The organism is Micromonospora desertarenae, from assembly GCF_056150265.1.
Genome location: NZ_JAXCFQ010000003.1, coordinates 285,499 through 341,291 on the forward strand (window position 1 = coordinate 285,499; position 55,793 = coordinate 341,291).

Consider the following 55,793-nt stretch of genomic DNA (forward strand, 5'->3'; position numbering starts at 1 on the left):
CGGGCGCTCGGCGGCGGGGAGCGTGGCAACGGCTACGCCGCAAAGGTGCCGAACACGTTGCTACTCAAGGGAAAGGCGCTCGGCGCGGCCACCCCGGAGAAGATGACGCTGCGCGGTACCCGGCTCGCCTACATGGAGGAGACGCCGGAGGAGGGCTACCTGGATTCACAGGTGGTCAAGGAACTGATGGACGCGGAGGCTATCGAGGGCCGAAAGCTCTACCGGGACTTCGTGACCTTCGCCCCGTCGCACTCGATCTTCCTGAACACGAACCACGCCCCAACCGTCACGGACACCGGGGATGGCGCGTGGCGGCGGCTCGCCCGGATCGACTTCCCGTACCGGTTCCGGCTGAACGGTGACCCGATCGAGCGGGAGACGGACCGTGTGGGCGATCCCCGGCTCAAGGCCAAGCTGGCCACCACGGAGGCGCAGGAGGCCGTGTTGGCGTGGATCGTGGCGGGCGCGATCCGGTGGTACGCGGCCGGCTCGCTCTCGGCGGACGCCGGGGATCCGGCATCCGTGCGGGCGTCGCTCCAGCGGTGGCGGGAAGCGTCGGATGACGTGCTCCGGTTCCTGAGCGAGCGGATGACGTTCGACCCGGACCGGTGGGTGTCCTCCGACGCGCTCTACACCGCGTTCAAGGAGTGGCTGGCCGCGAACGGGCACCGGCCCATGTCGTCCAAGGAGTTCGTCAAGCGGCTCAAGGGTCACAGCGCGCTCCCGACGTACGTGGAGGCCAAGCAGGTCCGCTCCAGCCGGCCGGGCGTGTCCCACCCGGATCAGTGGCTGGCCGGGCGCGCGCTGCCGGAGAAGCCGCGCGCCGTGGTCGGGCTGGCGTTCGCCACCGACTGAGGCCGTGTCTCACGTGCCTCAGGTTGCCAACAACTCTCCCTAAGAGCACTCCCTAGGGGAAGTTGTACGCGATCTGAGGCACGTGAGACACCCCGGCGTTTTCCCTGCTCACTGCCAATATCGACAGACCTGGAGATAGACCATGACGACCACGACGATCGGCTACCTGTTCACCAGCCCGCGAGGCACCATCACAATCGCGGTCCCCTGCGAGCCGTGCCGCGCCTTCCATTGGCACGGTGCCGGCACCGTGGAGCGCCCCCTACACGCGCCCGGTGACGTGACCGAGCGCGCGTCGCACTGCCACAACGGCAACCGGTACTCCGCCATCCGGATCTCGGAGGTGCCGTACGACCGGGCGTGGGTGACGCCCATGCGCGGCCGGTTCTCCACCGCGTACCGGCGGCACCTGGAGGCGGCCCGGTGAGCGTGGACACCTGGACGCGGTGGTCCGGCTACCGGCCGGAGCCGGCGGAGGAGTGGCGTTTCGCCCGGACCCGCGCCGAGATCCTGGAGGAGCTGGACCTGTGCTCCGTCCCGCTGGACGCCACCCCGAAGCGAGCGTGCGCGCTGCTGGAGTGCAACGGCGTATGGGCGGTCCCGACCGCCGTCAAGCAGGCGTTGCGGCACCGGCGCGAGCAGTTGTCCGCCGTGTCCGGACAGAGCGCGTAGGGCAGGCGGACACGGTGGACAGCAACCGGGCCGGACACCACGTGGTGTCCGGCCCGTTGTCCGTGCCATGCGTTCCGTCCGGACATCCGGACCTAGGTCCACCAAATTCCCGCTCCAGCGTGCGCGGGATCTCGGCACTGCCGGACCCACCTTCGGACCCACCCTGTCCGGGGCGCTGTCCGCTGTCCGTCCGGCTCACGGTCCACCGTTGTCCGGCCGAAGCTGTCCGGCCGGGTCAAAGTGTCCGCCACGTCCGCGTGTTGCTGTCCGGGCTGTCCGCCGCCGGGGCGCGGAAATGTCCGCGCCCCGGCGGCCCGACCGCGCTACCGGCGGCGGCCCCGGACGGTGCGCCGCCGCAGCACCACCACGACCCCGCCCACGGCGGTACCCCCGATCGTGGCAATCGCTGAGATGGCCGCGAGGGTGGTCGTGCCGTCCTTCGTGCCGCTGGCCAGCGCGAGCCAGACCATCGCCGCGATGGGAATCAGCGTGATGATCATCAGCGCCGCGATCAGCGAATTCTCTGTGCCGTTCGTCGCGTTGGACTGGTACTCGATAGAAGTCATCGGTACCTTGTTCGTGGGATCCAATCGTCCTCCTACTTGTTCTTGAGCTGGACATCTGGTGAGACGGACCCTTCAAGGCGGACCCGGGGATGGCAGTCCCCGGGAACCCGCCTTGACCCGTATGCGGGTCTGTCCGGGAAGTACCCTATCCCCGCTGTAGGGGCACTCCCCAGCTAGCGCGAACTTACGAATTCGGCTTCGCGTTTCTCCTCTCTCGTCCCGCCTGGGTGCTTCATCACTGATCGCGCTCCGTCAGCCGCTTCGCCATCTTGACCTGCGGTTCCGGGCTTTTGCGAGGAACTGTGATGCAGACACACACTTGCTTGACAAGGGTGTCGAGAACGGCGGTTTCCGCGCCCCCGCGTCCGCTCCGCCTGGCCGCCCACGATCCGCTCCGGATCGCGCTCCGGCCTCCTGCCGGCCGCTCCGAGCGGGCACTTCATAAGGGTCATTATGGTGCGCTCTTAGTGTCTTCTTAGGATGGTTATGCGTCAGAATGCGAACTAAACTGACAGTATGCCCCGAATCCCCGCCGGCCAGCGCCGGCAACAGGAGCTAGCGGCGCTGGAGTTGTCCAATGCCGGCCACTCGATCGACGTGATCGCGGAACGCCTGGAGATCACTCCCCGGACCGCCGCGCGACGGGTGCGGGCCGCGCTCGGACGCATCCCGGCGCAGGAGGCGGACGCACTGCGGCGGCAGTCGGAAACGCGCTTCAACGAATGGATGCGCAGGTGTAACAACCTGCTCGCCTCCCCCGACCTGTCCACGCAGGACACGGTGCGGGTACTCAATCTCCTGCTCTCGCTGGAGCGCGAGCGCGTCCAGCTCTACGGCCTGCGCCTGCCGTCTTCGGTCGTGGTCAGCATCGAGCAGGGAGCCGGCCAGTGAGTCCCCTCGCCCGCCCGGACATGGCCGGTGGCGGCGCTCTCGGCAACTGCCGCATCCACCGCCGCCCCCTGCTGGCCGAGCCACGCGCCGACCTGGCCGAGCAGATCGCCACGGAGCGGCTGGCCGATGACTCTCGCACCCTGCTCGGCACCGTGGACCCGTCGCCCCTCCCCCGCCCCTCGCGCCGCCGTGGCACCTGCCCGGACTGCGTGCAAGCCGTGGCGCTCGCCGCCGTGGCCTACCTGAACGGAGACAACTCATGATCCTGCCCACCGATAAGCGCGTTCGGTACGCGCCCGACCTGGCCGTCTGGACCGTGGACACGGGGGACGGGCACACCGGGGGTGCCGATCACCTCCTGGCCGCGATGATGGCCTACGCGGCGGAGGCCGGGGCCATGCCGGACGGGTGCGCCTGCGGCCCGGAGTCGGTCAGCAACCACGGCACCACCGGACCCCGGACCAGCGCGCCGCGTGTGCACCGGATTGGCCAGAGCGGCGGCGTGGTGCTCTACGGCCACGGCCCGCACCGGGACAGCGACCCCGGCGCGGAGGAGGCCAACGCGCAGCACTGCCCGCACGCCAGCGCGGACGGGGAGGAGCGGGCGCGGGCGCTCGGCAAGGCCGGCCGCTGGGAGGAACTGTGGCACCTCACGAAGCCGTTCCCGGCCGCGCCGGGGCTGCTCCAGCCGGCCGCGCCGGGCAGCAGTGCTCCGGCCGTCTGGACGGGTGAGCCGGTGGCCAACGCCCCGGACCGGCACGTCCACCCGGCCAGCCGGGCGGACCTGGCCCGGCTGGCGGTGCTGGCCGCCGAGTCCGGCCGCCTGGACCGGGCCGCCCGGCAGGCCAAGCGGGACGCGGAGAACGCCAGTGGCGACGCGCGCCGGCAGGCGGCGGAGGCGGCGGCGGCCGGCACGCCGATGGACGCGGCGGCCATCGCTCGGACCATCCGCGAGCGGCAGGAGCAGGCGGAGGCCGCGCAGGTCACGGCGGACGGCACGCGGGACGCGGTGGCCACCGTCCGCGCGCAGGTGGCGGCCGGGATCGCGGAGCGCCGGGCGGAGTGGCTGGCCTACCTGCACGGCCAGGCGGCGCACGGGTTGGCCCGGCTGGACCTGGTGGTGTCCGAACTGGAGGCGGCCGTGGAGAACCTGGCCGAGATCGACCGGGTACGGCAGACCGTGGAGCAGCCGAGCGCGGGCCGGCTGTTCTCCGCCGGATCGCAGATCGCGGGCAACGCGGTGGAGGCGGCCAGGCAGGCGCGTGAGCGGGCCGCCGTGGCGCTGGCCGGGCTGGAGCGGCACGCGGCCAAGGTGAGCCGGGACAAGGCGGCTCAGGCGGCCTGAGCGGTCACAGGCGGACGCCCCGGACCGGTAGGTCCGGGGCGTTCTGTCGTCCACCTGACAGAGCTGCCACCCGCACCGGCCCGGCCGGACAGGATCGCGGGACGGTCGGACTACGGGAGGGACGCGACGTGGCGAAGCGCGAGGACTACAGGGAGACGGCAGCGAACTACCTGCGCAGCGCAGAAAAGAGGGACGACGAGTTGGGGGTCAAGCTCGACTCCAACGACCTCCGCCAGTACGGCGCGGCGTACGCGGCCCTGGCCGTGGCGGACGAGTTGGCCAAGCTCCGCGAGGCCGTCAACGGCGTTGAAAGCGCGCTAGAGGATCAGGACCACTTCGGGGTCGGCACGCACGCGCGGAACATCTCCGATTGGCTAGAGAAGATCGCCAAGCGCTGACCGGCAGCAAAACGAGCGGCCCGGACCCTGCCAGGGTTCGGGCCGTTTCAGCTCTCGTCCGGGTCTGCGCCCTGCGCCTGCCACGGCCGGTGCTCGGAGATCCACGCCTCCACGTCCTCGACCAGCCACACCGCTCCCCCGGCCAGTCGATCGAACGGCTCCGGGAAGTCTGGCCGGCTGGTGATCTGCACGATCCGGGCCCTGGACACGCCGAGGCGTTCCTGTAGCTCGGCACTGCCGTACAGCCTGCGGACCATGCCCGGACGCTATGCGGCCCGTCAGTGTCACATGTGATAGCTGTCAGACTTGACACTGACGGGTGTAACAGGGACGGTGCCTATAGGGCCCGTACGGACGGCAACGGTTAGGGCCCGTTCGGTGAGCGGTCCGGCTACCTGATCGGGGATCGGTGGCCGGACCTGCCCGTCCCTGGAGGTGGCCATGATCGAGTGGGAAGTCTCGCGGGCGGAGTGGGTGCCGACTGCGGCCAAGCGGATCATCCGGCGGCACTGGATCTTGGGCTACTGCGACCGGTGCGCCGGCCGGACCGGCCCGTGCGCGGCGCTGCGGTGGGCACAGGACCGGCTCCGGGCGCTCCGGATGGCCGGCAACCGGCCGTCCCGGTTCTGACCAGCAGGCAGAGAGCGCAGAACGGCCCGGACCCGCGCAGGGTCCGGGCCGTTCTGTTACGCCTGGCCGGTACCGGCGGTCGCCTGGACTGGCCGGGCGTAACTCAGTGCCAGTCGATCACCACCGACTCCGGCCGGAAGGTGCGCGTACCGCGTCCCGGCGGGAGCAGGGTCACGGTCATCAGGGTGTCGATCACCACGCGCTGCCGGTCGGTGTCCAGCGCGTCCCACGCGGCCCGAACGTCCGTGGCGTGTACGAGCGGCCCGAGCACGTCCAGCCGGCCCGCGTCCGCCTGCTCCGCCTCGATCTCGGCCAGCTTGGTCCGCAGCTTGGCCGACTCCCGGCGTACGCCGGACTCCGTGAGCACACCATCGGCCAGCAGCCCGGCCAGGCCGTCCAGCCGCGCCCGGAGCGCCTGCGCCTCACGCCGCAGCTTGGCCGCGTCCGGGCGCTTGTCGTCGGCCAGCAGGCGGCCCGCGTCCGGACGGCTCAGGCGCGCGATCACGACTTCCGACACGTACTCATCCACCGGCTCCGCCGCGCGCCCTACGTGGCCGTACGCGGCGCGGCACCGGTACGTGGCGTGTCCGTCCCGGCCGCGCCGGGCCGGAGCAGCGCCACGGTGGACGGTCGCGCCGCAGACACCGCACCGGGCCACGCCGGTCAGCAGTCCGCGCCCACCGCGCGCCGGGTTGGCCCGTGTCGGGTCGGTGATCAATTCCACGGCCGCGCGCCATGTCTCCTCGCTGACCAGTGCCGGCCAGGCGGCCGGCCCCACGATCCCCTTGATCCGTGCCGCTCGCGGGTTCATGGCCTCGCGCAGCGCTTCCGTGACGTGCGAGCGGAGCCCGGCGTACCGGGGGTTCAGCAGCACGGGCCGGACGGTCTGCGCGGTCCAGAGCGACGCGGAGCCGTCCCGCTTGGTCTGCGGCGTGGTGAGGCCGCGCCCGTTCCAATCCGCCGCGATCCGGCCGAGCGGCACGCCGGCCAACACTGCCTCGTATGCGTCGCGCACGGCGGCGGCCTCCGGCTCGCGGACGGTCATCCCGTCCGGCTCGTATCCGAACGGGCGGCGGCCACCGATGCGCCTGCCCTGCTCTGCGGCCTGGAGCGCGGCGCGGCGCTGGCGGTCCGACTTCTGCTCGATCTCGTGTTGCGCCACGGATCCGAGGATGTCCGCCGTGAGCCGGCCGGCAGGCGTGCCAAGGTCCAGATCGGTGCCGCGCACGAAAGCAACCGTGACGCCGTGGCGCTTGCCGGCCTCCAGCAGCCGCAGGCGGTCCCGAGCGTTGCGGGTCAGTCGGGTCATGTCCCACGCGACCACGCAGCGCGCCCGGCCTTCCTGGACGGCCTGTAGCACGGCTTCAAAGCCTGGCCGGTGGCGCTTGCCGGACGCGCTGGTGTCGTTGTCGGTGTGCTCCGCCACGACGGTCCAGCCGCGCAACTCGGCCAGCTTGCGGGTGTCCTCCCGTTGCCGGGCGATCCCCAACTCCTCCCCGGTCCGGTCCTGGCTCTGCCGCAGGTAGATCACCGTATCCACGTCTGCCATCCTCGCATCCTTGTGCTCGCCTGGACGATCGCCGACCTGGACGGGCGGGACCGGCCCAACCGGGAGGACGTACGGGAGGCCACCGGACTCAGGACGGGAGAGGGATCGTGAGCACGGACGAGGAACGGCTGGCCCGGGTGGCGTTGACCTGGCTCACCGAGCCGGGCACCCGATCGGTGTACCGGCTGGTCCGGCGGCTGGGGCCGGTGGCGACGCTCGACCTGCTGCTCGACGGCGGAGCACCGGAGGAGAAGCTGCGGGCCGCGGTGGCCGCCCGGTCGGCCGGCGGGGACGCCCGGGCGGTGGCCGCCGAGGCGATGGAGCGCACCGAGCGGCTCGGCGCCCGGATCGTGGTGCCCGACGACGACGAGTGGCCGCACCGGGTCGAGCAGCTGTGCAGCCTGCGACTGCCGGAGGCGTACCGGCGGGTGGACGTCGAGACCGACCCGCCGCTCTGTTTCTGGGTACGCGGCTGCTGGCCGCTGGCCGAGGCGTTCGACCGGTCGGTGGCCGTGGTCGGCGCGCGGGCCGCCACCGCGTACGGCACGCATGTCGCCAGCGAGCTCGGCTACGGGCTGGCCGACCGCGACTGGACGGTGGTCTCCGGCGGCGCCTTCGGTATCGACGCGGCGGCGCACCGGGGCGCGCTCAACGCCGGCGGCGTCACCGTGGCGGTGCTCGCCTGCGGGGTGGACCGCCCCTACCCGATGGGCAACGCGGCGTTGTTCGACCGGATCGCCGACACCGGCCTGCTGGTCAGCGAATGGCTGCCCGGTGCCGACCCGCTGCGCCCGCGGTTCCTGATCCGCAACCGGGTGATCGCGGCGGCCACCCGCGGCACCGTGCTGGTGGAGGCCGCGGCGCGCAGCGGCGCGGCCCAGACCACCCACCGTGCGATCGCCCTCGGCAAGCCGGGGATGGTGGTGCCCGGGCCGGTGACGTCGGCGATGTCCGTCGGCGCGCACGAGCTGCTGCGCGAGTACCCGAAGGCCCGGGTGGTGACCGGCGTCGCGCACGTGCTGGAGGAGGTGGGGCCGATCGGTGAGCTGGCGCCCGTCGCGCGCGGCCCGCAGCAGCCGGCCGACCTGCTCGACGACGAGGCGCGGTCGGTCGTCGAGGCGTTTCCCCGGCGGGGCACCGTGGGAGTGGACGTGCTCGCCGCGCGGGCCGGCGTGGACGTGCGGACCGCCCTGCGCAAACTGTCCATGCTGGAGGAACTCGCCCTGGTTGTCCGCCGCGACGACGGCTACCGGCTCGCGCCACCACCGGCCAGGACGGCCGGCGGTGGCCCGGCGCCGGGCCGCGGCGCACCGGGGGCGGCCCGTCGGGTCGCCGGCTGACCAACGGATCCGACCGGTGACCTCAGGCAGCGGACAAAGCGGCGAGACCCCCAACGCAGCGACGGGCGCCGCATCGGAGTCGTTCCCGACGCGGCGCCCGTCGCCGTGGTGCCCCGCCCCTGCCGTCAGCTCCCACGGCACGGGCGGGAGCGCTCAGCGGGCGGTCGCGAACGCGGCGCAGCCGATCAGTTCGAGCGACACCTGGAGCCGCTCGAGGCTGATGTTCCGGGCGATGGTGTCCTCGGGGGTGTGGTACGGCGGCTCCAGCAGGGCCGGTGTCTCCTCGCCGCGCCAGGAGAAGTTGGCGCTGGCGATGCCGACCTCCTGGAAGGGCTGGTGGTCGCTGGAGCCGCGCTGCGTCACGGGCGAGATCCGCGGGCCGTAGCCCAGGCGGGCCGCCGCGGCCGCCACCTCGTCGGTGGCCCGGTTCGCCTGGCCGGTGTACGAGAGTAACCAGTACCGGGTCGCGGGGTCCCAGCTCGTGGCCACCATGTCGTTCTGGTAGACCGCGAGGATCCGGTCCCGCTCCGCCTGCGGCAGCTGCCGGACGTGGTAGCGGGAGCCCACCAGCCCCTGCTCCTCCGAACCCCAGAGGGCGAACCGGAGGTTGGCCTCGACCGGGATCGCGCGCAGCACCCGGGCCAGTTCCAGACAGAGGACGGTGCCGGAGCCGTCGTCGTTGGCGCCGGGAGCGCCGATCACCGTGTCGTAGTGGGCGCTGACCATCACCACCGGCCCACCGGCACCCGACCGCCCCGCCCGCTCGGCGAGAACGTTGTGCGAGGTCAGACCGCGGTGTGCGGAGGTGGAGATGGTGAGCGCGAGCCGGCCGGCGGCGAGCAGGCCCCGCAGCCGCTCCTTCTGCGCCTGGGCCGCCCCGACCACCGGGATCGGTACCGGCGAGCTGGCCGAGCCCGGCAGGGTCGGGGAGAACGCCCCGGTCCGCCGTGGCGGTACGCCGTCGGCCGCGAGGAACACGACGGCGGCGGCCCCCCGGGCCAGGGCGGTGGCGACCAGTTGTTCGCGGCGTGCCGCCACGTAGTCGACCAGCACGATGCGGCCGGTCACGTCCGCGGGGTAGTTCTCCGGTGCGCCGGCGCCCACATCCACCACGTCGCCGCTGACAGTGGTGTCCAGCGCGGCGTGCGGGGAGGCACCGACCTGCCAGTTCAAATCGGTGGGGAGCCTGGCCGGGGAGGCGAGCTGGGCGAGGAACTTGTCCGACACGGCGAACGGTTCCAGCTGGACGTCGTAGCCCAGGTGGTCCAGTTCCTTGGCGATGTAGTCGGCGGCGCGGCGCTCGGACGCCGTCCCGCCGATGCGCGGCCCGATGTCCTCGCTGAGGGCACGCAGGTGCGACAGCGTCCGCTCGGCGGAAACCTGAGCGATGACCTTGCGGTCGTCCGGGGTGAGCGTGGGCGCGCGGTACGCGCCGGGACGCTGGTCGTCGGCCGCCCACGCCGGTGCGGGCAGGGCCACGGTGGCGGCGCCACCGAGGGCGATGGTGAGCATCCGCCGTCGGTTCACGGTGGAGCGAACGGGATCGGTCGAGGATGGAACGGAATGGCCGCCGTTGGTCATGGATCCTCCTGATCTTGCGCGGAGCCCGTCGACCGCTGGGGGTGACCGGGCTCACCGAAATTTGAACCTATCCACTCTTCCGGGAGTCACCCAAGATCCGTTCGGGCGGTGGTCGGAGGGCCGTGCAGCCGCCCTGACCAGGCCGGCCGGCCAGGTCAGGCGGCGGAGCGGTGGCCTTCGGGGGTGGACCCCGCACCGTCGACGGCGATCGCGGACCACTGGGAGAACGACCAGCGCGGCCGACGCACCGGCCCGCCGATCGCCGTGGCACCCGGGTCCGGCGTGGACGGCCGACGACCGCTGCGGGGGCCGGAAGCACCGGCCGGCGGCGCACCGTAGCCAACCGGCCCAGGGCCAGGTGGCGACCGACGGCGACGCGTCTGATCACCCGGTCCGCCGCCGGAGGGCCACCGACGGCCATGCGCCAAATCACCCCATCCACCGCCAGAGGACCACCGACAGCCACGCGCCAAACCACCCCACCCACCGCCAGAGGACCACCGACAGCCACGCGCCAAACCACCCCACCCACCGCCAGAGGACCACCGCGACGCGCGCCAAGCCCGCAGCAGCACGGTCAGCGGCAGCCCGGCCTGCACCCGGACGGCGATCTTCAGCGGGGTGCCCAGCTCGGCTGGCCCGGTCGTTCCTCGCTCGGGATCAGCTGCCACACCTGGCGGACCGGTGGGACAAGCGGTCCGCGCCGGCGAGAAGTGCCTTGTCGGCGGTCGCGTTCAGTCGCCTTCGAACCGGATCTCCATGTCCCGGTCCTGCCGGCACCGCCGGGCGAGCCGGTCCAACCGGCGCAGGTGGGTCAGCTCCAGGGTGGTCCGGGCCGCGTCGGCCAGGCAGCGCAGTTCGGCGAGGAGCTGGGTCATCTGCTCGGCGGGGACCAGCAGCTCACCGATCGGGTCGACCCGGTCGAGCAGCGGAGTGCGCCCGGTGCCCCGGACCCGCCGGATCAGGTCCAGCAGCACGTCGTCCGGGTCGGGCAGCACCTCGGCCGGCACGTACGACGTCCGGCGCCGGCCGGGGCCGGCACCGATCACCCGGTAGAGGACGACTTCCACCCCCATGGCCGGTCCCCCTTCGTCGAGCTCGGCCGCTCGCACGGGTGGAGCCGATCGGGCTCACCACGCCCCGTGGAACAAGTCTGCTCGTCTCGGCGTCCGGAATCCATCACTGGCGGGTGTGGACAGTTACCGGAATCCCGTACCCGCACGCGTGATCCGGCCCGCAGGGGTGGGCTGGGCCGCCCGCAGGGGTGGGCAGGGCCGTCCAGCACCGCGTCGAGAGCCGGACGGCGCACCGAACCCGGGGCCCCGGCTGTCCGCGCTCACCGAGAGGTCCCGGGGCGATCCGGCACGGCGCGCGGGCTCGGGCCCCCACCCGGACGATGGACATCGGCCCCGAAGCACCCACCCAGCGGGACGGTGAGGGTGGTCGGGCCGGGGCTCGCCCCGCACGTCGTCCTCGGCCGGCGGGCTGCGCCGACCGTAAGGTGGGTTCGTGCGACGCGACACCGTGAACCGGCCGGTCGTCCGGGCGTGGGCGCCGGACCGCCCGGGCACGGCGCCGCCAGAAGCAGGGCCGGCATGAGCCGGGAGTCGCACGGCACCCGGGCGGCGCACGAGGCGCTGCCCGCGGCGATGCGCGAGGCGGTGGACGACTTCGCGGCCCACCTGGCCGGGGTGCGTAACCGCTCCGCGCACACCATCCGGGCGTACGTCGCCGACCTGGTGTCGCTGCTCGACCACGCGAGCCGGATGGGCTGCGCCCAGCCGGCCGAACTCGACCTGACGGTGCTGCGCAGCTGGCTGGCGAAGCAGCGTACGACGGGTGCCGCCCGGTCGTCGCTGGCCCGACGCGCGGCCGCGGCCCGGACGTTCAGCGCCTGGGCGCACCGCTCCGGGCTGCTCCCCACCGACGTGGCGGCCGCCCTGGCCAGCCCTCGCGCGCGGCGGGAACTACCCACCGTGCTCCGCGCCGACCAGGCGGCCGCCCTGGTCGAGGCTCCCGGCGCGTACTCCCGGCCGGCGCCACCCGCTCTCGGTGGGCCGATCGCGGCCGGCCCGCCGTCGCGGCCAACGCCCTCCGGCCTCGGCACGCCTATCCCGCCCGCCACCGGCACGCCGTCGCGGCCCACATCCGCCGATGGCGCGGCACCCGCCATCGGTGCCGACCGGGGCCACCCGGCGGGCGACGGCGAACAGCCCACCCCGAGCGGAGATGCCGACGCCGACCGCGCCGGCGGCGACCTGCCGGCGGACCCGACCGCCGAGGCGGTGCTGCTGCGCGACCGCGCCCTGCTCGAACTGCTCTACGGCACCGGGGTCCGGATCAGCGAGGCGTGCGGCCTGGACACCGCCGACGTGGACCACGGCCGGCGGGTGGTGCGGGTGCTCGGCAAGGGCGGCCGGGAGCGCACGGTGCCGTACGGGGTCCCGGCGCAACGGGCACTCGACGAGTGGCTGCGCCGGGGCCGCCCGGTGCTGGCCACGCCACACTCCCGGGACGCCCTCTTCCTGGGCGCCAGGGGTGGCCGGCTCAACCCCACCACCGCCCGTCGGGTCGTCGGTGGGTACGCCGAGGCGGCCGGCCTGCCCCGGATCAGTCCGCACGGGCTGCGCCACTCGGCCGCGACCCACCTGCTGGAAGGCGGCGCGGACCTGCGCGCGGTGCAGGAACTGCTCGGCCACTCGTCGCTGGCCAGCACCCAGATCTACACGCACGTCTCGGTGGAGCGCCTGCGGGCCGCCTACCGCCAGGCCCATCCGCGCGCCTGACACCCGCGAAGGACCCGACACCCGACCGCCGTCCCGGCTGTCGTCGACGACCCCGGCGGCCCTGGTCGAACCGGCGGCGGAAGATCGACCAGCGGTTACGATCAGCCGGTGAGCGTCCCGCAGCCGCCGGAGCCGATTCCGGGCGCCCGCCTGCTCTTCTCCCTGGATCCGGCGGTCAGCCACCTCAACCACGGCTCGTTCGGCGCGGTGCCCATCGGCGTACAACGGGCCCAGCAGCGGCTGCGCGACGAGATGGAGGCCAACCCGCTGCGCTTCTTCACCCAGGGGCTCGTCGACCGGATCACCCACACCCGCCGGCACCTGGCCACCGCGCTCGGCGCCGACCCGGACGGTACGGCGCTGGTCGCGAACGCCACCACCGGCGCGGCGCTGGTCCTCCAGTCGCTCGGGCTGCGCCCGGACGACGAGGTGCTCACCACCGACCACGGCTACGGCGCGGTCGACCTGTCCATCCGGCGCGAGTGCCGGCGTACCGGGGCGGTGACCCGGACGGTGCGGGTGCCGCTGGCCGCCACCGACGAGGAGGTGGTCGAGGTGATCCGGGCCGGGCTGCGCCCCGGCCGGACCCGGCTGCTCGTGGTCGACCAGCTCACCTCGGCCACCGCCCGGCTCTTCCCGGTCGCCGCGATCGTCGGGGTGGCCCGCGAGTACGGCGTCCCGGTGCTGATCGACGCCGCGCACGCGCCGGGCATGCTGCCCACCCCGGTGGAGAGCATCGGCGCCGACTTCTGGGTGGGCAACCTGCACAAGTGGGGCTACGCGCCGCGCGGCACCGCGGTGCTCGTGGTGGCCCCGTCGTGGCGGGAGCGGATCGAGCCGCTGGTGGTCTCCTGGGAGCAGGAGTCCGGGTTCCCGCAGCGGGTGGAGTGGCAGGCGACGCAGGACTACACCGCCTGGCTGGCGGCGCCGGCGGGCCTGTACACGCTGCGCAGCCTCGGTGCCGACCGGGTACGCGCGCACAACGCCACGCTGGTCGCGTACGGCCAGCGGGTGCTGGGGGACGCGCTCGGGGTGGCGCCGGCCGACCTGCCGGACCCCGGCGGACCGGGGATCGCCATGCGGATCGTGCCGCTGCCGCCCGGCCTGGCCACCACCATCGACGCGGCTCGGGCGCTGCGCGCCCGCATCGCCGAGCGGCTGGCCACCGAGGTGGCCGTCATGGCCTGGGACGGGCGCGGCTGGCTGCGCCTGTGTGGACAGGTCTACAACTCCGCCGACGAGTACGAACGGCTTTCGGTGCGGCTGCCCCCGCTGCTCGCCCTGCGCTGACCCCGGCGGCCAACCGCCGCCCACGCGGCCGCTGACCCCGACGACGCCGGCGGGAGCCGTGCCGGACAGCGGCAGCAGTCGCACCGGCCCGAGGCCGAGCAGCGCCAGCGGGTCGAGGTACTCGGCGTCGCGGCGCAGTCCCCAGTGCAGGCAGGCCGGTGCCGGGCAGCCGGCGTGCCCGGCCAGCAGGGCGCCCAGCGGGGTGCCGGCCGAGACCGGGGTGCCGGGGCGGACCGCCGGATCGACCGGTTCGTGGGTGGTCCGCAGGCCACCGGCGTGCCCGACGGTGACCACCGGGCGGCCGGCGACCAGCCCGGCGAAGAGCACAGTGCCGGAGCCGGCGGCCCGCACGGTCGCGCCGGGCGCGGCGGCCAGGTCGACGCCGCGGTGACCGGGCAGCCACGGCTGCGGCGGCGGGTCGAACCGGCGCACCGGGCGCGGCGGGCCGTCCAGCGGCCAGCGGAACCGAACCCGGGCGGCCCCCTCGGCCGACGCGGCCACCGTGACCGGCCCGACCGCCGCCGCGGCCACCGTGACCGGCCCGACCGCCGACGAGCCCGGCGGAGCACCCGGCGCAGCGCCGCCCGGGAGGGCCGTCCGGGTCGTGGTGGCGCGGCCCGGGGGATGGGAGAGCTGTTCCGGACCGCCGGCCACCAGGGCGGCGCAGAGCACGGCGACGGCACGGAGCAGGATCGGTCGCATGGGCGCAGCCTGCCCGCGACGGAGCGCGCCTCGCCGCCCCGCGGTGGCCGGCTGTGGACGGCGGAACCCGCTGTGGACAGCCGCCGATCCGGCCGACGATCTGCTATGTGCCGGCAACCCGGGGCGCCCCTAGGCTGGGCCGGTGACGACGGACTGGTACGCCTGGCACGACGACTACGACGAGCCGGGGTCGGCCCTGTCCCGCCGGTTGACGGAGCTGCGGCAGCGGCTGCGGGAGGCGCTCGACAGCGCCCGGCCGGGGCCGCTGCGCGCGCTGAGTCTCTGTGCCGGGCAGGGCCGGGACCTGATCCCCGTGCTGGCGGCGCATCCGCGCCGGGACGACGTGACCGCCCGGCTGGTCGAGCTGGATCCGCGCAACGCCGAGCTGGCCCGGACGGCCGCCGCCGACGCCGGCCTGACCCGGGTGGAGGTGGTGGTCGGCGACGCCGCCCGCACCGACGCGTACGCCGACCTGGCGCCGGCGGACCTGGTGCTGGTCTGCGGGGTGTTCGGCAACATCTCCGAGACGGACATCCGCCGCACCGTGCGGCACTGCGCGGCGCTCTGCGCCACCGGCGGGACGGTCTTCTGGACCCGGCACCGGCGCAGCCCGGACCTGGTGCCGGCGATCTGCGACTGGTTCGCCGAGGAGGGCTTCGTCCCGGTGGCGGTGAGCAGCCCGGCCGACGGTGTCGGCGTGGGCGTGCACCACTTCCACGGCGAGCCCCGGCCGCTGCCGGCCGGGGTGACCATGTTCGAGTTCGTCGGCGACGGCACCCGGCCCTGACCCGGCGCGCCCCGAAACAGGCCGTTCAGCACCCAACCTGGCGCGCCCCGAAACAGGCCGTCCAGCACCCAACCTGGCACGCCCGGAAACAGGCCGTCCAGCACCCAACCGGGCACGCCCGGAAACCGGCGACCACGCGCCGGTCCGGCGTCCGGCGGGAGGTTCTAGGCTGGTCCCGGTACGGCGGGGCGCCGCCGTCGCGGACCGGGGAGGCGACCATGACCACTGTGGACGAGGTGAGCCGGCCGTCCCGGCTGGCCGAGCCGGACGAGGCGATCAGCGCCGAGGAACTGCAACTGGCGGCCCGCAACCACGGCATCCCGCTGGAGGCGCTCCGCTACGACGTGACCCCGGCCGGCCTGCACTACCTGCTCATCCACTACGACATCCCGGATCTCGACCCGGCCGGGCACACCCTGCGGGTGGACGGCGCGGTGGAGCGCCCCCTCACCCTCGACCTGGCCGACCTGCGGGCCCGGCCCCGGGTCACCCACCGGGTGACGCTGGAGTGCGCGGGCAACGGGCGGGCGCTGCTGCATCCCCGCCCGGTCAGCCAGCCGTGGCTGGTGGAGGCGGTCGGCAACGCGGAGTGGACCGGTACCCCGCTGGCGCCGCTGCTGCGCGAGGCGGGCCTCGACGCCGACGCGGTGGACGTGGTCTTCACCGGCGCCGACCACGGCGTGGAGCGGGGCGTCGAGCAGGACTACCAGCGCGGGCTGCCGGTCGCCGAGGCGCTGCGCGAGGAGGTGCTGCTGGCGTACGAGATGAACGGCGCTCCCCTGCTGCCGCAGCACGGCGCTCCGCTGCGGCTGATCGTGCCCGGCTGGTACGGCATGGCGCACGTCAAGTGGCTGCGCTCGATCACCGTGCTGACCGAGCCCTTCACCGGCTACCAGAACGCGGTGGCCTACCGGCTGCGGCAGGACGCCGACGACCCGGGCGTGCCGGTGACCCGCATCGAGCCGCGCGCGCTGGTCCGCCCGCCCGGTTTCCCCGACTTCATGTCCCGCACCCGGGTGCTCCGGCCGGGTCCGTGCACCCTGGACGGTCGGGCCTGGTCCGGCCACGCCCCGGTGGTGGCGGTCGAGGTCACCACCGACGGCGGCGCGAGCTGGGCGCCGGCCATCCTGGACGAACCGGCCGGTGGGGAGTTCGCCTGGCGGCGCTGGCGCTACGAGTGGGACGCGCGGCCGGGCCGGCACGTGCTGAGCGCCCGGGCCACCGACGCCACCGGCCGGACCCAGCCGGTCGAGCAGCCCTGGAACCGGGGCGGCTTCGCCAACAACCTCGTCCAACGAGTCCAGGTCGCGGTCATCCCCACCTGACCCTCCATCCCAGGCCGGCTAGGTCGAGTCGATCATGGAGTTGTTGTCGGGCGCCACGGCGTGTCGCGACAACAACCTTATGATCAACTGAGCCGGCTACCCGGGGGGCGCAGCGCGGAGAGGTGGGGTGTGGTCGGCGGTGGGGGGCCGACGGGGGTGGGTCAGCCGCCGAAGCCGGAGTCGGCGGGGAGCGAGATGTCGGGCTTCTCCAGCTCCTCGACGTTGACGTCCTTGAACGTCATCACCCGGACATTCTTCACGAACCGCGCGGGGCGGTACATGTCCCACACCCAGGCGTCGTGCATCTCGACCTCGAAGTAGACCTCGCCGTCGGAGTTGCGCACGTGCAGGTCGACCTGGTTGGCGAGGTAGAAGCGGCGTTCCGTCTCCACCACGTAGGAGAACTGGCGGACAATGTCGCGGTACTCCCGGTAGAGCTGCAGCTCCATCTCGGTCTCGTACTTCTCGAGATCTTCCGCGCTCATCGCACTCCGCCTTCCATGACCACATCTTCCCCCACCGGCGCCGAGGGCCGAGGCTGCTCGCCCAACGCCACGCCGACGGTACCCCTTGCCGCGCCGAAGTGCTCCATCGGCTCGTCCGGGCTTGCGCCCACCGGCCGACGCGAGCGCGGTGGGCGGCCGTCGCGCCCGGACACGGCGGCCACGTTGACGTACGAGAACCGGTGCTCCCGGCACGGACCGTGCTCGCGCAGCGCCGCGCTGTGCTCGGGCGTGATGTAACCCTTGTGCTCGGCGAACCCGTAGGCGGGGAACGTCTCGTCCAGCTCGACCATGATCCGGTCCCGGGTGACCTTGGCCAGCACGCTGGCCGCCGCCACGCAGGCGGCCACCCGGTCGCCCTTCCAGACCGCCAGCCCCGGCACGTCCAGGCCGTCCACCCCGAAGCCGTCGGTCAGCACGTACTCGGGCCGGGTGGTCAGCGAGGCCAGCGCCCGGCGCATCGCCGCCAGGTTGCACACGTGCAGGCCGCGGGCGTCGACCTCCTCGGCCGGGATGACCACCACGGCGTACGCCAGCGCCCGGGCGACCACCTCCTCGTACACCCGTTCCCGGCTGGCCGGGGTGAGCAGCTTGGAGTCGGCCAGCCCGTCGATCTCGCCGCGGCGCCCCTCGGGCAGGATCGCCGCGGCGGCGACCAGCGGACCGGCGCAGGCGCCCCGGCCGGCCTCGTCGGCCCCGGCCACGTGCCGGAAGCCGCGCCGCTGCAGCGCCCGCTCCAGCGCGTAGAGCCCGGCCTCGCGGCGCACCACGGTGCGCGGCGGGGTCAGCACGGGGCACCTCCGGCGGGGGCCGAGAGCACCCGGGCCAGCACCGCGGGGAGGTCGGGCGGGTAGTAGCGCTCGTCGGTGGCGGCCAGCTCGTCGACCGGCCACCAGCGGTGCCCGTCCACGCTGGCCCGCTCGACGTCGCTGAAGCCGGTCGTGTCCACCTCCCAGGCCGGCACCCGGACCAGGAAGAACTCCTGCTCCTGCCGGTACCAGACCCCGTCGAAGGGGAACTCGACGGTGTCCCGCCAGACCGGCTCGCCGACCTGCTCGGGGGTCAGCCGCAGCCCGGTCTCCTCGGCCAGCTCGCGGGCGGCCCCGGCCGCCGGGGACTCCCCCGGATCCAGGCCGCCGCCCGGGGTGAACCAGTAGCGGTGGTCGGGCCGGGCCGGGTCGAAGCCGGCGAAGAGCAGCACCCGACCGGTCGCGTCGACGAGCAGCACGCGGGCCGCGCGCCGAGGGGTGTAGACCGTCACCGCCCCAGCCTGCCAGACGCCGCCGACAACGCCCACGCCCCCGCCCGGATCGGCCCGCCGCGCGCCGGCGGCGGCGCTCAGGAGTTCGGGATGCCCTCGTACTGCTTCGGCACGCTCAGCCAGGTGGCCCGGCTGACCGGCCAGAAGACGGTGAACGCCCGCCCGACGACCTCGTCCTCGTCGATGGTGGCCACGGTGATGTCCTGCCCGGACTGCTGCCAGTGCTCCAGCGAGTCGCCGGAGGCGGACCGGTGGTCGCCCATCACCCAGAGCCGGCCCTCCGGCACGGTGATGTCGAACTCCTGGTCGGCCGGCTTGTCCCGCTGCCCGTCGGCGGAGAAGATGTACGGCTCGTCGAGCGGCTTGCCGTTGATCACCAGCCGGTCCTGCGGGTCGCAGCAGACCACGTGGTCGCCGCCGACGCCGATCACCCGCTTGATGAAGTCCTCGCCGTCAGGGTTGCTGCTCCACTCCAGCGGCGCCTTGAACACGATGACCTCGCCCCGGCGGGGCGAGCGGAAGTCGTACACCAGCTTGTTGACCAGCACCCGATCGTCGATCTGGAGCGTGTTCTCCATGGACGGCGAGGGGATGAAGAAGGTCTGCAGCACGAAGGCACGCACCAGTACCGCGACCAGGATCGCCACGCCCAGGAGAATGGGCAGCTCCTTCCAGAAGGAGCTGCGGGGCTTGTCGGTCTGCTCGTCAATCACGGGATGGAGCCTACGTTGCCCGGCTGGACGTCACCGTCCGGAACGCGCGAGAACGCCACAGCGCGGCCGTGAGCGGGAGGAGCAGGACGACTCCGCCCTCCGGGGTGGGTCGCACCGGCGGCGGGCCGTCGGGGGCGGCCACGGCCGGCGCGCGTACGTCGGCGAAGGTCTCGGGCACCGAGAGGGCGCTCCACCGCGACGACGGCCACACCACCGTGAAGGCCCGGCCGACGACGTTCTCGATCGGCACCGGGCCCTGGCAGCGGGCGTCCTGGGAGACCAGCCGGTGGTCGCCCATCACGAAGATCTGGCCGGGCGGGACGACCACCTCGGCGAAGCGCCGGGAACGGCACTCGCGGGGGTTCGGCGGGATGTCCAGCGGGGAGTCGCGCACCACGTACGTCTCGTCGAGCGGGGTGCCGTTGACGGTCACCCGGCCCTGCTCGTCGCAGCACTTCACCCGGTCGCCGGGCAGCCCGATGACCCGCTTGATGAAGTCCTTCTCGCCGGGGCGGCTCACCCCGACCAGGTCGCCGACGGTGCGGCCGAGCTTGCCGAGGAAACCCGGGTCGGGCTCCTCGTCGACCTGCGGGGCCCAGCGGTCGGTGCCCCGGAACACCACCACCTCGCCCCGCTTCGGGTCGCGGACGTCGTAGACCACCTTGTTGACCAGGACCCGGTCGCCGACGAGGAGGGTGTCCTCCATCGAACCGGAGGGGATGAAGAACGCCTGGAGCAGGAAGGTGCGGATCAGCACCGCCAGGCAGAACGCGACGACCAGCAGCAGCGGCAGTTCCTGCCAGAGCGGCATCTGACGGCGGCCGCGGCGGGCCCGCCGACGCCACGGATCGACAGCGCCGCCCTCGTCAAGCGTCCGCACCACGCCACTCCCCGGTCCGCAGAAATGACACTACCGCCCGGGAACCCTGTCGAGGCTCCCCGGGCGGTAGTGGACGTCTCCCCGCCGCTGTCGCGGGGCGACCGCCCCGCTGCGCCCGTACGCCCAGCGTAGTGTGGGCCGGGTCGTACGACATACGCGCAGCTCGGGCGGCGTGGCGAGCGGAAGGTCAGCTCGGCTGCTTCTCGCGCTTCTCCTTGATCTTGGCCTTCTTGCCCCGCAGCTCGCGCAGGTAGTAGAGCTTGGCGCGGCGGACGTCACCGCGGGTGACGACCTCGATCCGGTCGATGGCCGGGCTGTTGACCGGGTAGGTCCGCTCGACGCCGACACCGAAGCTCACCTTGCGGACCGAGAAGGTCTCGCGCAGGCCGTCACCCTGGCGGCGGATGACCACGCCCTGGAAGATCTGGACACGGGACCGGTTGCCCTCGACCACCCGGGCGTGCACCTTGACGGTGTCACCTGCCCGGAAGTCGGGGACGTCGGTCCGCTTCGACTGGGCGTCAAGGGCGTCCAGGATGTTCATCGCAGCAACCTCGTGAGGCTCACGGCGCACCGTCAGTCGGTGCGCGGGTGGGTGATTCTGATCCCCGGGTGGTGATCGGTGGCGCCGACCCCGGTCGGAGATCCTCGCAGCCGTCCGCGGCGCGGCCGGATGCGGCAACCCCTCTACTTTGCCACATCCCCCGGTGGCGGCTGAAATCCGGCCCGCTCCAACGCCGCGACGTCCCGTTTGTCCAGGCGCTCCGGGTCCAGCGCGGCCAGCAGGTCGGGCCGGCGGCGCGCGGTGCGGACCAGCCCCTCCTCCCGCCGCCAGCGGGCGATCCGGCCGTGGTCGCCGGAGCGGAGCACCTCCGGCACGTCCAGGCCGCGCCAGCTCGGCGGCTTGGTGTAGACCGGGGCCTCCAGCAGGCCGTGCGCGTGCGACTCCTCGTCCAGCGAGCCGGCGTTGCCGAGCACCCCGGGCAGCAGCCGGGTGACCGCCTCCAGGATCACCAGCACCGCCACCTCGCCGCCGAAGAGCACGTAGTCGCCGAGGGAGACCTCGGTGACCGGCATCCGGGTGGCGGCGTGGTCGAGCACCCGCTGGTCGATGCCCTCGTACCGGCCGCAGGCGAAGAGCAGGTGCGGCTCGGCGGCCAGTTCGTAGGCGAGCGCCTGGGTGAACGGGACGCCCACCGGGGACGGCACCAGCAGTCGCGGCGGGGTCAGCTCCGCCGGCGCGAGCGCGTCGAGCGCCTCGCCCCACGGCTCCGGCCGCATCACCATGCCCGGTCCGCCGCCGTACGGGGTGTCGTCGACAGTGCGGTGCACGTCGTGGGTCCAGGTGCGCAGATCGTGTACGGCCAGCCGGAGGGTGCCGTTGGCCCGGGCCTTGCCGATGAGCGACAGCTCCAGCGGGGCGAGGTACTCCGGGAAGATCGACACGATGTCGACGCGCATGCGGGGGTGCTCCGGCGGGCTAGAGGTCGAGCAGACCGGCCGGCGGGTCGACGACCACGCGGCCACCGGCCAGGTCGACCTCGGGAACGATCGCCTTGACGAACGGGATGAGCGCGGTCTTCCCCTCGGGGCGGCGCAGCACCAGCAGGTCGGAGGCGGGCGCGTGGTCGATCCGGGCCACCTCGCCGAGCCGCTCGCCGGTCGGGGTGACCGCGGCCAGCCCGACGAGCTGGTGGTCGTGGAACTCCTCCGGATCCTCCGGCGGGGCCACGTCGGCGCTGTCCACCCCGAGCAGGGTGCCGCGCAGCGCCTCGGCGACATCGCGGTCCAGCACACCGTCGAAGGCGACCAGCAGCCGGCCCTGGTGCCACCGGGCGGACTCCACGGTCAGTTCGGCGGGCACCCGGAACGGCACCCCCGGCCCCGCGGACGGCGAGGGCGGCGGGGGTGTCGCCCCCGGCTCGGTGCGCAGCACCATGCCGGGGGCGAACCGCGCTTCGGGTTCGTCGGTCCGCACCTCCACGGTGACCTCACCGCGGATGCCGTGCGGCTTACCGATCCTGCCGACGATGAGCAGCATCAGTACGAGTCGACGATGTCGACGCGTACGCCGCGCCCACCGATGGAGCCGATCACCTGGCGCAGCGCCTTGGCGGTCCGGCCGGACCGCCCGATCACCGTGCCGAGGTCCTCGGGGTGCACGCGGACTTCCAGCCGCTTGCCCCGACGGTTGTCGACCAGCCGGACGCGGACATCGTCCGGGTGGTCGACGATGCCCTTGACCAGGTGCTCCAGCGCCGGACGCAGAGCCACGTCAGGCCTGTTCGCCGGAGTCCGCACCGGCCTGCTCCTCGGTCTTCGGCGCCTCCTCGGCGGCCGGAGCCTCGGCCTTGGCGGCCTTCTTGGCCGGCTTGGCCGGAGCCTCGGCCAGCCCGGCCGCGGCCTTCGCCTCGGCCTCGTACGCCGCGGTGCGGTCGGCCCGCTCGGGGGCGACCTTCAGCGGCGGCGGGGCCGGCAGGCCCTTGAACTTCTGCCAGTCACCGGTCAGCTCCAGCAGCCGCTGCACCGCCTCGCTCGGCTGGGCGCCGACGGACAGCCAGTACTGGACCCGGTCCGACTTGACCTCGATCACCGAAGGGTCTTCCTTCGGCTGGTAGATCCCGACGAACTCGATCGCCCGGCCGTCGCGCTTGGTGCGCGAGTCGGCGACGACGATGCGGTACTGCGGGTTGCGGATCTTGCCCATCCGCAGAAGCCGGATCTTTACGGCCACAGTTGTTTCGCTCCTGTTGCGATCTCACCGGCCCGGTACGGGCGGTGTGCACGGGTGAGCGCCGACCGGCACAGTGGGGTTGGGCCGGAGACTACTCGGTGGACTGGCGACGTGCCCGGGTTAGAGGGCGCCGGGCACACGCCGGATACCAGCCAGCCATTCTGCCAGATCCGGCCCGGATCTCTCACACCGGACCGGCACAGGTCACCCGACGGGCGGTCGAGGTGACCGAAAACACACCAGCGGCGCGGCCACCGCGGGCCCGGTCAGCGCACCGGCGGGCGGTCCCAGCCGGCCGGCAACGCCTCCGGGGCGGTCCAGTGCGGCGGCGGGGTGAAGTCGCACCAGGTGCCGTCGAACGGGAACTCCCCCGCCTCGGCCAGCGCGATCACCCGCTTGCCCTCGGCCCGGACGGCGTTCTCGTCGGCCACCCAGTAGTCGTCGGGGTAGGCCAGCCGCTCGACGAACTCCTCCTCGTCCTTCCACTCCCAGCTGCGGTCCGGGCGGACCAGCACGTCGAGGTCCTGGTCGACCACGTCCACCCCGGCGAGCGTGCCGTCGTCCCAGCGCACCCCCGGCTCCTCCAGGTTGACGTACCAGGTGGCGAAGCGGTCGCGCGCGTCGCGGAACCACCAGACGGAGTGGGCCGCGCCGGTGGGCAGGAACTTCAGCAGCGGCGGCCCGTTCCACCGGCCCACCGCCAGCCGGTACGACGCGGCGATCCAGTCGGCGAACGGCATCGCCCGCATGCCCAGCCCGGCCGCGGTGACCTCGTTGGCCACCGGGGTGTCCCGGGCGATCCACAGCAGCAGGCCCCGGTCGTCGTCGCTGACCACCCGGGCCGGGCGGACCCAGCCGATCCGGCCGCGCCGCACGTTGCGGTGCACGATCAACCGCCCGGGTTCGAACCTCACGGGTGCGACCCTACCGGCGGGCGTGCCGGCCGCCGCGGGCCCGAGCCGAAACCGGACCCGCGGCCGGAAACGCGGCAGCCGGCCCCGCCGAGGCGGGACCGGCTGCCGGACGGGTGGGTCAGTAGGCGCGGGCCAGGATGGCGACCAGGTCGGGCTCGTCCTCGCTGTCGGGCACCGAGCCGTCGGCGCGGACCAGGCAGCGCACCGTCACGCCCTGGCCGTTCGCCTCGGCCTCGCCCTGGACGCCGACCGCCGACCACGGCACCCGGGCCCAGCCGGTGGCCGCCGCCTCGATCGCCTCGGCGAGGGTGCTCACCTCGGTGGTACGGGCCTGGCGGTGGGCCAGCGCCTGGTCGTGCAGCGCCTGCTGGTCGGCCTCCAGCGCGGCCAGCACCGCGCCGACCACGTCGGCCACCGGCACCGGGGACTTCGAGCCGTCCGTACGCCGGACCACCACCGCGTTGCCGGCGGCCAGGTCGCGCGGGCCGACCTCGACGCGGATCGGGTAGCCGCGCAGCTCGGCGTCGACCGCCCGGCGGCCGAACGGGGTGTCGGTGCGGTCGTCGAGCGCCACCCGGACACCGGCGTCGCGCAGGCCGTCGCGCAGCTTGGCCGCCGCCTCCCCGACGCCCTCGCCGTCCTTGACCACCATGACGTACGCCTGCACCGGCGCCAGCTTCGGCGGCACCCGCAGGCCGTTGTCGTCGCCGTGGCACATGATCAGGCCGCCGAGCATCCGGGTCGAGGTGCCCCAGGAGGTGGTCCAGGCGTGCTCCCGGCCGCCCTCCGCGGAGGAGTAGCTGATGTCGAACGCCTTGGCGAAGTTCTGCCCCAGCTCGTGGCTGGTGCCCAGCTGGAGCGCCTTGCCGTCGCCCATCATGCCTTCGCAGGTGTAGGTGGCGGTGGCCCCGGCGAAGCGCTCGCGGGCGGTCTTCAGGCCGACCACCACCGGGATGCCGAGCACGTTGACCATCAGGTCCTCGTACGCCTCGTGCAGGATCCGCCGGGCGTAGGCGCGGGCGTCGTCCCGGGTGGCGTGCGCGGTGTGCCCCTCCTGCCAGAGGAACTCGCTGGTGCGCAGGAAGATCCGGGGGCGCAGCTCCCAGCGGACCACGTTGGCCCACTGGTTGAGCAGCAGCGGCAGGTCCCGGTACGAGTCGATCCACTTGGCCATGAACTCGCCGATCACCGTCTCGCTGGTGGGGCGGACCACGACCGGCTCGGCGAGCTGCTTGCCGCCACCGTGGGTGACCACCGCCAGCTCCGGCGAGAAGCCCTCGACGTGCTCGGCCTCCCGCTTGAGGTAGTTCTCCGGGATGAAGAGCGGGAAGTACGCGTTCTCCGCGCCGGCCGCCTTGATCCGGGCGTCCATCTCGGCCTGCATCCGCTCCCAGATGGCGTAGCCGGCCGGTCGGATCACCATGGTCCCCCGGACCGGGCCGTTGTCGGCCAGCTTCGCCTTGGCGATCAGGTCCTGGTACCAGCGGGGAAAGTCCTCCGCACGGGGAGTGAGCACGCGTGCCATGACCGCACATCCTATGCGCCGCCCGGCCGCCCGACGCGATCGGGCGGCCCGCGCCACGCGCGCGCCGGGCCGGACGCCCCGCCCGGCCGTAGACTTCGATCACCATGAACGAGGTACGGGACGCCGGACGCCAGCGGCTGCGGGACCAGATAGTGGTCGCGGCCCGGACGCTGACCGTCGACCGGGGCTGGGACAACGTCCGGATGGGCGCGGTGGCGACCGCCGCCGGGGTGAGCCGGCAGACCGTCTACAACGAGTTCGGCAGCAAGGCCGGGCTGGCCGAGGCGCTGGCCCGGCGCGAGGTCGACCGGTTCGTCGCCGACGTCCGGGCGGCCCTGGTCGCGCACGGCACCGACGTGCGCGCCGGCGCGTACGCGGCGATCCGGCACACGCTGGCCGAGGCGGCCGCCAACCCGCTGATCAGAGCGATCCTGACCAGCGCGCGGGGCGGCTCCGACGAACTGCTGCCCTTCCTCACCACCCGCTCCGGGCTGGTGCTGACCGAGGCGAACGGCGCGCTGCTGGAGTGGGTCGCCACGGTGGTGCCCGGCGCCGACCGGGCCGCCCTGCGGTTCGCCGCCGACAGCGTGGTCCGCCTCGTGGTCAGCCACATCGTGCTGCCCGGCGCGCCCGTCGACCAGACCGCCCGCGCCCTGGCCGACCTGGCCGTCCACCTCTTCACCCGCGCCGCCGTCATCCCCCACCCGCCCGGCTGAGGCGGAGGTCCGCGGCCGGAACCAGCCGGGCGGCTGCCCGGCACGGGCCCGGCGGGGTCAGCGGACGGGGCGGCCGCGCAGGACGATGCGGCTGGGGGTACGCACCACGCGCAGGTCGACGCGGGGGTCCTCGGCGTAGACGACGAGGTCGGCCAGGCCGCCCTCGACCAGGCCGGGAAAGCCCAGCCACTCGCGGGCGCCCCAGGAGGCGGCGGCGAGCACGTCCACCGCCGGCATGCCGGCCCGCTCGTGCAGCAGCAGCATCTCCTCGGCGGCCAGCCCGTGGTCGATGCCGCCGCCCGCGTCCGTGCCGACGTAGATGGGCACCCCGGCCTCGTGCGCGGAGCGCACCACCTCCGGGAAGCGGTCCCGCAGGGCGAGCATGTGGTCGGCGTACCCGGGGAACTTGGCCCGCGCCTGGTCGGCGATCCCGCCGAAGGTCTGAATGTTGATCATCGTGGGCACCAGCGCGGTGCCCCGCCGGGCCATCTCGTCGATCAGGTCCAGGCTCAGCCCGGTGCCGTGCTCCACCGAGTCCACCCCGGCGCGCACCATGATCTCGACGGCCGACTCCGAGAAGGTGTGCACGGCGGCGCGTACCCCGGCGGCGTGCGCGGCCTCGACCGCGGCGGTCATGGTGGCGGCGTCCCAGGCCGGCGCCAGGTCACCGACGCCCCGGTCGATCCAGTCGCCGACCAGCTTGACCCAGCCGTTGCCGGCCCGGGCCTGCTCGGTCACGGTGGCCGCCACCTCGGCCGCGCCGACCTCGATGCCGATGTCGCGCAGGTAGCGCTTCGGCGGGGCGACGTGCCGGCCGGCGCGGGCCAGCCGGGGCAGTTCCGGGTCGTCGTCGAGTTCCGGGTACGGGTACGGCGAGCCGGCGTCCCGGATCGCCAGCACCCCGGCGTCCCGGTCGACCCGGGCCAGCTCGCGGGCCTGGTCGAGCGAGGTGATCGGGGCGCCGCCGCGGGCGATGCCGATGTGGCAGTGCGCGTCGATCAGCCCCGGCAGCACGAAGCCGCCGTCGGCGATGGTCTGCGCGCCCGGCACCGGCTCGAAGGTGACCCGGTCGCCGACCAGCCAGATGTCGCGGACCTCGTCGTCGGGGAGCAGCACACCGCGCACATGCAGAGCCATGTGCACAGTCCTACCGGATCATTCCCCGCCGGGTGCGGGCAGCCCGCCCCGCCGCGCCGGCGGGCGCAGCTCGACCCGGCATACGGCAGGTCGCGGTCTCCGGGCTACGGGAGACCGCGACCTGCCGCAATCCGAGTGGGTCGGGACGCCGCGCCGTCAGCGGGGGCGGTTGTCGCCCTTGCCGAGCTTGTTGAAGTCGATCTTCGGCAGCTTGAAGCCCGGGGGCAGCCCCTGGCCGGCGGCCAGGTCGTTCGGGTCCATCCCCGGCGGGAGCTGCGGCATGCCGCCCGGGAAGCCGCCGGGCATCCCGGCGCCCGCTCCGGCGCGCGGCCGGTTGCCGCCCTTGGTGCCCTTGCGCTTGTTCTTCGGCGACTTGGTCGCCTTGCGCCGGCCCCCGCCGGGCAGGCCCATCATGCCGCCCATCTGCTTCATCATCTTCTGCGCGTCGGCGAAGCGGTTGAGCAGCTGGTTGACGTCCATCACGGTGACCCCGGAGCCGTTGGCGATGCGGGCCCGGCGGGAGCCGTTGATGATCTTCGGGTTGCTGCGCTCGCCCGGGGTCATCGACCGGATGATCGCGGTGACCCGGTCGAAGTGCTTGTCGTCCAGCTCGGCGAGCTGGTCCTTCATCTGCCCCATGCCCGGCATCATGGCCAGCACGTTGGCGATCGGCCCCATCCGCCGCACGGCGATGAGCTGGTCGAGGAAGTCCTCCAGGGTGAAGGTCTCGCCGCCCATCAGCTTGGCGGTCATCTTCTCCTTCTGATCGGCGTCGAAGGCCTGCTCGGCCTGCTCGATCAGGGTGAGGACGTCGCCCATGCCGAGGATCCGGCTGGCCATCCGGTCCGGGTGGAAGACGTCGAAGTCCTCCAGCTTCTCGCCGGTGGAGGCGAAGAGGATCGGCTGGCCGGTGACCTCCCGGACCGACAGCGCGGCGCCACCGCGGGCGTCGCCGTCGAGCTTGGAGAGCACCACACCGGTGATGCCGACGCCGTCGCGGAACGCCTCCGCGGTACGGACGGCGTCCTGACCGACCATCGCGTCGATGACGAAGATGACCTCGTCCGGGTCGACCGCGTCGCGGATGTCGGCCGCCTGCTGCATCATCTCCGCGTCGATGCCGAGCCGGCCGGCGGTGTCGACGATGACGATGTCCCGGGCCGCCCGCCTGGCGTGCTCGATCGACGCCCGGGCCACCTGCACCGGGTCGCCGACCCCGTTGCCGGGCTCCGGGGCGTACACCTCGACGCCGGCCCGCCCGCCGAGCACCTGGAGCTGCCCGACGGCGTTGGGGCGCTGGAGGTCGGCGGCGACCAGCAGCGGCTGGTGCCCCTGCGCCTTGAGCCAGCGGGCCAGCTTGCCGGCGAGGGTGGTCTTACCGGAGCCCTGGAGACCGGCCAGCATGATCACCGTCGGCGGCTGCTTGGCGAACTGGAGCCGCCGCCCCTCGCCGCCGAGGACGTTGATCAGCTCCTCGTTGACGATCTTGATGATCTGCTGGGCCGGGTTGAGCGCCTGGGACACCTCCGCACCGCGCGCCCGCTCCTTGACCCGGGCGATGAAGCCCTTGACCACGGGCAGGGCGACATCCGCCTCCAGCAGCGCGAGGCGGATCTCGCGCGCGGTGGCGTCGATGTCGGCGTCGGTGAGCCGACCCTTGCCGCGGAGCTTGGTGAAGATCCCGGAGAGGCGGTCACTCAAGGTGTCAAACACGCGAACATCCTGTTTGTCGGGGTTCCGGCGGGTAACGGGCCGGCGGGTGCGAGACACCCGGCCACCGCTAGGGTAGCCGCCCACCACCCCGGCCGCCGCGTCACCGCGCACTCCCGGCGATCTTGCCGGCGGCGGTCCGCCGCCCGGCCGGCGCCGGGCCGGCCGGCGGTCAGAGTTCGACCAGGCCGGACTGGTAGGCGTAGACCACGAGCTGGGCACGGTCGCGGGCGCCCAGCTTGACCATCGCCCGGCTGACGTGGGTACGCGCCGTCGCCGGGCTGACCACCAGCCGGTCGGCGATCTCCGCGTTGCTGAGCCCCTCGCCGACCAGCCCGACCACCTCCCGCTCCCGGTCGGTGAGCGTGTCGAGCCGGGGGTGCGGTCGGGGCACCCGGGGCGGGCGGGCGGCGAACTCGCGCACCACCCGCCGGGTCACCGACGGCGAGAGCAGCGCCTCGCCGGCCGCCACCAGCCGGATCGCCCGCAACAGCTCGGCCGGCCGGGTGTCCTTGGTGAGAAACCCGCTCGCCCCGTGCCGCAGCGCGTCGAAGACGTACTCGTCCAGCTCGAAGGTGGTGAGCACGACCACCCGGGTGGCGGCCAGCCCGGGGTCGGCGACGATCCGCCGGGTGGCCTCGATGCCGTCCACGCCGGGCATCCGGACGTCCATCAGCACCACGTCCGGGCGTTCCCGCCGGGCCAGCTCCACCGCCCGCAGCCCGTCCGCCGCCTCGCCGGCCAGCGCCAGGTCGTCCTCGCTCTCCACCAGCGCGCGCAGCCCGAGCCGGACCAGGTCCTGGTCGTCGGCGATCAGTACCCGGATCACCGGGCCGGCTCCACCGGCAGCCGGGCCGCGACCCGGAACCCGCCACCCGGACGCGGGCCGGCGGCCAGCTCGCCGCCGAGCGCGGTCACCCGCTCCCGCATGCCGGCCAGGCCGTGCCCCGCTCCCCCGCCACCGCCCACCCCCCGGTCGAGCACCTCCACGGTCAGCGCGTCCCCGCCGTAGCCGACCGTCGCCTCCGCCTCGGCCACCCCGGCGTGCCGCAGCACGTTGGTCAGCGCCTCCTGCACCACCCGGTACGCGGCCAGGTCCACCGCCCCCGGCAGCTCGCGCGGCTCGCCGGTGACCCGCAGCGTCACGGCGAGCCCGGCGTCGGCCAGCCGCTCGCGCAGGGCGTCCAGCCGGGCCAGCCCGGGCACCGGCTCCCGCCCGCCGCCCCGGCGCACCGCGCCGAGGGTGACCCGCAGCTCGTCCAGCGCCTCCCGGCTGGTGCGGCTGATCGCGGTGAGCGCGATCTCGGCCTGCTCCGGACGCTTGCCGAGCAGGTGCAGGGCCACCTCCGCCTGCATGCTGATCGCCGCCAGGCCGTGCCCCACCACGTCGTGCACCTCCTGGGCGATGCGCAGCCGCTCCTCGTCGGCCTGCCGCCGGGCCGCCTCGGCGCGGCCCCGGGCCGTGCTCTCCCGGGTGACCCGCACCGCGACCCCCACCGCGAACGGTACGACCACCCAGGCCGCGGCGGGAAGCGCCCCGAACCAGCCCGGCTCCGGCCCCCGGGACCAGAAGACGTGCGCCAGCAGCACGGCCAGCGCCAGCCCGGCCGCCACGCCGGCCCGGCGCACCGGCAGCCGAACCGCCGCGGTGTAGACGGCGACCAGGAGGGCGAGCTGCACCGGCCCGTACGGGTAACCGAGCACCAGGTAGGCCGAGGTCGCCACGGCCACCACCGCGAGCGTGGCCAGCGGGGCGGTCCGGCGCGCCACCAGGGCCAGCGCCGCCACCGCCAGCAGGGTGCGGCAGGCGGCGTCGACCGGCGCGGAGCCGGGCTGGTTCGCGCCGGCCAGCGGGGTGGCGAGCAGCCCGAACGCCAGCAGCGCCAGCGCCAGGGCGGCGTCGGCGGCCACCTCCCGCCGTCGGTCCCGCTGCCGCTCCCGCATGGCGGTCATTCTGCCCCCGCCGGCACCCCTCGTCGTGCGTCCGCGGACGGCACCGCGGCTACGTTCCCGGACGTACCCGCCGGGTTCGCCGCGTCCGCCACCAGGCGTCGTGCCCCGCCCGGCGGGCGCCGGCCGGGTCAGACCGCGCCGAGGACCGCGGCCTCCAGGCGGGCCCGGGTGACGTCGTCCGGCCAGCCGCCGACCAGGTAGAACGCGTCCACCACGTCCCCGCCCAGGGTGGAGATGCGGGCGGCACGCACCTGCGCGCCGGCCTCGTCGAGGGCGCCGGCCACCCGGTAGAGCAGGCCGGCCGCGTCGGCGGCGCGCAGCTCCAGCAGCACCGCGTCGGTGGCCGCCTCCCGGTGCCAGACCACCCGGGGCGCCGCCGCCGACCCGCGCGCGGCCAGCGCCCGGCCGCGCAGCCGCTGGGTCACCGAGACGTCCCCGGCCACCGCCCGGCGCAGGTCGCTGCCGAGCGCGATCGGATCCGGCGGCTGTCCGTAGCGCGGCTGCACCCGGCACTGCACCAGCGCCCGCCCGTCCACCGTGGTGGCGTCGGCGGAGACCACCTCCAGCCGGTGCAGGGCCAGGCAGCCGGCCACCGTCGCGAGCAGCCCGCGCCGGTCCGCCGCGGCCACCGCCACCTGGTCCCCGCGCAGGTGTACGACCGGCAGCGGCCCGGCCACCAGCGCCGGGTCCGGGGCCGGCGGGGCGGGCAGCGCCCCGGTGTCCAGCGCGGTCCGCACCCGCCCGACCAGTTCGGCGACCAGCCGGCCCTTCCAGTCCGACCAGGCGGCCGGCCCGGTGGCGGCGGCGTCGGCGCGGACCAGCGCGTGCAGCAGGTCGAGGGTGGCCGGGTCGCCGACCGCGCCGGCCACCCCGGCGATGGTCTTCGGGTCGGCGAGGTCGCGCCGGGTGGCCACGTCGGGCAGCAGCAGGTGCAGCCGGACCAGGGTGCCGATCAGGGCCACCTCGGGCGCCGGCAGGCCGATCCGGGCGGCCACCGCCTCGGCGACCGGCGCGCCCACCGTGCTGTGGTCGCCGGCGAGCCCCTTGCCGACGTCGTGCAGCAGAGCGCCGAGCAGCAGCAGGTCGGGGCGCTCCACCTCGCGGGCGTACCGGCTGGCCTCGGCCGCGGTCTGCACCAGGTGGCGGTCGAGGGTGAACCGGTGCACCGGGTTGTGCTGGGGCAGGCTGCGCAGCCGGGTCCACTCCGGCAGCCAGCCGTCCACCAGCCCGTACCGGTCGCAGGTCTCCCAGGCCGGCACCAGGCCGGGGCCGGCGCCCAGCAGGGTGACCAGCGCGGCCCGGGCCTCGACCGGCCAGGGCGCCGGCAGCGGCGGGCAGTAGGCGGCCAGCCACTCGCAGGTGGCCCGGGCGATCGGCAGCCGGGTGGTGGCCGCCGCGGCGGCCACCCGCAGCGACAGGCTCGGGTCGGGGCGCGCCCCGATGGCGGTCCGGGCCAGCACCAGCTCGCCGTCGTGCTCCACCACGTCCCGGGCCACCGGCCGGCGCACCGGGCGGCCGTCGGCGCCCCGGCGACGCCCGGACCGGAGCCGGTCGACCGTCCGGAAGGCGTCGTCCAGGGCGTGGCTGACCGTCCGGGCGTCCCCGGCGACCCGGCGCAGCAGCGCGTCGCCGTCGTCCAGCCCGAGCAGCGCGGCGACGCCGTCGCGTTCCTGCGCCACCAGCCGGTCCACCCGGCGGCCGACCTGCTGGTGCAGCGCGTCGCGGGTGTCCAGCAGGCGCAGGTGCGCGGCGCGGACCGCGGGCCGCAGCGCGTCGGTCACGCCGGCCATCGCGATCGCCCGCAGGATGCCCACGTCGCGCAGCCCGCCGGCGGCCTCCTTGAGGTCGCCTTCGAGCAGGAAGGCCAGCTCACCGTGGGCCTGCCAGCGGGCGGCGGTGGCCGCCCGCAGCGCGGGCAGTTGGCGTACGGCGGTCCGCCGCCAGTGGTCGGCGGCGGTCCGGACCAGCGCCTCGGCGAGCGCGGCGTCCCCGGCCACCGGACGGGCGTCGAGCAGGCCGAGGGCCACCTTCACGTCGTCCTGGGCCACCGACAGCGCCTCCGGCACGGTGCGCACCGAGTGGTCCAGCCGCAGCCCGGCGTCCCAGATGGGATACCAGAGCGCGGCGGCCAGCTCGTCGACGCCCGGCACCCCGGCGTGCACCAGCACCAGGTCGAGGTCGCCGTACGGGGCGCACTGCCGCCGTCCCAGCCCGCCGACGGCCAGCAGCGCCACCCCGTCCCGCGGCGGCAGCAGCGACCGCAGCCAGCCGTCGTACGCGTCCGCCCGGGCCGACCGGGCCGCGGCGCCGATCCCTCCCGGTACGCCGACGACCTCGTTGACCAGCGGATCCCGGTCGGTGCCGGACGCGTCCCTGGTCAACGAGGTCATCTCGGTCGCTGCGTGCTCAGAGCGCGTCGAGCCCGCGCTCGCCGGTACGGACCCGGACGACCTCCTCGACCCCGGTCACCCAGACCTTGCCGTCGCCGATCTTGCCGGTCCGGGCGGCCGCGACGATGGCGTCCACGATCTTCTCGACGTCCATCTCGTCGGTGAGCACCTCGACCCGGATCTTGGGCAGGAACTCGACCGTGTACTCGGCACCCCGGTAGACCTCGGTGTGCCCCTTCTGCCGGCCGTAGCCCTGGACCTCGCTGACGGTCAGGCCGGCCACCCCGAGGGCGTGCAGGGCCTCCTTCACCGCGTCCAGCTGGTACGGCTTGATGACCGCGGTCACCAGCTTCATGTCCAACCCCTCCATCCCAGGAACGTTATCCGCCGACCTTCTCGTCCACCGGCTCGGACGCCGGCTCGGACGCCGGCTCGGCGGGCGCCGCCACCGGCTTGGCGGCGCCCGCGGTCGCGCCCGGGGAGCCGATCCCGGCCAGCGCGAACGCGCCGCCGGTGCTGCCGCCGGCCGGGGAGAGGTCGTAGCCGCTCTCCGCGTGCTCGGCGATGTCGATGCCCTCGACCTCGGCCTCGGGCCGGGCCCGGAAGCCGATCGTCTTCTCGATGGCGAAGGCGAGCAGCCAGGCGATGCCGAACGACCAGACGCTGACGATCAGGCCGGCCAGGGCCTGCCGGCCGAGCTGGGTCAGGCCGCCGCCGTAGAAGAGGCCGTCGGAGGCGCCGACCACGTCGGAGATGGCCGCGTTGACCGAGTTGGTGGCGAACAGGCCGAGCCAGAGCGAGCCGATCCAGCCGCCGACGAAGTGCACCCCGACCACGTCGAGCGAGTCGTCGTAGCCGAGCTTGTACTTGAGGCTGACCGCCAGCGCGCAGACCGCGCCGGCGACCAGGCCGAGCAGCACGGCCGCCCACGGGGCGATGAAGCCGCAGGCCGGGGTGATGGCAACCAGGCCGGCGACGGCGCCGGAGGAGGCGCCCACCATGGTCGGCTTCCGGTCCTTGATCCACTCCACCGCGATCCAGCCGAGCAGCGCGGCCGCCGTGGCGAGCTGGGTGTTGAGGAAGGCGAGACCGGCCACCGAGTCGACGGTCAGCTCGGAGCCGGCGTTGAACCCGAACCAGCCGAACCAGAGCAGGCCGGCGCCGAGCGCGACCAGCGGGATGTTGTGCGGCTTCATGCCCTCCCGCGGCCAGCCGAGCCGCTTGCCCAGCACCAGCGCCACCGCCAGGGCGGCCGCACCGGCGTTGATGTGCACGGCGGTGCCGCCGGCGAAGTCGAGCGCGTGGATGTCGCCGCCGATGATGCCGCCGCCCCAGACCCAGTGGGCGACCGGGAAGTAGACAAGGGTGGCCCAGCCGAAGGCGAACAGCAGCCAGCCGGCGAACTTCGCCCGGTCGGAGATCGCGCCGCTGATCAGCGCGACGGTGATCACCGCGAAGACCATCTGGAAGGCCATGAACACGTACAGCGGGACGCCGATGCCGCTCGGGTTCTCCGCCGTCGCGCCCCACAGGTCGGTCTCGGCGAGGAACGTCTTGGTGCCCAGGTAGGCGGCCGGGTCGCCCCAGAAGCCGTTGACATCGCTGCCGAAGGCGATGCTGAAGCCGTAGAACCACCACAGAACGGAGATGAGCCCGATCGCGGAGAAGCTCATCATCATCATGTTGAGTACGCCCTTGGCCCGGTTGAGGCCGCCGTAGAACAGCGCCAGTCCGGGCGTCATGAGCAGCACGAGCGCGGTCGACACCAGCAACCAGACGGTGTTGCCGGAGTCAATCGTCGGTGCTTCAGGCACGCTGGCCTCCTAACGGTGAAGTTCCCTCCTTCACGGCTTCCGGGGCAGCGTCGCCCGTACGCCGGATGCGCGGAAGCCTCGTCGCTGGCTGTTTCCTCCAGCGTCACCCGTCGATTTCCGTACCGTGACGGCTTGTTTCGGACGTGTGAAGAGAACCTCACCGCCGCGGCCGGCGGCGGGAGCGAAAGGGACGGGACCGGCGGAACCGGTCAGCGCAGGGCGTACTCCAGGGCGTTCCGCTCGTAGTCGAGCAGCCGCAGGTCACGCATCGGCCGGCGCAGGTGGCCCTTGTGCACGATCCGGACGAACGCCGGCTCGCCGGCCGCGGCCATCCGGCGGATCCCCTCCACGTGGTCGACGATCCGCTTGCGGATGGTCCGGATCAACCGGTGCCGGTCGCGCGGGATCAGCCCGTACGCGTCGGCGAAGAGGCGCAGCCGGCGCGGCCGGTCGGGGTGCTTCCAGCCGAGCGTGATCGAGTCCCGGTCGGAGAAGATCGGCACCCAGGTCCAGGCCGCGTACGCCACGTCGTAGATCCGGGCGCCGGGCGAGGCGAGGTCGAAGTCGATCAGCCCCAGGGTGCCGTCCGGCCGCCAGATCACGTTGTGCGGGGCGGCGTCGTGGTGGCAGATCACCTCGGTGTCCGGCGGCGGCGGCCCGAACGAGCGCCAGACCGCCCCCTGCGGCGGGACGAAGCCGTACTGGGCGTCGTGGAACATCCGCAGCATGGTGGCGACGGTCACCAGCGCCTCGTCGGTGACCCAGTGCGGGGCGAGCGGGTACTCCCCGCACTCCCCCTCCAGGTACGACAGCACCTCCCGGTTGCGCTCGTCCATGCCGAGGGCGCGGGGTGCGCCGGTGAAGCCGACGTACTCCAGGTGCCGCAGCAGGGCGTGCACGCTCGGCGTCCAGGGCCCGGCGTTGCGCCGCACCGTGTCGCCGACCCGGACCACGGTGCTGACGTTCCCGCCGTGCAGCGGGATCTCCTGCGAAGTCACGTACGGTCTCCCGAGGCGTGGCGCCGGGTGGCTGGGGTCGCGCCACCCCGCGTAGGCGCGATCGTCAGTCGTCACTTCGAGGTTACGCGTCCCGTCCGGGGGCTTCAGTGCCCAGCAGCGCGTCGACGAACTGCGCGGGGTCGAACGGGGCCAGGTCGTCCGGCCCCTCGCCGAGCCCGACCAGCTTCACCGGGATGCCCAGCTTGCGCTGCACGGCGATCACGATGCCGCCCTTGGCGGTGCCGTCGAGCTTGGTCAGCGCCACGCCCGTCACGTTGACCACCTCGGTGAAGACCCGCGCCTGCTCCAGGCCGTTCTGGCCGGTGGTGGCGTCCAGGATCAGGATCGTCTCGTCGATCGGGCCGTGCTTCTCCACCACCCGCTTGACCTTGCCGAGCTCGTCCATCAGGCCGACCTTGTTCTGCAACCGCCCGGCGGTGTCGATCAGCACGGTGTCCACGCCGGCGTCGATGCCGCGCTTGACCGCGTCGAAGGCGACGCTGGCCGGGTCGGCCCCCTCCGGGCCGCGGACGGTCTCCGCGCCGACCCGACCGGCCCAGGTCTCCAACTGGTCGGCGGCGGCGGCCCGGAAGGTGTCGGCCGCGCCGAGGATCACGCTGCGGCCGTCGGCGACCAGCACCCGGGCGATCTTGCCGCAGGTGGTGGTCTTGCCGGCGCCGTTGACGCCGACCACCAGCAGCACCGCCGGGCCGCCCTCCTTGGGCGCGGTGTGCAGGGAGCGGTCCAGCGTCGGGTCCAGGGCGGTGACCAGCTCGGTGGCGAGCAGCGCGCGCAGCTCCTCGCCGGACCGGGTGCCGAGCACCCGGGTGCGCTCGCGCAGCCGGTCGACGATCTCCCGGGTGGCGTCGATGCCGACGTCGGCGGTGATCAGGCTGTCCTCGATCTCCTCCCAGGCGTCCTCGTCCAGCCGGTCCCGGCTGAGCAGGCCGAGCAGGCTCTTGCCGAAGACGTTCTGCGAGCGGGACAGCCGGGACCGCAGCCGCACCAGCCGCCCGGCGGTCGGCTCGGGGACCTCCAGCACCGGCGCCGGGGCCTCGACCACCGGCGGCTCCACCAGGATGCCGGTGGACAGGTCGGCCTCCGGCGCCACCACCGGCGGGCCGGCGAGTTCCTCCTCCGCCCGGGTCCGCACCTCCTGCTCCGGCAGGGGCGGCTCCGGCCGCCGGCGCAGCCGCGGCACGACCAGCCCGATGGCACCCAGGATCAGCACGCCGAGCAGGGCGAGGGCGATGAGGAGGTATTCCGTCATGCCGAAATCCTGTCAGATGGCGGCGACGGCGTCCCAGCCACCGCACCCCGTGGGCCGCATCCGCCGGCGGTAGGCTCGGCCACAGCCAGCAGTGGTGCGACCGCCGGCGGGGTAGTAAAGAAGAAGTCCGCTCACCTCGGAGGTCCACCATGCCCGCGGCGCACCTGCTCATCGGCCCACTGCTGCGGCGGGTCGTCGGCACGCGGGCCACCGTCTGGGTCGAGACCAGCGCGCCCGCCGTGGTCACCGTCCGCACGGCCGACGGCGCCGGCGGCACCGCGCCCACCTTCTCCGCGTACGACCACCACTACGCGCTGGTCGTGGTGGAGGGGCTCACCCCGGGTGCGGCGACCCGCTACGAGGTGCTGGTCGACGGCGAGGTCGTCTGGCCGGTGCCGGAGAGCGGCTTCCCGCCCAGCGTGATCCGCACCCGGGCCGCCGACGACCGGGACCAGCCGGTCCGGCTCATCTTCGGCTCCTGCCGGGAGACCACCCAGCACGCCACCACCCGGCGGCTGCCGCCGGACGCGCTGGACGCGTACGCCCGGCGGTTGATGGCCGACCCCGACCCGGCCGCGCTGCCCGACCTGCTGGTGCTGCTCGGCGACCAGGTGTACGCGGACGTGACCTCGCCCACCGTGCGGCGGCTGCTGAAGCGGCGCCGGCGCCGGCCGAAGGACGCCCCCCGCGACCAGGTGGTGAGCTTCGACGAGTACACCAAGCTCTACCTGGAGTCCTGGCGGGATCCGGAGATCCGCTGGCTGCTCTCCACCGTGCCGAGCGTGATGATCTTCGACGACCACGAGATCATCGACGACTGGAACACCTCCGCGTCGTGGCGGGCGGACGCCCGGCGGCAGCCCTGGTGGGCGGAGCGGATCGGCAGCGGGCTCGCCTCGTACTGGGTCTACCAGCACCTGGGCAACCTCTCCCCGGACGAGATCGCCGCCGACCCGGTCTTCGCCAAGGTGACCGCCGCCGAGGACGCCACCGGCGTGCTGCGCGAGTTCGGGCACCGGGTCGACCAGGAGAGTGACCTGGCGCACGACACCGAGCGCTGGCGCGCGGTGCAGTACCAGTGGAGCTACGCGCTCGACCTGGGCCGGACCCGGCTGGTGATGCTGGACAACCGGTGCAGCCGGGTGCTGGAGCCGGGCCAGCGCGCGATGCTGCCGCCCGGCGAGTGGTCCTGGTTCCTCGACCAGGCGCACGGCGTCTACGACCACCTGGTGGTGGGAGCCTCGCTGCCCTGGCTGCTGCCGCCGGGCATCCACCACGTGGAGTCCTGGAACGAGAAGCTGGCCGACTCCCGCCGGCGCTGGGTGGCCGGCCTGTCGGAGAAGCTGCGCCGCGGGCTCGACCTGGAGCACTGGGCGGCGTTCCGCCGGTCGTTCGACGCGCTCGGCGCGCTCTTCGCCCGGCTCGGCAGCGGCACCCCGGGCGCCACCGGGGAGCGGGTCGGCGCCGGTCCGGCGTACGCGCCGCCCGCCTCGATCAGCGTGCTCTCCGGTGACGTGCACCACTCGTACGTGGCCCGGGCCCGGTTCGACGACCCGGCGGTGGCCACCCCGGTGCACCAGCTCACCTGCTCCCCCATCCACAACCAGGTGCCGGCCGGGATGCGCCCGCTGATGCGGCTGGGCTGGTCGGCCGGGCCGGCCGGGGCCACCCGGGCGCTGGCCCGCTCGGCCGGGGTACGCCGCCCGGCGCTGCGCTGGCGGAAGCTGGCCGGCCCGTACTTCGGCAACGCGGTGGCCACGCTGGTGCACGACGGCCGCACGGCCGAGGTGACCATCGAGGGCACCACCGCCGACGGGCACCTGCGGCCGGTGATGCGGCGCCGACTCACCGACGCCGGTTGATGGTGGCCTTACCCTCTACGGCGTGGACGACGAGCTTCCGGAGCCGCTGCGGGCGGTCGAGCACGAACTGACCGTGCTGCTGCGCCGCGGGCGCGCGGTCTCCTGGGAGATCGCCCGGGAGGTGCACCCCAACCTGGAGCCGAACGCGTACGGCCTGCTGCTCTGGCTGCGCCGGTGCGACTCGATCCGGCTCACCGACCTGGCCGCCCGGCTCGGCATCGGCAAGGGCACGCTGAGCCGGCAGATCAACGGGCTGGAGGCGTTGGGCCTGGTCCGCCGCGACCCGGACCCGACCGACCGGCGGGCCGCCCAGCTCAGCCTCACCGACCAGGGGCGGCAGCGGTTCGACGCGGCCCGGTCGGCCCGGCTGCGGCAGTTCCGCCGGACGCTGGAGGACTGGCCGGCCCGGGACGTCGAGGAGTTCGCCCGGCTGCTGAGCCGGTTCAACGAGATCCCGCTCTGAGCTGACCCCGGGGGCCGGGAACAAAGCCTCCCCAGGCAGAGTTGTTGCTCTAGGCAACGAAGGCATACGGTTGCCCGGGGCAACGCCCCACCAGACTTCCCTCGACTCCCTGCCGGAGGCAGCCACGATGAGCTCCGCGCCAGCGCCCGCCCGGGCGACCGCCGTCGACATGACCCACCGGCAGGTGCTGGAGGCCCTCTCCGGCCTGCTGCTGGGCATGTTCGTCGCGATCCTCTCCGGCACCGTCGTCTCCAACGCCCTGCCGAGGATCATCACCGAGCTGGGCGGCGGCCAGTCCGCGTACACCTGGGTGGTCACCGCGGCGCTGCTCGCCACCACCGCGACCACCCCAATCTGGGGCAAACTGGCCGACCTGACCAACAAGAAGGTCCTGGTCCAGATCGCCCTGCTGATCTACGTGGTCAGCTCGGTGCTGGCCGGGCTCGCCCAGGACACCGGGCAGCTGATCGCCTGCCGGGTGCTCCAGGGCGTCGGCGCCGGCGGCCTCACCGCGCTGGCCCAGGTGATCCTGGCCACCATCATCGCCCCGCGCGAACGCGGCCGGTACAGCGGCTACCTGGGCGCGGTGATGGCGGTGGGCACCATCGGCGGCCCGCTGATCGGTGGCGTGATCGTGGACACCTCCTGGCTCGGCTGGCGCTGGTGCTTCTACGTCGGGGTGCCGTTCGCGCTCGCCGCGCTGGTCGTGCTCCAGAAGACCCTGCGCCTGCCGGTGACCAGGCGGAAGGCCACCATCGACTGGTGGGGCGCCACGCTGATCACCGCCGCCGTCTCGCTGCTGCTGATCTGGGTCTCGCTGGCCGGCGACTCGTTCGCCTGGGGCTCCTGGCAGACCGCCGTCATGGTGGCCGGCGCGCTGCTGCTCGGCGCGCTGGCGATCCGGGTCGAGCAGCGGGCCGCCGAGCCGATGATCCCGCCGCACCTGTTCCGGTCCCGGACCATCACCCTGGCCACGGTCGCGAGCATCGCTGTCGGTGTCGGGATGTTCGGCGCCTCGGTCTTCCTCAGCCAGTACTTCCAGATCAGCCGGGGGCAGAGCCCGACCATGTCCGGCCTGATGACCCTGCCGATGATCCTCGGCCTGCTGGTCTCCTCCACGGTCACCGGGCGCCTGATCACCCGCACCGGCCGCTGGAAGCGCTACCTGGTCGCCGGCACGGCGCTGCTCACCGTCGGCTTCGCGCTGATGGGCACGCTCCGCGCCGACACCAGCTTCGTCCTGCTCGCCGGCTACATGGCGGTGATCGGCGTCGGGCTCGGCATGAGCATGCAGAACCTGGTGCTCGCGGTGCAGAACACCGTCGGCACGCACGAGCTGGGCGCCGCCAGCTCGGTGGTCGCCTTCTTCCGCAGCCTCGGCGGGGCGGTGGGCGTCGCCGCGCTCGGCGCGGTGCTGGCGCACAAGGTCAACGACTACCTCGTCGAGGGGCTGACCGCGCTGGGCATCCCGACCGCCCGCTCGGGCGGCGGGGGCGCGCTGCCCGACGTGCACACCCTGCCCGCTCCGATCCGGGGCGTGGTGGAGGCCGCGTACGGCCACGCGGCCGGCGACATCTTCCTGGTCGCCGCCCCGTTCGGACTGATCGCCCTGATCGCTGTCTGCTTCATCCGGGAGGTGCCGCTGCGCCGGCACACCGGCGACCCGGTGGACGCCGAGATCGAGCAAGAATCGACGGTGGCGGCCGGAGCCGGAGCCGCTGTGATCAAGACCGGAGAACGGAGCTGACGTGACCGTCGACGCCCCTCGGGAACGGGAGGACTACGGCCCCCGCACCCGTCCGCTGCCCTTCGAACGGGGCACGGACGGGCCCCGGGTGGTGCTGGTGGGCGTGGACGGCACCCGGACCTCGGAGCGGGCCGCCTGGTACGCCGCCGGGCTCGCCCGCCGGCAGGGTGCCGCCCTGGTGGTGGTGCACGTCCGCCCGACCGCCGGGCTCACCGCCCTGGTGCCCGGGGTGGACGCCGGCGCGCTGGAGCGCTGCCACGACGAGCTGACCGAGGAGCTGCGCCGGGAGTGCCGGCGCGGCGCCGAGGAGCTGGGGCTGCCGGTGACCTTCCTGTCCCGGCGCGGCGACGCGTACACCGAACTGCGGACCGCGGCCGACGAGTTCCGGGCGGACCTGGTGGTGGTCGGCGCGTCCGAGCAGGCCGGGCACCGCCTGGTCGGCTCGGTCGCCACCCGCCTGGTCCGCGCCGGCCGCTGGCCGGTCGTCGTGGTGCCCTGATATCCGGTCGCGGGTGTCGGACCCGCCGAGCAGGATGGCCGGCATGACCTGGAGAGCACCGGAGATCGTCCGGACCCCCGAGCCCTACGTCGGCGACGAGCGCACGATGCTGGAGGGCTGGCTCGACTACCACCGGCAGACCCTGCTGCTCAAGTGCGCCGGGCTGACCGCCGAACAGCTGCGCACCCCGAGCGTCGAGCCCTCCGGGCTCACCCTGCTCGGCCTGGTCCGCCACCTGGCCGAGGTGGAGGCCTGGTGGTTCCGGGAGAACTTCGCCGGCGAGAAGGTCGACTACCCGTACTTCACGCCGGACAATCCGGACGCCGACCACGACGTGCGCGACGCGGACGCCGAGGCCGACTTCGCCACCTTCCACCGGGAGGTGGAACTGGCCCGGGCCGCCGCCGCCGGCCACTCGCTGGACGAGACCTTCACCGAGGTCGGGCCGAAGCGCCGGACCTTCAACCTGCGCTGGGTCTACGTGCACATGATCGAGGAGTACGCCCGGCACAACGGCCACGCCGACCTGATCCGGGAACGCATCGACGGCGTCACCGGCGAGTGACAGTTGCCGGCCGCCCGTCGCCGGCCGGCCCGGTCGGGGCGGGCCTTGCGGGCCGGGCGGCGCGCAGCAGGTGCTCGCCGAGTGGGGTCAGCGCGTGCCGCACCGCCGAGCCGGCACGGTGCGTGGTGATCAGTCCGGCCGAGCGCAGGGTGGCCGCGTGCTGGCTGGCCGAGGCGATCGAGATGCCGAGCGTCCGGGCGACCTGCGAGGTGCTCGGCCCGCCGACGATCGCGCCCAGCACCGCCGCCCGAGTCCGGCCCAGCAGGTCGGCGAGCGGCTGGCCGGTGGTCAGCTCGCGCCGGGTCGGCCGGATCGGGTAGGCCAGCACCAGCGGGCCGTCCGGGTCGTCGAGGACGCACGGCTGCGGCAGCAGGTAGGACGGCACCAGGGTGACACCACGACCGTCCGGCACGACGTCCAGATTCGTGCCGAAGGCGCATTCGTACGACAGCCGGTAGGTCGCGCCGGACGACGTCCAGTGCAGGTACGGGCTGAGGTCCCGCAGCACCCGGTCGATCCCGGCGTCCACCATGGTGTGCCCGCGCGCCGCCCGGTCGGCGTGCACCGCCGCCAGGATCGTCGGCCAGTACGGCCCCACCGCGACGGCGTGGAAGGCACCCATCGCCGCACGGAGCCGCTGCCGCGCGACCGGGTCGCCGGCGGCGAGGGGGACGACCCGGGGCGGAAGGTCGCCGGCCTGGATCCGGGCTCGCAGTTCCGCGTCCAGCGTCGCCGCCGGGGTGGCGGCCACCGCGTCCAGTGCGGCGGTGACCTCGGTGGCATGGCCGGTCGGGGTGAGGAAGTCCGGCAGCCAGTGCGGCAGTCGGCACAGGTCCAGCAGCGGCCGCATCCCGGGCCGCAGCGCCGCGCGCGTGCGCGCCTGCCACGCGGCGAGATGCTCCGGGCCGCCGGGCCGGAAGACCCGCTGCCCCGCCGCGGCCACCTCCAGCAGCACCGACGGCGTCGACCGCACCACCGTGCGGCTCAGATCCGACGCGTTCAGGTGCAGGGTCAGCATCCGCTGACGCTAACCACCTTCGGCCGTACCCGAAAGGGGTGGAGCCGCCGCCCGCGCGCCCCCGACGCTGCCGGCATGAAGACGATCGTCGCCGCGACCACCGCGGCCGTCACCGCCCTCACCGCCACCGTCCCGCTGCCCGCTCCCGGGCACGGGCGCCCCGACTCGTACGTGGTGTCCGCCGAGCCGGGGGTGCGGCCCGAGGGCATCGCGGTGACCCGCACCGGCACCATGTACGTCACCAGCGTCTCCGACGGCGCTGTCTACCGCGGCCACGTCCACGACCGGGAGCTGCGTCCCTTCCTGCCCGCCGGCACGGACGGCCGGACCGGTGCCGCCGGAGTGCGCCTGGACCGGCGGGGCCGGATCTTCATCGCCGGCTGGGACACCGGCACACTCTTCGTGTACGCCCCGGACGGCACGCTGCTGGCTCGCCGGCCGGCGGGCCCCGGTGCCGCCCTCAACGACCTGGTGGTCACCGAGAACGCCGTCCACGTCACCGACTCGGCCACCGGCGTGCTCTGGCGCGCCGACCTCGACGGTGCGCAGGTCGGCGACCTCACGCCGTGGCTCACCCCGGCCGACTTCCCGGCGGCCCCCGGTTTCCTCAACGGCATCGCCGCCACCGCCGACGGCCGGCTCGCGTTCGTGGCCGACCAGGGCACCGGGGTGCCGGGCAGCGAACGGCTCTACCGGGTCGACCTGGGCCGCCGGACGGCCACCGTGGTCCCGGTGACCGGCGGGCAGTTGGGCGCCGACGGGCTGCTGCTGGAAGGGAACCGGCTCTACGGCGTGGTGAACTTCCCGGACGGGCAGCACGGCTGGCTCTTCGCGGTCAACCTCGCCCTGCTCGGCCCGGACGGGCGGACCGCCCGGGTGGTACGGCAGTCGCGGCCCGCCCCGCTGGCGCAGTCGCCGACCACCATCGCCCGCGACGCCGACCGGCTGCTCTGGGTCAACAGCCAGCTCAACGCCGCCGCACCGACGCCGCCGTTCACGGTGACCGAGGTGCCGGGACTCCGCTGACCGGCCCCGTCCGGCCCGGCGGCAGCACGGGGTGCCGCCGGGCCGGACCGGCCTCAGTACGCCAGCGCCGCCCGCAGGTAGCGCAGGTCGCCCGGGCCGGTCCAGCGGTACGCCGACAGCCCGGCCGCCCGGGCGCCGCGCACCGACCAGTCCTCGTCGTCGACGAAGAGCACCCGGTCCGGCGGGGTGCCCACCGCCTGGCAGGCGGCGTGGAAGTACTCCTTGGCCGGCTTGTTCACCCCGAGCCGGTACGAGTTGACCACCGTGTCGAACTCGCCCGTCAGGTCGAGCGCGGCCAGGTCGGCGTCGAGCAGGTCGGTGGCGTTGGTGGCGAGGCCGACCGGAAGCCCGGCGGCGCGCACCTCGCGGAGGAAGTCGAGCACCTCCGGGTCCACCTCGCCCCGGTAGCGCTGCCACTGCTCGACGGCGGCCCGGGCGCGCTCCGGCCCGCCGGCCGGCCCGGCCAGCGCGTCGGCCACGCTGGTCATCCAGTCGGCGTGGCTGACCTGGCCGGTGAGCACCGGCTGGAGCCGGCCCCACTGCATGGCGATCTCGCTGAGCACCCCCTCGGAGAGGCCGTACTCCCGCTCCACGCCGGCGGCCACCGCCGGGTCCCAGCGCCGCAGCACGCCGTCGAAGTCCACCAGCAGCGCCGTCGCGCGTTCCCGAGCCACTCAGTTCTCCTCGCCGCGGCCGTGCCGCTCGTCGTCCCCGTCGGCCCGGCTGAGCCGCTGGCTGATCACCTGGGTGACACCGCTGCGCATGGTCACCCCGTAGAGGGCGTCGGCGACCTCCATCGTCCGCTTCTGGTGCGTGATGACGATCAGCTGACTCTTCTCCCGCAACTGTGCCAGCAGCGTGATCAGCCGTCCCAGGTTCACGTCGTCGAGGGCCGCCTCCACCTCGTCCATGATGTAGAACGGGCTGGGCCGGGCGCGGAAGATCGCCACCAGCATGGCCACCGCGGTCAGCGACCGCTCGCCACCGGAGAGCAGCGACAGCCGCTTGATCTTCTTGCCCGGCGGCCGCGCCTCCACCTCGACGCCGGTGGTCAGCAGGTCGTCCGGGTCGGTGAGCACGAGCCGCCCCTCGCCGCCGGGGAAGAGCACGGTGAACACCTGCTCGAACTCCCGGGCGGTGTCGGCGAACGCGCTGGCGAAGACCTCCAGGATCCGGTCGTCGACGTCCTTGACCACGGTGAGCAGGTCCCGCCGGGTGGCCTTGAGGTCCTCCAGCTGCTCGGAGAGGAACTTGTAGCGCTCCTCCAGCGCGGCGAACTCCTCCAGGGCCAGCGGGTTGACCTTGCCGAGCAGGGCCAACTCGCGTTCCGCCTTGGCGGCCCGCTTCTCCTGCACCGGCCGCTCGTAGCGGACCGGCTCGGGTGCCGGCCGGCCCTCCTGCTCGGCCAGCGCGAGGTCCGCCTGGGTGGGCGGGACCGGCTGGTTCGGGCCGTACTCGGCGACCAGCGTCTCCACGTCCAGCCCGAAGTCCTCGGCGGCCTTCGCCTCCAACTGCTCGATGCGCAGCCGCTGCTCGGCGCGGGCCATCTCGTCCCGGTGCACCTGGCTGGTCAACCGCTCCAGCTCGGCGCCGAGCCGCTTGGCGGCGCCGCGTACCTCGGACAGCTCGGCCTCGCGGGCGGCGCGCTCCCGCGCCACCGCGTCGCGGTGCTCCTCGGCCGCCGCGATCGAGACGGTCAGCCGGGTGAGCGCCTCCCGGGCGCCGCCGGCGACGGCCCGGGCGATCCCCGCGCCGCGGGTCCGCGCCGCCCGCCGCGCCGCCGCGCGTTCCCGCGCGGCCCGCTCGGCGGTGGCCTGGCGCCGCAGCGAGTCCGCCCGTCCGGCGATCGAGGCCACCCGCTCCTCGGCGGTACGCACCGCGAGCCGGACCTCCATCTCGTTCTGCCGGGCCTGCGGCACCATCGCGGCGAGCTGGTCCCGCTCCTCGGTGGACGGCTCGGCGTCCACCGGGGTCTCCTCGGCCAGCCGCAGCCGCTCCTCCAGCTCGGCGAGGCGTAGCAGGTCCTGCTCCCGGGCGGCCTCGGCGCGGGCCCGGGACTCGCCCAGGCGCTCGGTCTCCGCCTTCGCCGAGCGGGCGGCCGCGCCCAGCTCGGCCAGCCGGCGGGCGGCCGCGTTGCGCTGCCCCTCCGCCTCCCGCTTCGCCGCGGCGGCGTGCTGCACGGTCTCCTTCGCGGCGGCCACCTCGGCGCGCGCGTCGACCAGTTGCTCGCGCAGTTCGGCGCTGGTCCGTTCGGCGGCGACCCGGTTCGCCCGGGCCTCCTCGACCGCCGCCTGCACCTCGATGAAGCTGGGGGCCTTGGCCGAGCCGCCGGCCGCCGCGTACGCCCCGACCACGTCGCCGTCCGGGGTGACCGCGCGCAGCTCGGGGTTGCCGGCGGCCACCTCGGCGGCCGCCGCCAGGTCGTCCACCAGCACCACGTCGCGCAGCGCCCGGTGCACCGCCGGGCGGATCTCGGCCGCGCACTCCACCAGGTCGGGCGCCCAGCGCGCGCCGTCGGGCAGCTTCGGCCGCAGGGCGTCGGCGGGCCCGTCCATGCCCGGCCCGGCGGGGCTGCCCACCAGCAGTCCGGCCCGGCCGGCGTCGGAGATCTTCAGCAGCCGCATCGCCTCGACGGCCTCGTCCACCCCGGTCACCGCCACCGCGTCGGCGAGGCCGCCGAGCGCGGCGGCGAGGGCGGCCTCGTGTCCGGGTGCGACGGTGAGCAGCCCGGACAGGCTGCCCAGCAGGCCGGGGACCTGGTCGGCGCGGGCCAGCAGGGCGCCGGCGCCGTCCTTGCGGCGCAGGCCCAGGGCGAGCGCCTCCTCGCGGGCCTTCCAGGTGGCGGCGTCCTTCTCCGCCGCCCGCTCCGCGTCGGTCAGCGACCGGACGGTGGCCTGCACCCGCTCCAGGGCGGCGACCGCCTCGGCGTGCCGGGCGTCCAGGTCGGCGTTGTCCCGGTCCGCCTCGGTGGACTCGGCGGCGACCGCGTCCAGGTCGGCCTGGGCCCGCTCGGAGCGGGCCAGCGCGTCGGCGTGCGCGGCGGCGAGCCGCTCGATCTCCTCACCGGCACTGGTGGTCCGGGCGCGGGCCGAGTTCACCTGCCCGGTGAGCCGGGCCAGCCCCTCCCGCCGGTCGGCGATCGCCTTCGCCGCGGCGACCAGTTCCCGCTCGGCGGCGGCGAGCTGGCGCTCCAGTTCCTGCCGGTGCTCGACCGCCTCGGCGAGCCGGATCTGGTCGTCGGTGAGCGCCGCCCGCAGCTCCTCCTCCTGCTCGCGGACCCGCTCCGCCTCGGCCTCCAGCTGGTCCGGGTCACGGCCCGGCCGCTCGTCGTCCGGGGTGGCGCTGAGGTGGCGCAGCCGCTCCCGGGCGAGCTGCTCGATCGAGCGGAACCGCTCCTGCAACGCGGAGAGCTTGTACCAGGTGTCCTGCGCGGCGGCGAGCAGCGGGGCGTCCTCGGCCAGCGCCGCCTCCAGCTCGCCGAGGCGCCGCTGCACCTCGGTGTGCTCGGCCTCGACCTGCTCGCGCCGCTCGCGCAGCGCGGTCTCGTCGGCGATCTCCTTGTCCAGGGTCGCGCGCAGCGTGGCCAGGTCGTCGGCGAGCAGCCGCAGCCGGGCGTCGCGCAGGTTGGCCTGGATCGTGGCGGCCCGCCGGGCCACCTCGGCCTGCCGGCCCAGCGGCTTGAGCTGGCGGCGCAGCTCGGCGGTCAGGTCGGTGAGCCGGTTGAGGTTGGTCTGCATCGCGTCGAGCTTGCGCAGCGCCTTTTCCTTGCGCTTGCGGTGCTTCAGGACGCCGGCCGCCTCCTCGATGAACGCCCGGCGGTCCTCCGGCTTGGCGTGCAGCATGCCGTCGAGCCGCCCCTGCCCGACGATGATGTGCATCTCCCGGCCGATACCCGAGTCGGAGAGCAGCTCCTGGATGTCGAGCAGCCGGCAGGAGTTGCCGTTGATCTCGTACTCGCTCTCGCCGGAGCGGAACATCCGGCGGGTGATCGACACCTCGGTGTACTCGATCGGCAGCGCGCCGTCGGTGTTGTCGATGGTCAGCGTCACCTCGGCGCGACCCAGCGGCGCCCGGCCGGCGGTGCCGGCGAAGATGACGTCCTCCATCTTGCCGCCGCGCAACGCCTTGGCGCCCTGCTCGCCCAGCACCCAGGCGATGGCGTCGACGACGTTGGACTTGCCGGAGCCGTTCGGGCCGACCACGCAGGTGATCCCCGGCTCCAGCTTGAGCGTCGTCGCGGAGGCGAAGGACTTGAAGCCCTTCACCGTCAGGCTCTTGAGATACACCTTCTCGATCCTCGTCCGGTGGCCGCCGTACCGTCGCCGGCTGCGCGGACCTGGGTGAACCCGCAGACTAACCCGGAGCCGGGTACGGCGCGGCACCTGACCCGCCCCCACCGTTTCCGCGGCGCCCGGTAATCGCCGAAGACCGGTTCACATCCGGGCCCGCCGGAGCTGTTTTCGCCCGGCCCCGGAGGGTCGCAGTTTCGCGAACCCGGTCAGTTACAAGATCGCTTTATGCGCCCACGGAAAAGGGAGCGGACAGAGTTGCGCGCCGGCACAAATGTGTCGGCGCGCTTTTTCGCGTGGTGCGATTCAGTTTTCCCGGCTCGAGACTCAGGTGAGCGCCGGCTCGGCCAGCCGGAGCAGACCGTCCGCCTCGGAGGCGGCCGCCGCGAGCCGATCGTTCTCGGCACGCACCCGGGCGAGCTCGAACTCCAGTGCCTGAACCCTGGCACGCAGTCGGGTGACCTCGTCGAGCAGGCGCCGGTCGGGCGCCGCACCTACGTGGCCGTAGAGGGCCTTCGCCATGTTGACTCCTTGATATGCGCTGCCGGAAAGGCCGGCCAACGCGCGCCCCTGTGTTCGCGGCTGTCATTCCAACTGTTCTTGGGCATGACCGGGCGCGACTGGCGACACCTATATATTGAGCCGATACCCCCTCCTTCGTCAAGTTCTCGCAGGCCGTAGATCATCTCCACGTCGACCTGTCCACTTGCCGGGGGGCCGCCACAAGGCGCAGACACGCTCTGTCCGGACCCCTTTACTGTACGCCTCGGTTCCCGGGAACTCCCTACCCGGACGCCCGACTTCCCCTTAACTCTTTCTTAGCCACGTTGCCGCTGGTCGAGGCCGCCCCGTACCGTCACCCCGGCCCGCAACCGACCCGTGGAGGCTACGGCGTGTACGGATGGACCGACCCGAACGATCCGGATGGCGCTCAGCGGCGCCCCGAGCCGCCGGTCGACGAGCCGGCCTGGCTGACCGACCGTCCGGCGCCCCGGTCGTCCTACCTGTTCGGCGACGAGCCGGCGCAGCCGGTCGACGACCGGCACCAGGAACCCCCGACCGGCGCGTGGCACGGCGAGCAGGCGTACGGCCCGGTGGACCAGCCGTACGGGGACCAGCCCACCGAGCGGTGGCAGCCGGGCGCCGACCGGGACGCCGCTCCGCCCGGCGGGATCGGCTGGCGTGAGCAGCCGGACGAGGGCTGGCGTACCGACCCGGGGTGGCACCGCGACCAGCCGACCGAGCAGTGGCGGCCCGGCGAGGCGTGGCACGGCGACCAGCCGGCCGGCACCTGGCAGCAGGACCGGCCCACCGAGCGGTGGGCGGCGACGCCGGACGCCGGCTGGCACCGGGACGAGCCGGCCGACCGCTGGGGCGGCGACCAGGCCACCGGCGAGTTCCACCCGACCGGCGGTTACCCGGCGTTCGCCGGTGACACCGACCTCGGCGCGCACCGGGAGGCCGGGGCCGGGCAGGAACCGGCCGACGGCCGGCACCGGGCCCGCCGGTTCCCCCGGCCGGCGCTGATCGGCGGCGCCGCCGCGGCGGCCACGCTGGTGGTCAGTCTCGGCGTCGGTGCCGTCGCGCTGGGCGGTGGCGGCGACGACCGGCCGGACACCACCGCGACCGGTGACGACACGGTGGCCGCCGCGCCCTTCGACGCCAGAGCGGAGTCGCCGGCCGACGCGCTGGCCGCACCCACCCCGGGTGCCACCCCGACCCCGACGAAGCCCACCCCCTCCCCGACCAAGGTGACCAAGCCGAAGCCGGCGCCGGCGCGGACCACCGCGCCCTCGCGCCGGTCGCCGGAGCGCAGCACCGCGCCGGCCGGCGGCGCCGGTGTCGCCCCCGGCGGCACCGTCAGCAGCCAGGCCCGCGAGGTGGTCAACCTGGTCAACGCGGAGCGGGCGAAGGCCGGCTGCCGGGCGCTGAGCATCGACGACAAGCTGATGACCGCGGCCCAGCGGCACAGCCAGGACCAGGCCGACCACCAGGACATGTCGCACACCGGCAGCGACGGCAGCGACGCCGGCGACCGGCTGGACCGGGTGGGCTACGCCTGGCGTACCTACGGCGAGAACGTGGCCTGGAACCAGAAGACCCCGGCCGCGGTGATGGACGCCTGGATGAACAGCCCCGGCCACCGGGCCAACATCCTCAACTGCGCCTTCACCGAGATCGGCGTGGGCGTGGCCAGCAGCAACGGGCCGTACTGGACGCAGGTCTTCGCCGCGCCGCGCTGAAGCACGAATCGTGGTCGGGTCCGTGCTCGTTTGACCGGGTGAGGTACGCCGGAGGGGCGTACCGGCTCGGGCGGTGGGATGCCGCCCGCGACCCGGGAGTTGCCGATGCGGATCCGGCCGCGTGCGCGCGCCGCCGGGCGTGGCCTGCGCCGGGCGCTGCCGGCCTGCCTGGCGCTCGTGCTGGCGATCCCGCTGTACGGCTGCCGGGTCGAGCTGGCCCGGCCCGGCGCGCCGACCACCTGGCCGGCCGAGTCGGTCCGCCGCTGGCAGTGGCAGTGGCAGCTCACCGGGGCGCTGGACCCGGGTGTGGACGCCGACGTGTTCCTGCTCGACCCGGTGACCACCACGGCGGCGCAGACCGCCGAGCTGCGCTCGCGGGACCGCCGGTTGATCTGCCAGGTGCACGTCGGCTCGGTACTGCCCACCGATCCGGACGCGGACCGCTTCCCGCCGGGGGTGCGCGGCACCGCGTCCCGCCGCCCGGACAGCCGCTGGCTGGACGTCCGGCAGTGGGACACGCTGCGGCCGGTGCTGGCCGACCGGTTCCGGCTCTGCCGGGGCAAGGGGTTCGGTGCGGTGGCCCTGGCCGACGCCGACGGCTACGCCCACCGGTCCGGCTTCCCGCTGGGCTTCGACGACGCGCTGCTGTTCAACCGGCGGCTGGCCGAACTGGCCCGCGCGCTGGACCTCTCCCCCGGCCTGCTCGGCAACACCGAGCAGGTGGCCGCGCTGGCGCCGGACTTCGACTTCGCGGTGGACGAGGAGTGCGTACGGCTGCGCCGGTGCGCGAAGCTGCTGCCGTTCGCCGAGGCGGGCAAGCCGGTCTTCCACGTCGAGTACACCGGCACGACCGAGGACTTCTGCGTGGAGACGGTCGGCTACGGCTTCGCCTCGATCCGCAAGGACCGCGACCTCGACGCCTGGCGGGTCTCCTGCCCCGTGCTGTGACCAGCCGGCACGCTGACCGGCCGTCGCGCTGAGCGGCGTTCGCCCCGGCCGGCGCGTAGCTCCGAGCGGCCGGTCGGGCTTGCGCCGCCGTGCCGGGCGGGCCGGTCGGCGCGGCAGGGCCGGACCGCGTGGTGCGGTCCGGCCCGGGAGCGCGGTCGGTCAGCGGACGCCGACCAGCTCCGGCGCGGGGGCCGGCGGGTCGGCCGGGGTCGCCGCGGGGCGCTGGCGCAGGAAGCGCGGCGCCCACCAGTTGGCGTCGCCGAGCATGGTCATCAGCGCCGGCAGCACCACCGCGCGGATGATCGTGGCGTCCAGCAGGATCGCCGCCGCCAGGCCGATGCCGAGCTGCTTGAAGTCGATCATGCTCAGCGTCGCGAAGATCGAGAAGACCCCGACCATCACGATCGCCGCGCTGGTCACCACGCCGGCCGACGAGGTGATGCCGTACGCCACCGCCTCCCGGTTGGGCATGCCGGCCCGGATGCCCTCGCGGATCCGGCTGACCACGAAGACGTGGTAGTCCATCGAGAGCCCGAAGAGCACCACGAAGAGGAAGAGCGGCAGCCAGGCCACGATCGCGCCCATCGAGGTGAAGCCCAGCAGGCCCTCCGCCCAGTCGCCCTGGAAGACCAGCACCAGCAGGCCGTACGCGGCACCGGCGGAGAGCAGGTTGAGCAGGATCGAGCTGAGTGCGATGACCACCGAGCGGAAGGTCAGCACCATCACCAGGAAGGTCAGCACCAGCACGAAGCCCACGACGATCGGCAGCTTGTCCCGGACGTGCTGCGCGTAGTCCTCGCTGCCGGCGATGTCGCCACCGACCGCGTACTCCACCCCGGGGACCCCGCCGAGCGTCGCCGGGACCAGGTCGTCGCGGAGCCGGTCCAGCGACTGCCCGGCCTCGGCGTCCCGGCTGGTGTACGGGGTGGCGACGGTCAGCACCGACACCCGCCGGTCGTCCGACACCCGGATCTTCGGGCCGTCCGCCTCGGTCGGCGCGAAGAGCGGGTCGGCCGACGCCCGGGCGGCCAGCTCGGTCAGCGCCGCCGACACCCGGTCGGCCTCGGCGGCCGGCGCCCGGACCGCCACGGTGTGGCTGGTGCCGTTGCTCGGGAAGGCCGCGGTGAGCCGGTCGTACGCCTGCATCGCCGCGGTGCTGCGCGGCACGTCCTCCATGCCGGGGAACTTCAGCTTCATGTCGAGCGCGGGCACGGCGAGCGCGAGCAGCAGACCCACCGAGATCACCAGGGTGGCCACCGGGGCACGCAGCGCGGGCTTCAGCACGGCCGGCCAGAACCGGGGCTTCGCGGGCTCGCCGTGCCGCCCGGTACGCGGCGCGGTCAGCCGCCACAGCAACGGCACCCGGGGCCGGTCGACCCAGCGCCCGAGCTTGGCCAGCAGGGCCGGCAGCACGGTCAGCGAGCCGGTCACCGCGACCGCGACCACCAGGATCGAGCCCACCGCGAGGGAGGAGAAGACCACGTCACCGGCGAGCAGCAGCCCGGCCATCGAGATGATCACGGCGAAGCCGGAGACCACCACGGCGTGCCCGGAGGTCTCCGCGGCGATCTCCACCGCGTCCAGGCCCGAGCGGCCCTTGGCCCGCTCCTCCCGCTCCCGCCGCACGTAGAACAGCGAGTAGTCCACCCCGACCGCCATGCCGATCAGCAGGATCACGCTGGCCGTCGTGTCGGTCGCGGGCACCAGGTGCGAGGCGAGAGTGGAGAGCCCCATCGCCGCGGCCACCGAGGAGAGCGCCAGCAGCACCGGCACGCCGGCGGCGATCAGCGCGCCGAACGCGATGATCAGGATGGCCAGGGTCACCGGCAGGCTGAGCAGTTCGGCCCGCTTGAAGTCCTTGCCGAGCGTGTCGTCCAGCGCCTTGTTGATCGACGGGCCGCCGACCTGCTCGATCCGCAGCTGCGGGTGCCCGTCCTGCACCTGGGCGGTGGCGTCGCGCAGCGGCTGCACCCGGTCGGCGGCGGTCTCCGGGTCGCCGGACATGGTGATCGGCAGCAGCACCGCGGAGCCGTCCCGGGCCGGCATCGGCTCGCCGACGGAGGCGACCCCGGTCACCGAGCGCAGCCGGGCCGCCGCGTCGGCGGCCGCCGCCTGCGCGGCGGTCTGGTCGAGCGTGCCGCCGCGCGGGGTGATGAGGATGTTCTCCGTGGCCGGGTCGTCGAAGTTCCCCGCGTCCACGATCACCCCGGCCCGGCCGGACTCGCCGATGGCCTGGTCGGCGGAGGTGGCCTCGTTGAGGCCGGCGGCGCTCCCCCCGACGAAGCACACCGCCACGAACACCACCCACATCGCGACGGCCCGCCACGGATGTTCCGCGCTCCAGCGTGCCAACCGCACCGTCACCGGTCTTGCCCCCATCACGGGTCCCCCTGTCACGTCAACCCCCTGTCAACGGGGCTGACGCTATGGGCGCGACGGGGTCGGTACATCAGGGAACGGCCCCGGTCCGGCCCGGAACCGGTGCGAGGCAAGTACGGGCGCCACGAGCGGGCCGATCGGGTGCGGGCGTACGCCACACCGGATCCTTCCCGGACCGGTCGGGGCGACGCGCCGGCGCCGACCCGGATCCGGCTCGGGGTCATCCCCGAAGCGATCCCCGAGGACGCGGCTGGCAGCGCGGGCAGCTGTACGACGACCGGTTCATGAACGCCTCACGGCGGATCGGCGCGCCGCACCGTCGGCACGGCAGGCCCTCCCGGCCGTAGACGTTCAGCGCCCGGTCGAAGTAGCCGCTCTCGCCGTTGACGTTGACGTAGAGGGCGTCGAAGCTGGTGCCGCCCTCCTTGATCGCCTCGCCGAGCACGTCCCGGACGTGCCCGAGCAGGCGCAGCGCGGCCGGCCGGGTGAGCGCGTCGGTGGGCCGGGCGCCGTGCAGGCGGGCCCGCCAGAGCGCCTCGTCGGCGTAGATGTTGCCCACCCCGGAGATCAGGGTCTGGTCCAGCAGCGCCCGCTTCACCTCGGTACGCCGCCGGCGCAGCGCGGCGACGAACTCGGCGTCGGAGAACTGCGGGTCCATCGGGTCCCGGGCGATGTGCGCGATCTCCGCCGGCAGCTCCGCCCCGCCGGCCGAGACGGAGAGCCCGCCGAACGTGCGCTGGTCGACGAAGCGCAGCTCGGGGCCGTCGTCGGCGAACCGGAACCGGATCCGCAGGTGGGTCTCGTCGGGCGCGTCGGCGGGCTGCAGCAGCAGTTGCCCGGACATGCCGAGGTGCCCGATCACCGCGTCCCCGCTGTCCAGCGGGAGCCAGAGGTACTTGCCGCGGCGGCGGACGTCGAGCACGGTCCGCCCGGCCAGCACGTCGGCGAAGTGCGCCCCGCCGGGGGCGTGCCGGCGCACCGCGCGGGGGTGGCGCACCTCCACCGCGGCGATCCGGCGGCCGATGACCCACTGGGCCAGGCCCTGCCGGACCGTCTCCACCTCGGGCAGCTCAGGCACGGCGGGCGCCCGTCTCGGCCGCGCCGGACGCCGGGTCGGCGGCGCTCGGGGCCTCCTCGGCGGCACGGGCGGCCAGTTCGGCGGCGGCCACCTCCCGCTGCCGCGCCGCCTGCTCCTGCTCCGCCTGCTCGGTCAGCGTCCGCCAGGCCGATTCGGCGGCGCGCTGCTCGGCCTCCTTCTTGCTGCGCCCCTCGGCGCCGCCGTAGCGGTTGCCGGCCACCACCACCCACGCGGTGAAGGTCTTCAGGTGGTCCGGCCCGGTGCCCTCGATGCGGTACTCGGGCACGCCCAGCCCGAGCGAGGCGGTCAGCTCCTGGAGGCTGGTCTTCCAGTCCAGCGCCGCGCCCCGCCCGGCCGACTCGGCCATCAGCGGGTCGAACAGCCGGTGGATCACGGCGGCCGCGGTGTCCAGGCCGTACTGGAGGTAGATCGCGCCGAGCA

The 55,793-nt window shown here is 74.3% G+C and carries 55 protein-coding genes and 2 pseudogenes (2 of these 57 only partly in view); 23 read left to right on the forward strand and 34 right to left on the reverse strand.

The annotated features are described in order from the left end of the window. The 3 genes from SM577_RS07220 to SM577_RS07230 all read left to right on the forward strand — a co-directional run. Nucleotides 1–855 carry the 3' portion of a phage/plasmid primase, P4 family gene (locus SM577_RS07220; protein ID WP_474586528.1) on the forward strand. The gene continues 1,590 nt to the left of window position 1, outside the view, so only the last 855 of its 2,445 coding nucleotides appear in the window; the start codon falls outside the window, past its left edge; its stop codon occupies nt 853–855. Between the two features lie 250 nt (nt 856–1,105). Beyond that, a complete protein-coding gene (locus SM577_RS07225) occupies nt 1,106–1,282 on the forward strand; it encodes a hypothetical protein (RefSeq protein WP_474586529.1) in 177 nt (58 codons plus the stop codon). Further along, nucleotides 1,279–1,527 carry a hypothetical protein gene (locus SM577_RS07230; RefSeq protein WP_474586530.1) on the forward strand — a complete coding sequence of 83 codons (249 nt, stop codon included), beginning with the start codon at nt 1,279–1,281 and terminating at the stop codon, nt 1,525–1,527. The genes SM577_RS07225 and SM577_RS07230 overlap by 4 nt, the downstream gene beginning before the upstream one ends. Nucleotides 1,528–1,850: 323 nt before the next feature. On the opposite strand, the gene SM577_RS07235 is transcribed toward SM577_RS07230, so the two are convergent. Then, nucleotides 1,851–2,093, reverse strand: coding sequence for a hypothetical protein (locus SM577_RS07235; RefSeq protein ID WP_474586531.1), 243 nt, complete (start codon nt 2,091–2,093; stop codon nt 1,851–1,853). A 516-nt stretch (nt 2,094–2,609) separates the two neighbouring features. Between SM577_RS07235 and SM577_RS07240 the strand changes: the two genes are divergently transcribed. The 4 genes from SM577_RS07240 to SM577_RS07255 all read left to right on the forward strand — a co-directional run bounded on the left by SM577_RS07240 (nt 2,610) and on the right by SM577_RS07255 (nt 4,727). After that, nucleotides 2,610–2,984 carry a hypothetical protein gene (locus tag SM577_RS07240; RefSeq protein WP_474586532.1) on the forward strand — a complete coding sequence of 125 codons (375 nt, stop codon included), beginning with the start codon at nt 2,610–2,612 and terminating at the stop codon, nt 2,982–2,984. Next, a complete protein-coding gene (locus SM577_RS07245; RefSeq protein WP_474586533.1) occupies nt 2,981–3,247 on the forward strand; it encodes a hypothetical protein in 267 nt (88 codons plus the stop codon). Before SM577_RS07240 ends, SM577_RS07245 begins: the two co-directional genes overlap by 4 nt. Then, nucleotides 3,244–4,329: a hypothetical protein gene (locus SM577_RS07250; RefSeq protein WP_474586534.1), complete on the forward strand. Its 1,086-nt coding sequence runs from the start codon at nt 3,244–3,246 to the stop codon at nt 4,327–4,329. Before SM577_RS07245 ends, SM577_RS07250 begins: the two co-directional genes overlap by 4 nt. Nucleotides 4,330–4,457: 128 nt before the next feature. Then, the gene (locus SM577_RS07255) at nt 4,458–4,727 is read left to right on the forward strand and encodes a hypothetical protein (protein ID WP_474586535.1); all 270 of its coding nucleotides are present in this window, start codon (nt 4,458–4,460) and stop codon (nt 4,725–4,727) included. A gap of 47 nt (nt 4,728–4,774) precedes the next feature. On the opposite strand, the gene SM577_RS07260 is transcribed toward SM577_RS07255, so the two are convergent. Beyond that, complete coding sequence (locus SM577_RS07260) at nt 4,775–4,984, reverse strand: helix-turn-helix transcriptional regulator (protein ID WP_474586536.1); 210 nt, start codon at nt 4,982–4,984, stop codon at nt 4,775–4,777. Nucleotides 4,985–5,168: 184 nt separating this feature from the next. On the opposite strand from SM577_RS07260, the gene SM577_RS07265 reads away from it, so the two are divergent. Further along, nucleotides 5,169–5,357 carry a hypothetical protein gene (locus SM577_RS07265; RefSeq protein ID WP_088992403.1) on the forward strand — a complete coding sequence of 63 codons (189 nt, stop codon included), beginning with the start codon at nt 5,169–5,171 and terminating at the stop codon, nt 5,355–5,357. 103 nt (nt 5,358–5,460) lie between these two features. On the opposite strand, the gene SM577_RS07270 is transcribed toward SM577_RS07265, so the two are convergent. Beyond that, nucleotides 5,461–6,846 (reverse strand): recombinase family protein, encoded by a 1,386-nt coding sequence (locus SM577_RS07270; RefSeq protein WP_474586537.1) that lies wholly within the window; start codon nt 6,844–6,846, stop codon nt 5,461–5,463. Between the two features lie 63 nt (nt 6,847–6,909). Here SM577_RS07270 and SM577_RS07275 point away from each other — a divergent pair. Together SM577_RS07275 and SM577_RS07280 are read left to right on the forward strand one after the other, a co-directional pair. Beyond that, nucleotides 6,910–7,017 (forward strand): annotated as a pseudogene (locus SM577_RS07275) (magnesium chelatase subunit ChlI family protein); the annotation flags it as partial. Further along, nucleotides 7,014–8,246 (forward strand): DNA-processing protein DprA, encoded by a 1,233-nt coding sequence (locus tag SM577_RS07280; protein WP_474586538.1) that lies wholly within the window; start codon nt 7,014–7,016, stop codon nt 8,244–8,246. The pseudogene SM577_RS07275 and the gene SM577_RS07280, both read left to right, overlap by 4 nt. Before the next feature lie 153 nt (nt 8,247–8,399). Here the strand turns inward: SM577_RS07280 and SM577_RS07285 are convergent, their stop codons facing one another. Then, nucleotides 8,400–9,758, reverse strand: coding sequence for a M28 family peptidase (locus SM577_RS07285; RefSeq protein WP_474586539.1), 1,359 nt, complete (start codon nt 9,756–9,758; stop codon nt 8,400–8,402). 803 nt (nt 9,759–10,561) lie between these two features. Beyond that, nucleotides 10,562–10,903: a hypothetical protein gene (locus tag SM577_RS07290; RefSeq protein WP_474586540.1), complete on the reverse strand. Its 342-nt coding sequence runs from the start codon at nt 10,901–10,903 to the stop codon at nt 10,562–10,564. Nucleotides 10,904–11,422: 519 nt separating this feature from the next. Here SM577_RS07290 and SM577_RS07295 point away from each other — a divergent pair. Both SM577_RS07295 and SM577_RS07300 read left to right on the forward strand, forming a co-directional pair. After that, nucleotides 11,423–12,613 (forward strand): tyrosine recombinase XerC, encoded by a 1,191-nt coding sequence (locus SM577_RS07295; RefSeq protein ID WP_474586541.1) that lies wholly within the window; start codon nt 11,423–11,425, stop codon nt 12,611–12,613. Between the two features lie 108 nt (nt 12,614–12,721). Continuing rightward, nucleotides 12,722–13,903, forward strand: coding sequence for an aminotransferase class V-fold PLP-dependent enzyme (locus SM577_RS07300; protein ID WP_474586542.1), 1,182 nt, complete (start codon nt 12,722–12,724; stop codon nt 13,901–13,903). 60 nt (nt 13,904–13,963) lie between these two features. Here SM577_RS07300 and SM577_RS07305 read toward each other — a convergent pair. Beyond that, a pseudogene (locus tag SM577_RS07305) lies at nt 13,964–14,605 on the reverse strand (murein hydrolase activator EnvC family protein); the annotation flags it as partial. A 142-nt stretch (nt 14,606–14,747) separates the two neighbouring features. Between SM577_RS07305 and SM577_RS07310 the strand changes: the two are divergent. Together SM577_RS07310 and SM577_RS07315 are read left to right on the forward strand one after the other, a co-directional pair. After that, entirely contained in the window at nt 14,748–15,392 is a 645-nt protein-coding gene (locus SM577_RS07310) for a class I SAM-dependent methyltransferase (RefSeq protein ID WP_474586543.1), read from the forward strand. Between the two features lie 218 nt (nt 15,393–15,610). Then, nucleotides 15,611–16,717 carry a sulfite oxidase gene (locus SM577_RS07315; protein ID WP_302917735.1) on the forward strand — a complete coding sequence of 369 codons (1,107 nt, stop codon included), beginning with the start codon at nt 15,611–15,613 and terminating at the stop codon, nt 16,715–16,717. Nucleotides 16,718–16,878: 161 nt separating this feature from the next. Here the strand turns inward: SM577_RS07315 and SM577_RS07320 are convergent, their stop codons facing one another. The 12 genes from SM577_RS07320 to proS form a co-directional block, all read right to left on the reverse strand. Further along, the gene (locus tag SM577_RS07320) at nt 16,879–17,202 is read right to left on the reverse strand and encodes a DUF2469 domain-containing protein (RefSeq protein ID WP_007075222.1); all 324 of its coding nucleotides are present in this window, start codon (nt 17,200–17,202) and stop codon (nt 16,879–16,881) included. Further along, the gene (locus SM577_RS07325) at nt 17,199–18,011 is read right to left on the reverse strand and encodes a ribonuclease HII (RefSeq protein WP_302917736.1); all 813 of its coding nucleotides are present in this window, start codon (nt 18,009–18,011) and stop codon (nt 17,199–17,201) included. The genes SM577_RS07320 and SM577_RS07325 overlap by 4 nt, the downstream gene beginning before the upstream one ends. Then, nucleotides 18,005–18,481: an NUDIX hydrolase gene (locus SM577_RS07330; protein ID WP_302917737.1), complete on the reverse strand. Its 477-nt coding sequence runs from the start codon at nt 18,479–18,481 to the stop codon at nt 18,005–18,007. Before SM577_RS07330 ends, SM577_RS07325 begins: the two co-directional genes overlap by 7 nt. A 77-nt stretch (nt 18,482–18,558) precedes the next feature. Next, nucleotides 18,559–19,194, reverse strand: a complete 636-nt coding sequence (lepB, locus tag SM577_RS07335; RefSeq protein WP_302917738.1) for a signal peptidase I — start codon at nt 19,192–19,194, stop codon at nt 18,559–18,561. 10 nt (nt 19,195–19,204) lie between these two features. After that, a complete protein-coding gene (lepB, locus tag SM577_RS07340; protein WP_302917739.1) occupies nt 19,205–20,077 on the reverse strand; it encodes a signal peptidase I in 873 nt (290 codons plus the stop codon). 184 nt (nt 20,078–20,261) lie between these two features. Next, nucleotides 20,262–20,618, reverse strand: a complete 357-nt coding sequence (gene rplS / locus SM577_RS07345) for a 50S ribosomal protein L19 (protein WP_302917740.1) — start codon at nt 20,616–20,618, stop codon at nt 20,262–20,264. Nucleotides 20,619–20,761: 143 nt separating this feature from the next. Next, nucleotides 20,762–21,535, reverse strand: a complete 774-nt coding sequence (trmD, locus tag SM577_RS07350) for a tRNA (guanosine(37)-N1)-methyltransferase TrmD (RefSeq protein ID WP_109899947.1) — start codon at nt 21,533–21,535, stop codon at nt 20,762–20,764. Nucleotides 21,536–21,554: 19 nt separating this feature from the next. After that, a complete protein-coding gene (gene rimM, locus SM577_RS07355) occupies nt 21,555–22,112 on the reverse strand; it encodes a ribosome maturation factor RimM (RefSeq protein ID WP_302918713.1) in 558 nt (185 codons plus the stop codon). Nucleotides 22,113–22,114: 2 nt separating this feature from the next. Next, entirely contained in the window at nt 22,115–22,375 is a 261-nt protein-coding gene (locus tag SM577_RS07360) for an RNA-binding protein (protein WP_302917741.1), read from the reverse strand. After that, a complete protein-coding gene (rpsP, locus tag SM577_RS07365) occupies nt 22,350–22,808 on the reverse strand; it encodes a 30S ribosomal protein S16 (protein ID WP_088995517.1) in 459 nt (152 codons plus the stop codon). Before rpsP ends, SM577_RS07360 begins: the two co-directional genes overlap by 26 nt. 266 nt (nt 22,809–23,074) lie before the next feature. Next, nucleotides 23,075–23,722, reverse strand: a complete 648-nt coding sequence (locus tag SM577_RS07370) for a ribonuclease FAU-1 family protein (RefSeq protein ID WP_302917742.1) — start codon at nt 23,720–23,722, stop codon at nt 23,075–23,077. A 118-nt stretch (nt 23,723–23,840) separates the two neighbouring features. Beyond that, nucleotides 23,841–25,247, reverse strand: a complete 1,407-nt coding sequence (gene proS / locus SM577_RS07375) for a proline--tRNA ligase (RefSeq protein WP_302917743.1) — start codon at nt 25,245–25,247, stop codon at nt 23,841–23,843. Between the two features lie 104 nt (nt 25,248–25,351). On the opposite strand from proS, the gene SM577_RS07380 reads away from it, so the two are divergent. Further along, nucleotides 25,352–25,963, forward strand: a complete 612-nt coding sequence (locus tag SM577_RS07380; RefSeq protein WP_302917744.1) for a TetR/AcrR family transcriptional regulator — start codon at nt 25,352–25,354, stop codon at nt 25,961–25,963. Between the two features lie 57 nt (nt 25,964–26,020). On the opposite strand, the gene SM577_RS07385 is transcribed toward SM577_RS07380, so the two are convergent. The 9 genes from SM577_RS07385 to ftsY all read right to left on the reverse strand — a co-directional run bounded on the left by SM577_RS07385 (nt 26,021) and on the right by ftsY (nt 37,235). Continuing rightward, nucleotides 26,021–27,100: an amidohydrolase family protein gene (locus SM577_RS07385; RefSeq protein ID WP_474580379.1), complete on the reverse strand. Its 1,080-nt coding sequence runs from the start codon at nt 27,098–27,100 to the stop codon at nt 26,021–26,023. Between the two features lie 156 nt (nt 27,101–27,256). Next, complete coding sequence (ffh, locus tag SM577_RS07390) at nt 27,257–28,813, reverse strand: signal recognition particle protein (protein ID WP_302917746.1); 1,557 nt, start codon at nt 28,811–28,813, stop codon at nt 27,257–27,259. Nucleotides 28,814–28,982: 169 nt separating this feature from the next. Beyond that, nucleotides 28,983–29,639, reverse strand: coding sequence for a response regulator transcription factor (locus SM577_RS07395; protein ID WP_302917747.1), 657 nt, complete (start codon nt 29,637–29,639; stop codon nt 28,983–28,985). After that, entirely contained in the window at nt 29,636–30,754 is a 1,119-nt protein-coding gene (locus SM577_RS07400; RefSeq protein WP_474586544.1) for a sensor histidine kinase, read from the reverse strand. Before SM577_RS07400 ends, SM577_RS07395 begins: the two co-directional genes overlap by 4 nt. Nucleotides 30,755–30,891: 137 nt before the next feature. After that, the gene (locus tag SM577_RS07405) at nt 30,892–33,153 is read right to left on the reverse strand and encodes a [protein-PII] uridylyltransferase (RefSeq protein WP_474586545.1); all 2,262 of its coding nucleotides are present in this window, start codon (nt 33,151–33,153) and stop codon (nt 30,892–30,894) included. A gap of 16 nt (nt 33,154–33,169) precedes the next feature. Next, nucleotides 33,170–33,508, reverse strand: a complete 339-nt coding sequence (locus tag SM577_RS07410; RefSeq protein WP_170839442.1) for a P-II family nitrogen regulator — start codon at nt 33,506–33,508, stop codon at nt 33,170–33,172. Between the two features lie 25 nt (nt 33,509–33,533). After that, nucleotides 33,534–34,967, reverse strand: a complete 1,434-nt coding sequence (locus SM577_RS07415; RefSeq protein ID WP_302917750.1) for an ammonium transporter — start codon at nt 34,965–34,967, stop codon at nt 33,534–33,536. Between the two features lie 209 nt (nt 34,968–35,176). Next, nucleotides 35,177–36,040, reverse strand: a complete 864-nt coding sequence (locus SM577_RS07420; protein WP_302917751.1) for a phosphotransferase — start codon at nt 36,038–36,040, stop codon at nt 35,177–35,179. A 7-nt stretch (nt 36,041–36,047) separates the two neighbouring features. Further along, nucleotides 36,048–37,235, reverse strand: a complete 1,188-nt coding sequence (ftsY, locus tag SM577_RS07425) for a signal recognition particle-docking protein FtsY (RefSeq protein ID WP_302917752.1) — start codon at nt 37,233–37,235, stop codon at nt 36,048–36,050. Between the two features lie 149 nt (nt 37,236–37,384). Here ftsY and SM577_RS07430 point away from each other — a divergent pair, with 149 nt between their 5' ends. From SM577_RS07430 to SM577_RS07450, 5 genes are all read left to right on the forward strand, one after another. Next, complete coding sequence (locus SM577_RS07430) at nt 37,385–39,097, forward strand: alkaline phosphatase D family protein (RefSeq protein ID WP_302917753.1); 1,713 nt, start codon at nt 37,385–37,387, stop codon at nt 39,095–39,097. Between the two features lie 22 nt (nt 39,098–39,119). After that, nucleotides 39,120–39,560, forward strand: coding sequence for a MarR family winged helix-turn-helix transcriptional regulator (locus tag SM577_RS07435; RefSeq protein WP_302917754.1), 441 nt, complete (start codon nt 39,120–39,122; stop codon nt 39,558–39,560). A gap of 127 nt (nt 39,561–39,687) precedes the next feature. Then, nucleotides 39,688–41,307 (forward strand): MDR family MFS transporter, encoded by a 1,620-nt coding sequence (locus SM577_RS07440; protein ID WP_302917755.1) that lies wholly within the window; start codon nt 39,688–39,690, stop codon nt 41,305–41,307. A gap of 1 nt (nt 41,308) precedes the next feature. Then, nucleotides 41,309–41,806, forward strand: a complete 498-nt coding sequence (locus SM577_RS07445) for a universal stress protein (protein WP_302917756.1) — start codon at nt 41,309–41,311, stop codon at nt 41,804–41,806. A gap of 43 nt (nt 41,807–41,849) precedes the next feature. Next, complete coding sequence (locus tag SM577_RS07450) at nt 41,850–42,371, forward strand: DinB family protein (protein ID WP_302917757.1); 522 nt, start codon at nt 41,850–41,852, stop codon at nt 42,369–42,371. Here SM577_RS07450 and SM577_RS07455 read toward each other — a convergent pair. Beyond that, nucleotides 42,358–43,389 (reverse strand): ArsR/SmtB family transcription factor, encoded by a 1,032-nt coding sequence (locus SM577_RS07455; protein WP_474586546.1) that lies wholly within the window; start codon nt 43,387–43,389, stop codon nt 42,358–42,360. The two genes, SM577_RS07450 and SM577_RS07455, sit on opposite strands and share 14 nt — an antisense overlap. 75 nt (nt 43,390–43,464) lie before the next feature. Here SM577_RS07455 and SM577_RS07460 point away from each other — a divergent pair, with 75 nt between their 5' ends. After that, a complete protein-coding gene (locus tag SM577_RS07460; protein WP_474586547.1) occupies nt 43,465–44,415 on the forward strand; it encodes an SMP-30/gluconolactonase/LRE family protein in 951 nt (316 codons plus the stop codon). 53 nt (nt 44,416–44,468) lie between these two features. Here the strand turns inward: SM577_RS07460 and SM577_RS07465 are convergent, their stop codons facing one another. The 3 genes from SM577_RS07465 to SM577_RS07475 form a co-directional block, all read right to left on the reverse strand. After that, complete coding sequence (locus SM577_RS07465) at nt 44,469–45,089, reverse strand: HAD-IA family hydrolase (RefSeq protein WP_302917760.1); 621 nt, start codon at nt 45,087–45,089, stop codon at nt 44,469–44,471. Then, entirely contained in the window at nt 45,090–48,701 is a 3,612-nt protein-coding gene (gene smc, locus SM577_RS07470; RefSeq protein WP_474586548.1) for a chromosome segregation protein SMC, read from the reverse strand. Between the two features lie 330 nt (nt 48,702–49,031). Then, complete coding sequence (locus SM577_RS07475; RefSeq protein WP_302917762.1) at nt 49,032–49,226, reverse strand: hypothetical protein; 195 nt, start codon at nt 49,224–49,226, stop codon at nt 49,032–49,034. A gap of 371 nt (nt 49,227–49,597) precedes the next feature. Here SM577_RS07475 and SM577_RS07480 point away from each other — a divergent pair, with 371 nt between their 5' ends. Then, a complete protein-coding gene (locus SM577_RS07480) occupies nt 49,598–50,947 on the forward strand; it encodes a CAP domain-containing protein (RefSeq protein ID WP_474586549.1) in 1,350 nt (449 codons plus the stop codon). Between the two features lie 105 nt (nt 50,948–51,052). Continuing rightward, nucleotides 51,053–51,895 (forward strand): endo alpha-1,4 polygalactosaminidase, encoded by an 843-nt coding sequence (locus SM577_RS07485; RefSeq protein WP_302917764.1) that lies wholly within the window; start codon nt 51,053–51,055, stop codon nt 51,893–51,895. 159 nt (nt 51,896–52,054) lie between these two features. Here SM577_RS07485 and SM577_RS07490 read toward each other — a convergent pair whose 3' ends face one another. From SM577_RS07490 to rnc, 3 genes are all read right to left on the reverse strand, one after another. Further along, nucleotides 52,055–54,274, reverse strand: a complete 2,220-nt coding sequence (locus SM577_RS07490) for an MMPL family transporter (protein WP_474586550.1) — start codon at nt 54,272–54,274, stop codon at nt 52,055–52,057. A gap of 220 nt (nt 54,275–54,494) precedes the next feature. Further along, a complete protein-coding gene (mutM, locus tag SM577_RS07495) occupies nt 54,495–55,352 on the reverse strand; it encodes a bifunctional DNA-formamidopyrimidine glycosylase/DNA-(apurinic or apyrimidinic site) lyase (RefSeq protein WP_474580389.1) in 858 nt (285 codons plus the stop codon). Further along, nucleotides 55,345–55,793 carry the 3' portion of a ribonuclease III gene (rnc, locus tag SM577_RS07500; RefSeq protein WP_302917767.1) on the reverse strand. It continues 391 nt past the right edge of the window, so only the last 449 of its 840 coding nucleotides appear in the window; its start codon lies beyond the right edge, outside the window — the gene reads right to left on this strand; its stop codon occupies nt 55,345–55,347. Before rnc ends, mutM begins: the two co-directional genes overlap by 8 nt.

What these genes read in the sequence shown, in the direction of transcription:
- SM577_RS07290 (WP_474586540.1), bottom strand. Translation starts at nt 10,903, where the DNA reads ATGGGGGTGGAAGTCGTCCTCTACCGGGTGATCGGTGCCGGCCCCGGC.
- SM577_RS07400 (WP_474586544.1), bottom strand. Translation starts at nt 30,754, where the DNA reads ATGCGGGAGCGGCAGCGGGACCGACGGCGGGAGGTGGCCGCCGACGCC.
- SM577_RS07265 (WP_088992403.1), top strand. Translation starts at nt 5,169, where the DNA reads ATGATCGAGTGGGAAGTCTCGCGGGCGGAGTGGGTGCCGACTGCGGCC.
- SM577_RS07405 (WP_474586545.1), bottom strand. Translation starts at nt 33,153, where the DNA reads ATGACCTCGTTGACCAGGGACGCGTCCGGCACCGACCGGGATCCGCTG.
- SM577_RS07320 (WP_007075222.1), bottom strand. Translation starts at nt 17,202, where the DNA reads ATGAGCGCGGAAGATCTCGAGAAGTACGAGACCGAGATGGAGCTGCAG.
- SM577_RS07295 (WP_474586541.1), top strand. Translation starts at nt 11,423, where the DNA reads ATGAGCCGGGAGTCGCACGGCACCCGGGCGGCGCACGAGGCGCTGCCC.
- SM577_RS07475 (WP_302917762.1), bottom strand. Translation starts at nt 49,226, where the DNA reads ATGGCGAAGGCCCTCTACGGCCACGTAGGTGCGGCGCCCGACCGGCGC.
- SM577_RS07380 (WP_302917744.1), top strand. Translation starts at nt 25,352, where the DNA reads ATGAACGAGGTACGGGACGCCGGACGCCAGCGGCTGCGGGACCAGATA.
- SM577_RS07430 (WP_302917753.1), top strand. Translation starts at nt 37,385, where the DNA reads ATGCCCGCGGCGCACCTGCTCATCGGCCCACTGCTGCGGCGGGTCGTC.
- SM577_RS07440 (WP_302917755.1), top strand. Translation starts at nt 39,688, where the DNA reads ATGAGCTCCGCGCCAGCGCCCGCCCGGGCGACCGCCGTCGACATGACC.
- SM577_RS07235 (WP_474586531.1), bottom strand. Translation starts at nt 2,093, where the DNA reads ATGACTTCTATCGAGTACCAGTCCAACGCGACGAACGGCACAGAGAAT.
- SM577_RS07260 (WP_474586536.1), bottom strand. Translation starts at nt 4,984, where the DNA reads ATGGTCCGCAGGCTGTACGGCAGTGCCGAGCTACAGGAACGCCTCGGC.
- SM577_RS07490 (WP_474586550.1), bottom strand. Translation starts at nt 54,274, where the DNA reads ATGGGGGCAAGACCGGTGACGGTGCGGTTGGCACGCTGGAGCGCGGAA.
- trmD (WP_109899947.1), bottom strand. Translation starts at nt 21,535, where the DNA reads ATGCGCGTCGACATCGTGTCGATCTTCCCGGAGTACCTCGCCCCGCTG.
- SM577_RS07485 (WP_302917764.1), top strand. Translation starts at nt 51,053, where the DNA reads ATGCGGATCCGGCCGCGTGCGCGCGCCGCCGGGCGTGGCCTGCGCCGG.
- rplS (WP_302917740.1), bottom strand. Translation starts at nt 20,618, where the DNA reads ATGAACATCCTGGACGCCCTTGACGCCCAGTCGAAGCGGACCGACGTC.
- SM577_RS07385 (WP_474580379.1), bottom strand. Translation starts at nt 27,100, where the DNA reads ATGGCTCTGCATGTGCGCGGTGTGCTGCTCCCCGACGACGAGGTCCGC.
- proS (WP_302917743.1), bottom strand. Translation starts at nt 25,247, where the DNA reads ATGGCACGCGTGCTCACTCCCCGTGCGGAGGACTTTCCCCGCTGGTAC.
- SM577_RS07315 (WP_302917735.1), top strand. Translation starts at nt 15,611, where the DNA reads ATGACCACTGTGGACGAGGTGAGCCGGCCGTCCCGGCTGGCCGAGCCG.
- SM577_RS07410 (WP_170839442.1), bottom strand. Translation starts at nt 33,508, where the DNA reads ATGAAGCTGGTGACCGCGGTCATCAAGCCGTACCAGCTGGACGCGGTG.
- SM577_RS07250 (WP_474586534.1), top strand. Translation starts at nt 3,244, where the DNA reads ATGATCCTGCCCACCGATAAGCGCGTTCGGTACGCGCCCGACCTGGCC.
- SM577_RS07240 (WP_474586532.1), top strand. Translation starts at nt 2,610, where the DNA reads ATGCCCCGAATCCCCGCCGGCCAGCGCCGGCAACAGGAGCTAGCGGCG.
- SM577_RS07460 (WP_474586547.1), top strand. Translation starts at nt 43,465, where the DNA reads ATGAAGACGATCGTCGCCGCGACCACCGCGGCCGTCACCGCCCTCACC.
- SM577_RS07455 (WP_474586546.1), bottom strand. Translation starts at nt 43,389, where the DNA reads ATGCTGACCCTGCACCTGAACGCGTCGGATCTGAGCCGCACGGTGGTG.
- ftsY (WP_302917752.1), bottom strand. Translation starts at nt 37,235, where the DNA reads ATGACGGAATACCTCCTCATCGCCCTCGCCCTGCTCGGCGTGCTGATC.
- SM577_RS07450 (WP_302917757.1), top strand. Translation starts at nt 41,850, where the DNA reads ATGACCTGGAGAGCACCGGAGATCGTCCGGACCCCCGAGCCCTACGTC.
- SM577_RS07285 (WP_474586539.1), bottom strand. Translation starts at nt 9,758, where the DNA reads ATGCTCACCATCGCCCTCGGTGGCGCCGCCACCGTGGCCCTGCCCGCA.